Source organism: Actinokineospora spheciospongiae, assembly GCF_003182415.1.
GTDB classification, from domain to species: Bacteria; Actinomycetota; Actinomycetes; order Mycobacteriales; family Pseudonocardiaceae; genus Actinokineospora; species Actinokineospora spheciospongiae.
In genome coordinates this window covers 563,112-618,182 of the sequence record NZ_QHCP01000002.1, presented here as the reverse complement: position 1 = coordinate 618,182, position 55,071 = coordinate 563,112, and the positions used below count along the sequence as shown (strand labels likewise).

58 protein-coding genes, 1 pseudogene and 1 riboswitch (2 of these 60 running past the window's edge) are annotated in these 55,071 nt (G+C 73.2%); of the genes and pseudogenes, 35 read left to right on the top strand and 24 right to left on the bottom strand.

What is annotated here, in order from left to right:
- The 13 genes from DFQ13_RS06505 to DFQ13_RS06445 all read left to right on the top strand — a co-directional run.
- Nucleotides 1–605, top strand: partial view of a non-ribosomal peptide synthetase gene (locus DFQ13_RS06505; protein WP_110079157.1) — the 3' end only. The gene continues 5,542 nt to the left of window position 1, outside the view; 605 of the gene's 6,147 nt are visible here — the last part of the coding sequence; its start codon lies off the left edge, out of view; its stop codon occupies nt 603–605.
- Between the two features lie 2 nt (nt 606–607).
- Nucleotides 608–820 (top strand): MbtH family protein, encoded by a 213-nt coding sequence (locus tag DFQ13_RS06500; protein WP_035281931.1) that lies wholly within the window; start codon nt 608–610, stop codon nt 818–820.
- Between the two features lie 78 nt (nt 821–898).
- Entirely contained in the window at nt 899–2,212 is a 1,314-nt protein-coding gene (locus tag DFQ13_RS06495; protein WP_110079156.1) for a lysine N(6)-hydroxylase/L-ornithine N(5)-oxygenase family protein, read from the top strand.
- On the top strand, nt 2,209–3,006 hold the full coding sequence (locus tag DFQ13_RS06490; RefSeq protein ID WP_110079155.1) for a siderophore-interacting protein: 798 nt from the start codon (nt 2,209–2,211) through the stop codon (nt 3,004–3,006). The genes DFQ13_RS06495 and DFQ13_RS06490 overlap by 4 nt, the downstream gene beginning before the upstream one ends.
- On the top strand, nt 3,003–6,434 hold the full coding sequence (locus DFQ13_RS06485) for a non-ribosomal peptide synthetase (protein ID WP_110079154.1): 3,432 nt from the start codon (nt 3,003–3,005) through the stop codon (nt 6,432–6,434). Before DFQ13_RS06490 ends, DFQ13_RS06485 begins: the two co-directional genes overlap by 4 nt.
- A gap of 41 nt (nt 6,435–6,475) precedes the next feature.
- The gene (locus DFQ13_RS06480; protein WP_110079153.1) at nt 6,476–7,462 is read left to right on the top strand and encodes an alpha/beta fold hydrolase; all 987 of its coding nucleotides are present in this window, start codon (nt 6,476–6,478) and stop codon (nt 7,460–7,462) included.
- A 48-nt stretch (nt 7,463–7,510) separates the two neighbouring features.
- Complete coding sequence (locus DFQ13_RS06475; protein ID WP_035281935.1) at nt 7,511–8,296, top strand: PIG-L family deacetylase; 786 nt, start codon at nt 7,511–7,513, stop codon at nt 8,294–8,296.
- Between the two features lie 117 nt (nt 8,297–8,413).
- Nucleotides 8,414–9,442, top strand: coding sequence for an L-glyceraldehyde 3-phosphate reductase (gene mgrA / locus DFQ13_RS06470; protein ID WP_035281937.1), 1,029 nt, complete (start codon nt 8,414–8,416; stop codon nt 9,440–9,442).
- 177 nt (nt 9,443–9,619) lie between these two features.
- Nucleotides 9,620–10,126: a diaminobutyrate acetyltransferase gene (gene ectA, locus DFQ13_RS06465; protein WP_052021098.1), complete on the top strand. Its 507-nt coding sequence runs from the start codon at nt 9,620–9,622 to the stop codon at nt 10,124–10,126.
- A gap of 27 nt (nt 10,127–10,153) precedes the next feature.
- Nucleotides 10,154–11,401, top strand: coding sequence for a diaminobutyrate--2-oxoglutarate transaminase (ectB, locus tag DFQ13_RS06460; protein WP_035281941.1), 1,248 nt, complete (start codon nt 10,154–10,156; stop codon nt 11,399–11,401).
- A gap of 43 nt (nt 11,402–11,444) precedes the next feature.
- Nucleotides 11,445–11,846, top strand: a complete 402-nt coding sequence (locus DFQ13_RS06455) for an ectoine synthase (protein WP_035281943.1) — start codon at nt 11,445–11,447, stop codon at nt 11,844–11,846.
- Nucleotides 11,847–11,868: 22 nt separating this feature from the next.
- Nucleotides 11,869–12,771: an ectoine hydroxylase gene (thpD, locus tag DFQ13_RS06450; RefSeq protein WP_110079152.1), complete on the top strand. Its 903-nt coding sequence runs from the start codon at nt 11,869–11,871 to the stop codon at nt 12,769–12,771.
- 310 nt (nt 12,772–13,081) lie between these two features.
- Entirely contained in the window at nt 13,082–15,868 is a 2,787-nt protein-coding gene (locus tag DFQ13_RS06445; RefSeq protein ID WP_110079151.1) for an AfsR/SARP family transcriptional regulator, read from the top strand.
- A gap of 912 nt (nt 15,869–16,780) precedes the next feature.
- Here DFQ13_RS06445 and DFQ13_RS06440 read toward each other — a convergent pair.
- On the bottom strand, nt 16,781–17,560 hold the full coding sequence (locus DFQ13_RS06440) for an SGNH/GDSL hydrolase family protein (RefSeq protein ID WP_110079150.1): 780 nt from the start codon (nt 17,558–17,560) through the stop codon (nt 16,781–16,783).
- A gap of 180 nt (nt 17,561–17,740) precedes the next feature.
- Between DFQ13_RS06440 and DFQ13_RS06435 the strand changes: the two genes are divergently transcribed.
- Nucleotides 17,741–18,379 carry a DUF3159 domain-containing protein gene (locus DFQ13_RS06435; RefSeq protein ID WP_035284904.1) on the top strand — a complete coding sequence of 213 codons (639 nt, stop codon included), beginning with the start codon at nt 17,741–17,743 and terminating at the stop codon, nt 18,377–18,379.
- On the opposite strand, the gene DFQ13_RS06430 is transcribed toward DFQ13_RS06435, so the two are convergent.
- From DFQ13_RS06430 to DFQ13_RS06420, 3 genes are all read right to left on the bottom strand, one after another.
- Entirely contained in the window at nt 18,373–19,290 is a 918-nt protein-coding gene (locus DFQ13_RS06430; RefSeq protein ID WP_233438280.1) for an N-acetylglucosamine kinase, read from the bottom strand. The two genes, DFQ13_RS06435 and DFQ13_RS06430, sit on opposite strands and share 7 nt — an antisense overlap.
- Nucleotides 19,291–19,332: 42 nt before the next feature.
- Entirely contained in the window at nt 19,333–19,839 is a 507-nt protein-coding gene (locus DFQ13_RS06425) for a winged helix-turn-helix transcriptional regulator (RefSeq protein ID WP_035284906.1), read from the bottom strand.
- Between the two features lie 80 nt (nt 19,840–19,919).
- A complete protein-coding gene (locus DFQ13_RS06420) occupies nt 19,920–20,960 on the bottom strand; it encodes an SIS domain-containing protein (protein ID WP_035284908.1) in 1,041 nt (346 codons plus the stop codon).
- Nucleotides 20,961–21,106: 146 nt separating this feature from the next.
- Between DFQ13_RS06420 and DFQ13_RS06415 the strand changes: the two genes are divergently transcribed.
- Entirely contained in the window at nt 21,107–21,859 is a 753-nt protein-coding gene (locus DFQ13_RS06415; protein ID WP_035284910.1) for a GntR family transcriptional regulator, read from the top strand.
- The gene (locus tag DFQ13_RS06410) at nt 21,860–23,356 is read left to right on the top strand and encodes an MFS transporter (RefSeq protein ID WP_110079149.1); all 1,497 of its coding nucleotides are present in this window, start codon (nt 21,860–21,862) and stop codon (nt 23,354–23,356) included.
- A gap of 18 nt (nt 23,357–23,374) precedes the next feature.
- Here the strand turns inward: DFQ13_RS06410 and DFQ13_RS06405 are convergent, their stop codons facing one another.
- From DFQ13_RS06405 to thiO, 4 genes are all read right to left on the bottom strand, one after another.
- A complete protein-coding gene (locus tag DFQ13_RS06405) occupies nt 23,375–23,815 on the bottom strand; it encodes a MarR family winged helix-turn-helix transcriptional regulator (protein WP_110079148.1) in 441 nt (146 codons plus the stop codon).
- Nucleotides 23,816–23,843: 28 nt separating this feature from the next.
- Nucleotides 23,844–24,599: a thiazole synthase gene (gene thiG / locus DFQ13_RS06400; RefSeq protein WP_035284916.1), complete on the bottom strand. Its 756-nt coding sequence runs from the start codon at nt 24,597–24,599 to the stop codon at nt 23,844–23,846.
- 3 nt (nt 24,600–24,602) lie between these two features.
- On the bottom strand, nt 24,603–24,803 hold the full coding sequence (gene thiS / locus DFQ13_RS06395) for a sulfur carrier protein ThiS (RefSeq protein WP_035284918.1): 201 nt from the start codon (nt 24,801–24,803) through the stop codon (nt 24,603–24,605).
- Nucleotides 24,800–25,903, bottom strand: a complete 1,104-nt coding sequence (gene thiO, locus DFQ13_RS06390) for a glycine oxidase ThiO (RefSeq protein WP_035284920.1) — start codon at nt 25,901–25,903, stop codon at nt 24,800–24,802. The genes thiS and thiO overlap by 4 nt, the downstream gene beginning before the upstream one ends.
- Nucleotides 25,892–26,000: riboswitch (TPP riboswitch) on the bottom strand. Its footprint overlaps the gene before it by 12 nt.
- A gap of 51 nt (nt 26,001–26,051) precedes the next feature.
- Here thiO and thiE point away from each other — a divergent pair.
- On the top strand, nt 26,052–26,729 hold the full coding sequence (thiE, locus tag DFQ13_RS06385) for a thiamine phosphate synthase (RefSeq protein ID WP_110079147.1): 678 nt from the start codon (nt 26,052–26,054) through the stop codon (nt 26,727–26,729).
- Here the strand turns inward: thiE and DFQ13_RS06380 are convergent.
- Together DFQ13_RS06380 and DFQ13_RS06375 are read right to left on the bottom strand one after the other, a co-directional pair.
- Complete coding sequence (locus DFQ13_RS06380; protein ID WP_052021398.1) at nt 26,726–28,033, bottom strand: APC family permease; 1,308 nt, start codon at nt 28,031–28,033, stop codon at nt 26,726–26,728. The genes thiE and DFQ13_RS06380 overlap by 4 nt on opposite strands.
- 158 nt (nt 28,034–28,191) lie before the next feature.
- Nucleotides 28,192–28,941, bottom strand: a complete 750-nt coding sequence (locus tag DFQ13_RS06375; RefSeq protein WP_052021399.1) for a hypothetical protein — start codon at nt 28,939–28,941, stop codon at nt 28,192–28,194.
- Nucleotides 28,942–29,074: 133 nt separating this feature from the next.
- Here DFQ13_RS06375 and DFQ13_RS06370 point away from each other — a divergent pair, with 133 nt between their 5' ends.
- Complete coding sequence (locus DFQ13_RS06370; RefSeq protein ID WP_035284925.1) at nt 29,075–30,022, top strand: threonine ammonia-lyase; 948 nt, start codon at nt 29,075–29,077, stop codon at nt 30,020–30,022.
- Between the two features lie 4 nt (nt 30,023–30,026).
- Here the strand turns inward: DFQ13_RS06370 and DFQ13_RS06365 are convergent, their stop codons facing one another.
- The 4 genes from DFQ13_RS06365 to DFQ13_RS06350 form a co-directional block, all read right to left on the bottom strand.
- Nucleotides 30,027–31,253: a glycosyltransferase gene (locus tag DFQ13_RS06365; protein WP_110079146.1), complete on the bottom strand. Its 1,227-nt coding sequence runs from the start codon at nt 31,251–31,253 to the stop codon at nt 30,027–30,029.
- A 55-nt stretch (nt 31,254–31,308) separates the two neighbouring features.
- Complete coding sequence (gene thiD, locus DFQ13_RS06360) at nt 31,309–32,163, bottom strand: bifunctional hydroxymethylpyrimidine kinase/phosphomethylpyrimidine kinase (RefSeq protein WP_110079145.1); 855 nt, start codon at nt 32,161–32,163, stop codon at nt 31,309–31,311.
- Between the two features lie 2 nt (nt 32,164–32,165).
- Nucleotides 32,166–33,827, bottom strand: a complete 1,662-nt coding sequence (gene thiC / locus DFQ13_RS06355; RefSeq protein WP_110079144.1) for a phosphomethylpyrimidine synthase ThiC — start codon at nt 33,825–33,827, stop codon at nt 32,166–32,168.
- 279 nt (nt 33,828–34,106) lie between these two features.
- Nucleotides 34,107–34,337: a hypothetical protein gene (locus DFQ13_RS06350; RefSeq protein ID WP_035284936.1), complete on the bottom strand. Its 231-nt coding sequence runs from the start codon at nt 34,335–34,337 to the stop codon at nt 34,107–34,109.
- Nucleotides 34,338–34,504: 167 nt separating this feature from the next.
- Here DFQ13_RS06350 and DFQ13_RS06345 point away from each other — a divergent pair, with 167 nt between their 5' ends.
- Nucleotides 34,505–35,140, top strand: a complete 636-nt coding sequence (locus DFQ13_RS06345) for a hypothetical protein (protein WP_110079143.1) — start codon at nt 34,505–34,507, stop codon at nt 35,138–35,140.
- Between the two features lie 889 nt (nt 35,141–36,029).
- Here the strand turns inward: DFQ13_RS06345 and DFQ13_RS06340 are convergent.
- Nucleotides 36,030–36,611, bottom strand: coding sequence for a peptide deformylase (locus tag DFQ13_RS06340; protein WP_035286780.1), 582 nt, complete (start codon nt 36,609–36,611; stop codon nt 36,030–36,032).
- A gap of 113 nt (nt 36,612–36,724) precedes the next feature.
- Here DFQ13_RS06340 and DFQ13_RS06335 point away from each other — a divergent pair, with 113 nt between their 5' ends.
- From DFQ13_RS06335 to DFQ13_RS35915, 5 genes and pseudogenes are all read left to right on the top strand, one after another.
- Nucleotides 36,725–37,036: a DUF3263 domain-containing protein gene (locus DFQ13_RS06335; protein WP_110079142.1), complete on the top strand. Its 312-nt coding sequence runs from the start codon at nt 36,725–36,727 to the stop codon at nt 37,034–37,036.
- Entirely contained in the window at nt 37,033–37,701 is a 669-nt protein-coding gene (locus DFQ13_RS06330; protein WP_110079141.1) for a LytR C-terminal domain-containing protein, read from the top strand. Before DFQ13_RS06335 ends, DFQ13_RS06330 begins: the two co-directional genes overlap by 4 nt.
- Nucleotides 37,702–37,812: 111 nt before the next feature.
- Nucleotides 37,813–37,941: a hypothetical protein gene (locus DFQ13_RS36080; RefSeq protein ID WP_456049225.1), complete on the top strand. Its 129-nt coding sequence runs from the start codon at nt 37,813–37,815 to the stop codon at nt 37,939–37,941.
- Nucleotides 37,938–38,057: pseudogene (locus DFQ13_RS36075) on the top strand (thiolase family protein); the annotation flags it as partial. The gene DFQ13_RS36080 and the pseudogene DFQ13_RS36075, both read left to right, overlap by 4 nt.
- A 49-nt stretch (nt 38,058–38,106) precedes the next feature.
- Nucleotides 38,107–38,217, top strand: coding sequence for a hypothetical protein (locus DFQ13_RS35915; RefSeq protein ID WP_407643140.1), 111 nt, complete (start codon nt 38,107–38,109; stop codon nt 38,215–38,217).
- Between the two features lie 55 nt (nt 38,218–38,272).
- Here DFQ13_RS35915 and DFQ13_RS06320 read toward each other — a convergent pair whose 3' ends face one another.
- From DFQ13_RS06320 to moeA, 7 genes are all read right to left on the bottom strand, one after another.
- On the bottom strand, nt 38,273–40,501 hold the full coding sequence (locus DFQ13_RS06320) for an AAA family ATPase (protein ID WP_110079140.1): 2,229 nt from the start codon (nt 40,499–40,501) through the stop codon (nt 38,273–38,275).
- Nucleotides 40,502–40,645: 144 nt separating this feature from the next.
- Nucleotides 40,646–41,590, bottom strand: coding sequence for a CDP-diacylglycerol--serine O-phosphatidyltransferase (pssA, locus tag DFQ13_RS06315; protein WP_407643139.1), 945 nt, complete (start codon nt 41,588–41,590; stop codon nt 40,646–40,648).
- Nucleotides 41,591–41,646: 56 nt separating this feature from the next.
- Nucleotides 41,647–42,348, bottom strand: coding sequence for a phosphatidylserine decarboxylase (locus DFQ13_RS06310; RefSeq protein ID WP_110079138.1), 702 nt, complete (start codon nt 42,346–42,348; stop codon nt 41,647–41,649).
- An 80-nt stretch (nt 42,349–42,428) separates the two neighbouring features.
- A complete protein-coding gene (locus tag DFQ13_RS33615) occupies nt 42,429–42,566 on the bottom strand; it encodes a hypothetical protein (protein WP_161784512.1) in 138 nt (45 codons plus the stop codon).
- Complete coding sequence (locus tag DFQ13_RS06305; RefSeq protein ID WP_233427826.1) at nt 42,563–43,147, bottom strand: DUF433 domain-containing protein; 585 nt, start codon at nt 43,145–43,147, stop codon at nt 42,563–42,565. Before DFQ13_RS06305 ends, DFQ13_RS33615 begins: the two co-directional genes overlap by 4 nt.
- 277 nt (nt 43,148–43,424) lie before the next feature.
- Nucleotides 43,425–43,706 (bottom strand): GlsB/YeaQ/YmgE family stress response membrane protein, encoded by a 282-nt coding sequence (locus tag DFQ13_RS06300; protein ID WP_035286792.1) that lies wholly within the window; start codon nt 43,704–43,706, stop codon nt 43,425–43,427.
- Between the two features lie 16 nt (nt 43,707–43,722).
- Nucleotides 43,723–44,919, bottom strand: a complete 1,197-nt coding sequence (gene moeA / locus DFQ13_RS06295; protein ID WP_035286793.1) for a molybdopterin molybdotransferase MoeA — start codon at nt 44,917–44,919, stop codon at nt 43,723–43,725.
- Between the two features lie 88 nt (nt 44,920–45,007).
- On the opposite strand from moeA, the gene DFQ13_RS06290 reads away from it, so the two are divergent.
- The 7 genes from DFQ13_RS06290 to DFQ13_RS06260 all read left to right on the top strand — a co-directional run bounded on the left by DFQ13_RS06290 (nt 45,008) and on the right by DFQ13_RS06260 (nt 52,683).
- Nucleotides 45,008–45,637: an AIM24 family protein gene (locus DFQ13_RS06290; RefSeq protein ID WP_110079137.1), complete on the top strand. Its 630-nt coding sequence runs from the start codon at nt 45,008–45,010 to the stop codon at nt 45,635–45,637.
- A gap of 166 nt (nt 45,638–45,803) precedes the next feature.
- The gene (locus tag DFQ13_RS06285; protein WP_110079136.1) at nt 45,804–47,066 is read left to right on the top strand and encodes a serine/threonine-protein kinase; all 1,263 of its coding nucleotides are present in this window, start codon (nt 45,804–45,806) and stop codon (nt 47,064–47,066) included.
- A 197-nt stretch (nt 47,067–47,263) separates the two neighbouring features.
- The gene (gene groL / locus DFQ13_RS06280; protein WP_035286799.1) at nt 47,264–48,886 is read left to right on the top strand and encodes a chaperonin GroEL; all 1,623 of its coding nucleotides are present in this window, start codon (nt 47,264–47,266) and stop codon (nt 48,884–48,886) included.
- Between the two features lie 261 nt (nt 48,887–49,147).
- Entirely contained in the window at nt 49,148–49,336 is a 189-nt protein-coding gene (locus DFQ13_RS06275) for a hypothetical protein (RefSeq protein WP_035286801.1), read from the top strand.
- A gap of 148 nt (nt 49,337–49,484) precedes the next feature.
- Nucleotides 49,485–50,084, top strand: coding sequence for a hypothetical protein (locus DFQ13_RS06270; protein ID WP_146241122.1), 600 nt, complete (start codon nt 49,485–49,487; stop codon nt 50,082–50,084).
- An 11-nt stretch (nt 50,085–50,095) separates the two neighbouring features.
- A complete protein-coding gene (locus tag DFQ13_RS06265) occupies nt 50,096–50,284 on the top strand; it encodes a hypothetical protein (protein WP_035286805.1) in 189 nt (62 codons plus the stop codon).
- 197 nt (nt 50,285–50,481) lie between these two features.
- Nucleotides 50,482–52,683, top strand: coding sequence for a HelD family protein (locus DFQ13_RS06260; protein ID WP_110079325.1), 2,202 nt, complete (start codon nt 50,482–50,484; stop codon nt 52,681–52,683).
- A 34-nt stretch (nt 52,684–52,717) separates the two neighbouring features.
- Here the strand turns inward: DFQ13_RS06260 and DFQ13_RS06255 are convergent, their stop codons facing one another.
- Both DFQ13_RS06255 and DFQ13_RS06250 read right to left on the bottom strand, forming a co-directional pair.
- Nucleotides 52,718–53,203, bottom strand: coding sequence for an SRPBCC family protein (locus tag DFQ13_RS06255; RefSeq protein WP_035286809.1), 486 nt, complete (start codon nt 53,201–53,203; stop codon nt 52,718–52,720).
- Nucleotides 53,187–53,540 carry an ArsR/SmtB family transcription factor gene (locus DFQ13_RS06250; RefSeq protein ID WP_035286812.1) on the bottom strand — a complete coding sequence of 118 codons (354 nt, stop codon included), beginning with the start codon at nt 53,538–53,540 and terminating at the stop codon, nt 53,187–53,189. The genes DFQ13_RS06255 and DFQ13_RS06250 overlap by 17 nt, the downstream gene beginning before the upstream one ends.
- A 114-nt stretch (nt 53,541–53,654) precedes the next feature.
- Here DFQ13_RS06250 and DFQ13_RS06245 point away from each other — a divergent pair, with 114 nt between their 5' ends.
- The 4 genes from DFQ13_RS06245 to DFQ13_RS06230 form a co-directional block, all read left to right on the top strand.
- Entirely contained in the window at nt 53,655–53,882 is a 228-nt protein-coding gene (locus tag DFQ13_RS06245; protein WP_035286814.1) for a PspC domain-containing protein, read from the top strand.
- 123 nt (nt 53,883–54,005) lie between these two features.
- The gene (locus DFQ13_RS06240; RefSeq protein ID WP_146241120.1) at nt 54,006–54,323 is read left to right on the top strand and encodes a hypothetical protein; all 318 of its coding nucleotides are present in this window, start codon (nt 54,006–54,008) and stop codon (nt 54,321–54,323) included.
- A gap of 75 nt (nt 54,324–54,398) precedes the next feature.
- On the top strand, nt 54,399–54,692 hold the full coding sequence (locus tag DFQ13_RS06235; RefSeq protein WP_110079133.1) for a protease inhibitor I42 family protein: 294 nt from the start codon (nt 54,399–54,401) through the stop codon (nt 54,690–54,692).
- Nucleotides 54,693–54,829: 137 nt separating this feature from the next.
- Nucleotides 54,830–55,071: the start of an RNA polymerase sigma factor gene (locus DFQ13_RS06230; protein WP_035277553.1), read on the top strand. It continues 358 nt past the right edge of the window; the window shows 242 of its 600 coding nt (coding positions 1–242); its start codon is at nt 54,830–54,832; the stop codon falls past the right edge of the window.

Genomic DNA, 55,071 nt, shown 5'->3' with positions numbered 1-55,071 from the left:
ACGGGTCGCTGGACTACGTCGGCCGGGCCGACGACCAGGTCAAGGTGCGCGGCTTCCGGATCGAGCCGGGCGAGATCGCCGCGGCGCTGTCGCGGCACGACTCGGTGGCCCAGGCCGTGGTCGATGTCCGCGAGGACACCCCGGGGGGCAAGCGGATCGTCGGGTACGTGGTCCCGCGCACGACCCTCGACCTGCCCGCGTTGCGCGCGCACCTGTCCGCTGCCCTGCCGGACTACATGGTGCCCTCGGCCTTCGTGGAACTGGCGGCCCTGCCGCTGACCGCGCACGGCAAGCTCGACCGGCGAGCCCTGCCCGCCCCCGACCCGGCCCCGCCGACCGGCACCCGCGAACCGGCCACCCCGCTGGAGGAAGTCCTCTGCGCGGTGTTCGCCGAAGCGCTGGGCAAACCCCGCGTCGGCGCCGACGCCGACTTCTTCGCCGGTGGCGGGCACTCCCTGCTGCTGGTCCGGTTGCGCGACCGGATCGAGGCCGCCACCGGGCACCGGGTCGCCGTCGCCGACCTGTTCACCTCACCGACCCCGGCCGCGCTCGCCGAGCGCATCGCGGCCGCGTCCACGCACGACACCCCGGCCCTGAGGAGCTGACCATGACGAACCCGTTCGAGGACAACGACGGCACGTACCTGGTGCTGGTCAACGCGGAGAACCAGCACTCGCTGTGGCCCGCGTTCGCCGACGTGCCCGCCGGGTGGACCGTCGCGCACGACAGCGACACCCGCGCCGGGTGCCTGGCCTACGTGGAGGAGCACTGGACCGACCTGCGCCCGGCGAGCCTGGTGCGCCAGACCACAGACCGGTGATCGCGGGGGGCTCCCCCTGGGCAACTGTTTAGGTTAGCCTCGCCTACGTTGGGCAGCGTCGGCCAGAAGGGAACGGTTGTGAGCAGCGAGGTGTACGACCTGGTGGGAATCGGGTTCGGGCCGTCGAACCTGGCCCTGGCGATCGCTGTCGACGAGCACAACCGGCGCAACCCCGGGGAGGCGCTGCGCACGGTGTTCCTGGAGAAGCAGGCCGACTTCGGCTGGCACCGGGGGATGCTGATCGGCGACGCCACCATGCAGGTGTCGTTCCTCAAGGACCTGGTCACCATGCGCGACCCGGCCAGCGACTTCAGCTTCCTGTGCTACCTGCGCGACCGCGGGCGGCTGGTGGACTTCATCAACCACAAGACGATGTTCCCGCTGCGCACCGAGTTCCACGACTACTTCGAGTGGTGCGCCGCCCGCGTCGCCGACCAGGTCGCCTACGGCCGCGAGGTCGTCTCGGTCCGCCCGGTCGAGGTCGACGGCGAGGTCGCGTACTTCGACGTGGTGGCCCGCGACGGCGACAACGCCGTCACCTACCGGGCGCGGGACATCGTCGTCGCCACCGGGCTGCGCCCGCGGCTGCCCGTGGACGCCATCCCGTCCGAGCGGGTGTGGCACAACATCGAGCTGATGCACCGGGCCACCGCGCTCGCCGAGTCCGCGCCCAAGCGGGTCCTGGTCGTCGGCGCGGGCCAGAGCGCGGCGGAAACGGTGGCGGAACTGCACTCCACGCTGCCGGGCACGACCGTCACGGCCGTCTTCGCCCGCTACGGCTACGCCCCCGCCGACGACAGCCCCTTCGCCAACCGCATCTTCGACCCGGAGGCGGTCGACCACTTCTACACCGCCTCCGACGACGTCAAGCGGATGCTGCTCGACTACTCGCGCAACACCAACTACTCCGTCGTCGACATGGACCTCATCGAGGAGCTGTACCGGCGGGAGTACCGCGAGCGGGTCAGCGGCAAGAAGCGCCTCGACATCCGCAACGCCTCCCGCGTCACCTACGCCCGCGAAACCGACGACGCCGTGTACGCCACGGTGGAATTCCTCCCCACCGGCGAGACCGAGGTCCTGGAGTGCGACGCCGTCGTCTACGCCACCGGCTTCCTCCCCGGTGACGTTTTCGACCTGCTCGGCCGCGCCTCGACGGTGTGCACCCGCACCCCGGAGGGCAAGGCCGTGCTGGGCCGCGACTACCGGCTGGAGACCGCGCCCGGCGTCACTGCGGGCATCTACGTGCAGGGCGGTTCCGAGCACGCGCACGGCATCACGGTGACGCTGCTGTCGAACACGGCGGTCCGCGCGGGCGAGATCCTGGCGTCGCTGCTGCGCCCGGCCGAGGAGCGGGTCGCCGAACCCCTCCTGGTGGAGGTCGCGCTGTGACCGCGATCCTGCGCCCGCCGCTGGCGATCACCTCGGCGGAGGTGGTGTCCGTCGCCGACCTGACCCCGAGGATGCGCCGCATCACCCTGGGCGGCCCGGGCCTCGACGGCTTCGCGGGCGACCACCCGGCGGACGCGATCAAGCTCCTGTTGCCGCCCGGCGGCGTCGGCGCCCCACCGGTCGCCTCCTGGGGCGCCGACGGGCTCACCCTGGCCGACCCGGCGGCGGAGTTCGAGCTGCGCACCTACACCGTGCGCCGGTTCGCCGCGGGCCTGCTCGACGTCGACGCCGTGCTGCACGGCCACGGCCCCGGCACCACTTGGGCGCGCTCAGCGGCGGTCGGCGACCCGGTCACCTTCCTGGGCCCCCGCCGAGACTTCCCCGACGACCTGGCCGAGTCCGCCCCGGAGCTGCTGCTGGTGGTGGGCGACGAGACCGCCATCCCGGCCGCCGCGGGCATCGCCGAAGCGCTCCCCGAGGGCGGGCGCGCGGTGTTCCTGCTGGAGGTCGACGACGACGCCGACGAACTGGCACTGACCTCCCGGGGCTCGCTGTCGGTCACCTGGCTGCACCGCGGCGGCGGCCGGTCACTGGCCGACGCGGTCCGCGCCGTGGCGCTGCCGCCGGGCCGCACCCGCGCCTGGGTCGCGGCGGAGAGCGGTGTCGCGGTGGGGTTGCGCCGGGTGCTGCGCCGCGAACTGGGCCTCGGCCGGGGCGACGTCACCGCCTTCGGCTACTGGCAGCGCGACCGAGTCGCCGACGACATGGACGACGTGCCCGAGGAGCCGAGTTGATCCCGCCCCACCCGGCCGCCACCCCCGACCCGGCCAACCGCCACATCCCGTTCCCGCTCAACGACCAGCAGCAGGCGTACCTGCTCGGCCGCACCGGCGTGTTCGAACTGGGCAACGTCTCCACGCACGCGTACTACGAGTACGAGGGCCACCTCGACCCGGCCCGGTTCACCGCCGCCTGGCGCCGCGCCATCGCCCGCCACGACGTCCTGCGCACGGTCATGCTCCCCGACACCAACCAGCAACAGGTCCTCGCGGACCCGGGCGAGTTCACCCCGGTCCTGCGCGACCTGCGCGGCACCGACCCGCAGCCCACCCTCACCGAGATCCGCGACCGCCTCTCCCACGAGGTCCGCCCCGCCGACCAGTGGCCCCTCTACGCGGTGGAGATCACCCTCCTCGACGCCCCCACCGCCCCCGGTCCCCCACCGCACGCCGCAGCCGATCCCGGCTCCTCGGCCCACCCCGCCGCCTCCGGCCCCTCAACCCGACCCGCCGCCCCGGCAGACCCGGCAGACCCCGCCGCCTCCCAGCCCGCCACGACCCAGCCGGGCGCCCCGACTTCACCCGACTCAGCGACACCGCACGCCCCGAGTTGTCCACAGGCAAGATCCACACCGCCCACGAACCCCGTTCCCACAGGTAGAATGGCCTCAGGGACGGCAATCCCCTCGGGAGGGTGGGGGCTGGGGATGGAACGCGCGCGCGAGGAATTCTGCCGCGTGCACGTCAGCTTCGACGCCCTGGTGCTGGACTACCTGAGCTGGCAGCTACTCATCGCCGACCTCACCCGCTTCTACGCCGACCCCGACCTCGACGTGCCGCCGCCGGGCATCGGCTTCCGCGAGTACGTGCTGGCCGAGGCCGAACTCGCGGGCACCGACCGCTACCGCCGGGCGGCGGACTACTGGCGGGCGCGCATCCCCGAGCTGCCGCCCGCGCCCCGCCTGCCCACCGCCGTCGACCCCGCGACGGTCCGGCACCCGCGCTGGTCCAGCCGCCTGGACACCCTGCCCGCCGACGACTGGGCGGCGGTGAAGCTCGCCGCGGCGAAAGCCGGGCTGACCCCGACCGTGCTGTGCCTGGCCGTGTTCGCCGAGGTGCTGACCGCGTGGAGCGAGTCCGCGCGGTTCTCGGTCAACGTGCCGAGGATGAACCGGTTCCCGCTGCACCCCGACGTGAACGGGCTGCTGGGTGAGTTCGCGTCGTTCTCGCTGCTGGCGGTGGACAACCGCGAACCGGCGCCGTTCGTCGAGCGGGCGAAGGCGTTGCAGAAGTCGTTCTGGGCGGACCTGTCGCACCAGGAGTTCTCCGGGGTGCGGGTGTTGCGCGAGCTGGTGAAGGCCGGTGGTGGGACTCGCGGCGCGGTGATGCCGGTGGTGCTGACCTCGACGATCGGGTTCACGGCGGGGGAGAACCCGCTGCTCGGTGAGCGGCTGCCGCGGGTGTTCGCCATTTCGCAGACCCCGCAGGTGTACCTGGACGTGCAGATCGAGGAAACACCCGCCGGGCTCGTCTACAACTTCGACTCCGTCGACGGGGTGTTCCCGGGCGGACTGGTCGGCGAGCTGTTCGCCGCCTTCGGCGCGGTGCTCGCCCGGCTGGTCGACCCCGCCGCCTGGTCCACCGTGGACTTCGGGTTGGCCGGGCCGAGCCGGGTCGACGGGCCGGTGCGCGACATCCCGGAGGAACTGGTGCAGGACGCGTTCCTGCGCCGGGTCGCCGAGCACCCGGACAAGGTCGCCGTCCGCTGCGGCGAGACCGCGCTGACCTACGCCGAGCTGCACGAGAAGGCGCGGCGGATCGCGTCCTGGCTGCGGGTGCGCGACGTCGACGGGCCGGTGGCGATCGTGCTCGACAAGGGCTGGGAGCAGGTCGCCGCCGCGTACGGGGTGCTGCTCGCCGGGTCGCCCTACCTGCCGATCGACGCCGCCGCGCCCCAGGCCCGCATCGCGGCGATCACCGCGCAGGCGGGCGTGTCCGTGGTGCTCGACCGGGCCGCCGTGGCCGTCGCGTTCGCCGAGGACGTGGTGGACTTCCCCGCCTCCCGGCAGACCCCCGACGACCTCGCCTACGTGCTGTTCACCTCCGGCTCCACCGGCACGCCCAAGGGCGCCATGATCGGCCATCGCGGCATGGTGAACGCCTTGGGCGCCACCGTCGCGGAGTTCGGCGTCGGCCCGGACGACGTGGCCCTGGCCGTCACCGCGCTGCACCACGACATGTCCACCTTCGACCTGTTCGGCGTGCTCGGCGCGGGCGGCGCCCTGGTCGTGCCGACCGCCGACCGCGACGCCGAGCACTGGGCGGGCCTGGTGCGCGAGCACGGCGTGACCGTGTGGAACTCCGTCCCGGCCATGGCGGAGATGCTGCTGGAGGTGAGCACCCCGCGGCTGCGGCTGGTGTTCCTCGGCGGCGACTGGGTCCCCCCGCGCGTGGTAGCCCGGCTGGGCGAGGCCACCGTGGTCTCCGTCGGCGGCCCCACCGAGACGACGCTGTGGAACATCTGGCACCGGGTGAGCGCCGACGACCTCGCCTGCCCGACCATCCCGTACGGGCGGCCGATCGCGAACACGGCGTACCGGGTGCTCGACGAGCGCGGGTTCGACCGGCCGGTGGGTGTCGCGGGTGAGCTGCACTGCGCCGGACCCGGGGTGGCCCACGGGTACTGGGGCGACCCGGAGCGGACCGCCCGCTCCTTCGTCGAGGTCGACGGCGAGCGGTGGTACCGCACCGGCGACCTGGGCAGGCTGCGCGCCGACGGGGTGCTGGAGTTCGTGGGCCGGGCCGACGCGCAGTTGAAGGTGCGCGGGATGCGGATCGAACCCGGCGAGGTCGAGTCCGTGCTCGCCGCCGTGCCCGGGGTGCGGTCCGCGGTCGTCGTCGGGGTGCCGAACGAGTCCGGCCCCGGCCACCGCGCCCTCGCCGGGTACGTCACCGGCGCCGTCGACCCCGAGGCGGTGCGGGCCGCGGCGCGGGCGGTGCTGCCCGAGCACATGGTGCCCGCGACCGTCGCCGTGCTGCCCGAGCTGCCGCTGACCGGCAACGGCAAGGTCGACCGCGCGGCGCTCACCGCCGCCGTCCCGGCCGCCGCCGAGCACGTCGAACCCGAGGGCGCGCTCGCCGCGACCATCGCCGACACCTGGGCCGACGTCCTCGGCGTCGACCGGATCAGCGCCACCGCCGACTTCTTCGCCCTCGGCGGCGACTCGCTGCTGGCCACCCGGGTCCTCGCCGAGCTGCGCGAAGCCCTGGACACCCCGGACCTGCCGCTGATGGCGCTGTTCGGCACCGGCACCGTCGCGGGCATGGCCGAGGCGCTGCTCGCCGCCGAGGCGGAACCGGGCAGGCTCCTGCGCGTCGCCGAGCTGTACCAGGAGGTCATGTCCCTCAGCGACGACGAGGTGGCCGCGGAGCTGACCCCGTGACCCCGGCTACCGTTGGCGTTCCGCCGAGGAGGGGACTGGACATGGCCGACCGGATTCCGACGCCGTGGGTGCGCTGCTTCGCGCAGCGACCGGGGGCCGCGCGCACCCTGCTGTGCTTCCCGCACGCGGGCGGGGCGGCCAGCTCCTACCGCGGCTGGACCGCGCACCTGCCCGAGGACGTCGAGCAGTGGGTGGTGCAGTACCCGGGCCGCGAGGACCGGATCGCGCACGCCGTGGTCGACGAGATGGACGCCCTGGTGGACGCGGTCGTGGCGGCCGTGGAACCCGCCCTGGGCGACCGGCCGGTGGTCGTGTTCGGGCACAGCATGGGCGCCTCCGTGGCGCACGAGGTGGTGTTGCGGCTGGCCGAGCTGCGGCCCGGCCTGGTGCGGCGGCTCGTGGTGTCCGGTCGGCCGGGGCCCGCGGACCAGAAGCCGCGCGAGGAGTTCGTGCACCTGCGCGACGACGCGGGCGTCACCGCGGAGCTGACCGCCCTCGGCGGCACCGCGGCGGAGGCGTTCGCCGACCCGCAGCTCGCGGCGATGCTGCTGCCGGTGATCCGCAACGACTTCGCGCTGATCGAGCGGTACCGGCCGGGCGGCGCGGTGCTGGACCTGGAGGTCGTGGCGATCACCGGGGACGCGGACCCGTCGATGGCGGCGGAGACGGTGGACTCGTGGGCCGCTGCCACCACCGGGCCGTTCACCCGGCACGTCCACCCGGGCGGCCACTTCTACCTGTACGACCACCTGCCCGCCGTCGTCGAGGCGGCGCTGGCACCGGAGAGGGGAGCGGGCGTGTCGTCGGACGCGTTCTCGGTGGAGGGCCTGCGGGCCTCGGTGGCCGAGGTGCTGGGGGTGCCGGTCGAGGAGGTCGGCGCGGACACCGGGCTGTTCGAGCTGGGGCTGGACTCGATGCGGATGATGATGCTGTCGGTCCGCTGGCAGGCGCTGGGGGTCGAGGCGCCGTTCGCGGACCTGGCGGAGAACCCGACCGTGCGCGCCTGGTCGCGGCTGCTGTCCGCCTGACGCCTCCTGTTCCCCTTCTTGTCGGGCGGTGCCGCTAACGTTCGGCGCATGGCGACCCTGGTGACGTTCCACGCGCATCCCGACGACGAGTGCATCTCCTGCGGCGGGGTGATGCGCAAGGCCGCGGACGAGGGGCACCGGGTGGTGCTGGTCGTGGCCACCCGCGGCGAGGTCGGCGAGGTCCCCGACGGGTTCCTGGGCTCCGGTGAGGAGCTGTGGGAGCGCCGGGTCCGGGAGACGCACGCCGCGGCCGAGGTGCTGGGGGCCGCGCGGGTGGAGTTCCTGGGCTACGTGGACTCCGGGATGATGGGGGAGCCGACCAACGACGCCCCCGGCACGTTCTGGACCGCGTCGGTGGAGGAAGCGGCCGAGCGGCTGGCGGTGATCCTGCGCGAGGAGTCCGCCGACGTCCTCACGATCTACGACGACAACGGCGGCTACGGGCACCCCGACCACATCCAGGTGCACCGGGTGGGGCAGCGCGCCGCCGAGCTGGCCGGGACCGCCCGGGTGTTCCAGGCCACCATGAACGCCGACCACATGCGGGCCGGGATGGCCGCGGCCAAGGCCGCCGGGGACCTGACCTTCGACGTCCCCGACGAGGACTTCGACATGGGCAAGCCCGCGTCGGTGATCACCGCCGCGGTGGACGTCACCGCCTACCTCGACGTCAAGCGCAAGGCCATGCGCGCGCACGCCAGCCAGATCGCGGAGGACTCGTTCTTCCTGGCGATGCCGGACGAGGGCTTCGCCCACGCCTTCGGGACCGAGTGGTTCATCCGCGAGGGCCAGGGCCCGGGCATCACCGAGACCGACCTGATGGCCGGGCTGTAGCCGCTGCCGGGGGGCGCGGTCCGCCCTGCGGCCGGAACCTTGTCACCGTGTGACAATCGGCCCAGGCGGACCGCCCCGAGGAACGGGCGCCGCGCGTTCCACCAGCAGAGGAGAACCATGCCGTACCTGGCCGAGGACAGCCGCTACGACCGGATGCCCTACCGGCGCACCGGGCGCAGCGGGTTGAAGCTGCCCGCCATCAGCCTGGGGCTGTGGCACAACTTCGGCGACGACCGGCCCTACGAGACCGGCCGGGCGATCCTGCGCCGGGCCTTCGACCTCGGCGTCACCCACTTCGACCTGGCCAACAACTACGGCCCGCCCTACGGCACCGCGGAGGCCAACTTCGGCCGGGCGCTGCGCGACGACCTGCGCCCCTACCGCGACGAGCTGGTCATCTCCACCAAGGCGGGCTACGACATGTGGCCCGGCCCGTACGGGGACCACGGGTCGCGCAAGTACCTGCTGTCCTCTTTGGACCAGTCATTGACCCGCATGGGCCTGGACTACGTCGACATCTTCTACTCGCACCGGTTCGACCCGGAGACCCCGCTGGAGGAGACCGTCGGGGCGCTGGTGTCGGCCGTGCAGCAGGGCAAGGCGCTCTACGTCGGCATCTCCTCGTACTCGCCGAGCACCACCCGGCAGGCCGCGGAGATCCTGCGCGGCGCCGGGGTGCCGCTGCTGATCCACCAGCCGTCGTACTCGCTGCTCAACCGGTGGATCGAGGCCGAACTGCTCGACACCCTGGGCGAGCTGGGCGCCGGCTGCATCGCGTTCTCGCCGCTGGGCCAGGGGATGCTGACCGACAAGTACCTCGACGGCGTGCCGGAGGGGTCGCGGGCGAGCCGGGACTCGTCGCTGAGCACGGACCTGCTGTCGGCGGAGAACCTGGCGCGGGTGCGCGGGCTCAACGGGATCGCGCGGGAGCGCGGGCAGAGCCTGGCGCAGCTCGCCATCTCGTGGGTGCTGCGCGACCGGCGGGTCACCTCCGCGCTCATCGGCGCGAGTTCGGTGGCGCAGTTGGAGGACAGCCTGGCCGCGCTGGACGCGCCGCCGTTCACCGACGCCGAACTGGCCGCCGTCGACGAGTTCGCCGTGGATTCCGGGATCGACCTGTGGGCGTCGTCCCGCAACGCCGGGTAGGGCATGACGGCGTTCACCCGGTGAGTCGGGGTTAACACGGCTCCGGTGAGGAGGACAACCGTACTGTTGTCCTCCTCACCGGGGTTTTCGCTTTCCCGCAGGTGGGTGGCGGGTTCCGCGGACCGCGCCCCCTGACCGCCCGAAAATTTCCTGTTACGTTTCCCCGGTATGTCGGGCATGTCGAAAGACCGCGTGATCGAGCAGCCGTCCACAAAGGACGGCTGTGAGCTGTGGCGGATCGCCCGCGACTCGCGGGTGCTGGACCTGAACTCGTCCTACGCCTACCTGCTGTGGTGCCGGGACTTCGCGGGCACCTCGCTGGTGGCCAGGGTGGACGGCCGGGTGGTCGGGTTCGTCATCGGCTTCACCCGCCCCACCGAACCGGGAACCGTTGTGGTGTGGCAGATCGCGGTCGACGCCGACCAGCGCGGGCAGGGGCTGGCCGCCGCGCTGCTCGACGAGTTGGCCGCCGCACTCGCCCCGCGCGGGGTGCGCACCGTCGAGACCACCATCAGCCCGGACAACGCCGCCTCGATCGCCCTGTTCACCGCCTTCGCCCGCCGCCACCGCACCGACATCGACCGCGCCGAGCTGTTCGGCGCCGACCACTTCCCGGACGAGCACGAGGCCGAGGACCTGTACCGCATCGGTCCACTGGACACCCGCGTGCCCGCGTCCGCCTGAAAGTCCTCCTGGGAACGGAGATCTGCCATGAGCGTGTTCACCAACCTCGAATCCGAGGTCCGCAGCTACTCCCGCGGTTGGCCGGTCGTGTTCGACCGCGGTGTCGGCAGCGTGCTGCACGCCGAGGACGGCACCCCGTACCTCGACTTCTTCGCCGGGGCCGGGGCGCTGAACTACGGCCACAACAACCCGGTGCTCAAACGGGCCGTCCTCGACTACATCGAGCGCGACGGCGTCACGCACTCGCTGGACATGAACACCGTGGCCAAGCGCGACTTCCTGGAGACCTTCGAGAACGTGGTGCTCAAGCCGCGCGAGCTGGACCACAAGGTCATGTTCCCCGGCCCCGCGGGCGCCAACGCGGTGGAGGCCGCGCTGAAGCTGGCCCGCAAGGTCACCGGCCGCCAGTCGATCATCAACTTCACCAACGCCTTCCACGGCATGACCCTCGGCGCGCTCAGTGTCACCGGGAACTCCCTCAAGCGCGGCGGCGCGGGCATCCCCCTGGTGCACGCCACTCCGATGCCGTTCGACAACTACCTCGACGGGCAGGTCCCCGACTTCCTGTGGTTCGAGCGGCTGCTCGCCGACAGCGGCAGCGGGCTCAACGACCCCGCCGCGGTCATCGTCGAGACCGTGCAGGGCGAGGGCGGCATCAACGTCGCCCGCGCCGAGTGGCTGCGCGCGCTGCAAGACCTGTGCAGGCGCCACGACATGCTGCTCATCGTCGACGACGTGCAGATGGGCTGCGGGCGCACCGGCCCGTTCTTCAGCTTCGAGGCCGCGGGCATCACCCCGGACATCATCTGCCTGTCGAAGTCCATCGGCGGCTACGGGTTCCCGCTCGCGCTGACCCTGCTGCGCCCCGACCTCGACGTGTGGGAGCCCGGCGAGCACAACGGGACCTTCCGCGGCATCAACCCCGCGTTCGTCGCCTCCACCGCGGCCCTGCGCGAGTACTGGACCGACGACACCCTGGAGAAGGGCACCCTGGCCAAGGGCGAGCAGGTCGGCCGGGTGCTGACCGGGCTGGCCGAGGCGCACCCCACCGCCGACCTGCTGCCCAGGGGGCGCGGGCTGGCGCGCGGGCTGCGGTTCGCCGACGGCGGCACCGCTTCGGCGGTGTGCGCGGCGGCCTTCGAGCGCGGCCTGCTGATGGAGACCGCGGGCCCGGACGGCGAGGTCGCCAAGGTCATGCCGCCACTGACCACCACCGACGAGGAGCTCGAGCGCGGCCTGGGCGTCCTGGTCGACTCGGTCGCCGCCGTGCTCTGACCGCCCCGCCCACCGACAGCCACCCCGGCAGGAGGAGGAAAGCATGATCGTCCGCACCCTGGACGAGATCACCGGCACCGACCGCGACGTGGTCACCCCGAACTGGCGCAGCAAGCGCATCGTGCTGGCCGGGGACGGGGTCGGTTTCTCGGTGCACGAGACCGTGCTGGAAGCGGGCTCGGTGAACGACTTCTGGTACGCCAACCACATCGAGGCCGTGTTCGTCACCGCGGGCGAGGGCGAATTGCTCGACAAGGAGACCGGTGAGACCCACCGGCTCGCGCCGGGTTCGCTGTACCTGCTCGACGGCCACGAGCACCACCAGTTGCGGCCCACGACCGAGATGCGCACCGTCTGCGTGTTCAACCCGCCGGTGACCGGCCGCGAGATCCACGACGAGGACGGCGTCTACCCGCTGCTCGTCGAGCCGACCACCGACCGCTGAACGAGAGCACCGAGGAGTACCCGTGACCGCTCTGGGCACCAAGACCGAGGACCGCTACCGCACCCGCACCGCCCGCGCGCTCGACCCGGTCGACCGCGTGGAACCCACCGTCTGGCCGGGCGTCGACGGCCCGATCGCCGACCCCACCCTGGCCGCGCACGACCGGGACGGGTACTCGACCCACCCCGACCTGCTCAGTCCTGCCGAGGTGCATACCCACCGGCAGGAGCTGGACCGGCTGGTGGCCGACCCGGAGTTGCGCGCGGACGAGCGCACCGTCGTCGAGCGCTCGACCGACCAGGTGCGGTCGATCTTCGAGGTGCACCGGATCAGCCCGCTCATCGCCGAGCTGGTGCGCGACCCCCGGGTCCTGGACCGGGCCAGGCAGGTCCTCGGCTCCGAGGTGTACGTGCACCAGAGCCGGGTGAACTTCATGCCCGGGTTCATCGGCCGCGGCTTCTACTGGCACTCCGACTTCGAGACCTGGCACGCCGAGGACGGGATGCCCACCCCGCGCGCGGTCAGCATGTCGATCGCGCTCACCGACAACCACCCGTTCAACGGTGGCCTGATGGTCATGCCCGGCTCGCAGCGCACCTTCGTGCCGTGCGCGGGGGAGACCCCCGACGAGCACTACCGGGCGTCGCTGACCGAGCAGGAGATCGGTGTCCCGAGTCACACCGCGATCACCGCGCTGGCCGACGCGCACGGCATCGACCAGTTCACCGGCCCGGCCGGGTCCGCGCTGCTGTTCGACTCGAACCTCATGCACGGGTCCGGCAACAACATCACCCCCTTCCCGCGCTCGAACATCTTCGTGGTGTTCAACAGCGTGGAGAACGCGGTGGTGGAACCGTTCGCTGCCCCGTCACCCCGGCCGGAATTCATCGCGGCGCGACAAAACAGCGGGGAACCACTGCGCTGACCAGGTGACCCGTCTGTTTCCCGACGAGTGCGCACTGTTATCTTGATAACGCGGACACCACGCGTGCCCGCGTGCTCCACCGGCGCTGGACCGGAACGCCTCGCGGTGTTCCCGCTCGGGGTGGGACCTGCTCGTGTCCCGGTCGACCGCGTGGAGTCCGGCCCCGCGGCCGCCGATATCGGGATCGGCGGCCACGGGGCCGTACCCGTTCCGGGTTAGGCCGTCCGGTTGACTCGCGCCGCTTCCGCTGACCGAACACGAGGCAGGCTCTAGGTTTGGCGCAGGTGCGAGTCGAACGCGGGGGTGGCGGATGGCGCACGAGTGGTTCACGCGCGAAGAGGCGCAGGGACCGAGGTTCTGCGTCCTGGGACCGGTCGGCGCGGTCGTGGGGGACCGCGCCGCGGTGCCGGGCGGGCCCGGCATCGGCGGTCTGCTGGCGATGCTGCTGCTCGAACCCAACCAGGTGGTGCCGGTCGAACGCATCGTCGACGTCCTCTGGGACCACGAACCGCCCGCCACCGCGCGCACCATCGTGCAGGGCTACATCTCCCGGCTGCGCAAGTGGCTGTCCACGGTGGACCCCGGGGGCACCACCAGGATTCAGACCAGCGGCGCGGGCTACCGGCTCGCGGTCGAGGAGGCGCGGATCGACGTCGCGCTGGCCAGGCGGCTGCTGGCCGAATCCCGGGGCAAGCCCGCCGACGTCCGGGCCGAACTGCTCTCCCGGGCGCAGTCGCTGTGGCGCGGACCGGAGCTGTCCGACATCGCGGGCCGGGTGCGCGCGCCGGAACTGGCCGAGCTGCGGCTGACGGTGATCGAGGCCCGGCTCGACGCCGACCTGGAGCTGGGCAGGCACGACGAGGTCATCGGCGAGCTGGTCGCCCTGGTCGACACGCACCCGTTCCGCGAGCACCTGGTCGGGCAACTGGTCCTGGCCCTCTACCGCAGCGGCAGGCGCGCGGCGGCGCTGGAGTTCTACCAGCGCTTCGCCCACCGGGCCGCGGGTGAGCTGGGCCTCGACCCCGGCCCCGGCCTGCGCGAGCTGCACAGCCGGGTCCTGCGCGACGACACCACGCTGCTGGAGCCGCGGCCCACCCGGGTGATCACCCCCAGGCTCGGCGTCCTCGTCCCGGCCGAGCTGCCCCCCACCCCGTCCGGCTTCACCGGCCGCGACGCCGACCTGGCCTGGCTCGACCGGCTGCGCGCCGGGGGCGACCCCGCCGCGACCGCCGTCGGCGTGCTGGCCGGACCGGCCGGGATCGGCAAGTCCGCGCTCGCCGTGGTCTGGGGCGCGGGCGCCGCCGCGACCTTCCCCGACGGCACCCTGTTCGCCGCCCTGTCCGGCTTCGACCCGGCGCACCCGCCCGCCGACCCGGCGGCCGTGCTGGGCCGCTTCCTGATCTCCCTCGGCGTCACCCAGGACGACGTGCCCACCGAGCAGGCCGACCGGGTCGCGCTCTACCGCACCCTGCTCGCCGAGCGCCGGGTGCTGGTCGTGCTGGACGACGCCCGCGACTCCGACCAGGTCCTGCCGCTGCTGCCCGGGGGCAGCTCCTCGGTCGCCCTGGTCACCAGCAGGCGCAGGCTCGACGGCCTGGTCGCCCTGGGCGCCCGGCTGCGGGTCGTGCAACCCCTCGCCCCGGACGCCGCCGCCGCGGTCATCGCGCACGCGGCGGGCACCACCGCCGCCGCCCCGGACCTGGACCGGCTGGCGCGGCTGTGCGGGTGCCTGCCGCTGGCCCTGCGGATCATCGGCGCCCGGCTCGCCTCCAGTCCGCAGTGGTCGGTGGGGGAGCTGGTCGAGCGCCTCACCGACGAGCGCACCCGGCTGGGGGCGCTGCGGGTGGAGGACACCGAGACCGGGGTCCGCGCCGCCCTGGACGTCACCGTCGGAGCCCTCACCCCGGACCGCGTCGAGGCGCTGCGCCTGGTCGGCACCGTCCCCGGCGCCACCACCGGCCCGCACCTGCTCGCCGCCCTCGCCGGGGTCGACGTCGAGACCGCCCGCGACCGCCTGCGCGCCCTGGCCGCCCTGTTCCTGGTCACCGAGACCGCCCGCGACGTGTTCGACGCGCACGCCCTGGTCCGCGCCTACGCCCGCGACCTGGCCGCCGACCGCGCGACCCGCCTCCCCGAGGTCCTGCGCTACTACCTGGCGGTCGCCGACCACTGCCGCCGCCACCTGCGCGCCGCCGCCGACGACCTCGACGAATCCGCCGACCTGCCGCTGCCGCCGATCCCGGACCGCGACGCCGCCCTGGACTGGTTCGAGACCGAGTGGCCCAACCTCCTCGCCGCCGCCGCCGAGGGCGCCGCCGCGGGCCTGCACGACCAGGTGTGGCGCCTGGCCAGGCTGGCCGGGGAGTTCCGCCGCACCCGCCCCCGCCGCGACGACTGGGCCTGGGTCCTCGACCTGGGCCTGGAGTCCGCCCGCGCCGCCGGGGACCGCCGGGGCGAGGTGCTGATCCGGCTGAGCCGCTGCGTGCTGCTCACCCGCTTCGGCGGCGAGTCGGAGATCCTGGCCGACGGCGAGCGGGCGGTCGCCGTCGCCACCGAGCTGCGCGACCCCAGGCTGATGGTGATGGGCCACAACGCGCTCGCCAGCGCCCTCTACGGCCAGAAGCGCCACCACGACGCCCTCGCCCACTACCACCGCGCCCTCGACCTGGCGGTCCGGGCGGACTACCGCCTCGGCGAGGCCAACATCCACAACAACATCGCCCAGGTCCACCGCGACCTGGGCGACCCGGCGGAGGCGGTCGCCCCGCAGACCCGGGCGGTGGACATGTTCCGCGAGGTCGGCGACCTCGGCTTCGTCGGCCTCGCCCTGGCCAACCTCGCCGAACTGGAGCACGAACTCGGCCACCTCGCCCCGGCCAGGGCCCACGCCACCGAGGCCATCACCCTCGCCGCCGCCAACGGCCTGGAACTCACCGAGGCGTTCGGCCGCGAAGTCCTCGCCCGCGTCCTGTGCGAGGAGGGCGACCTGCTCGGGACCAGAGTGGAGCTGGAGAAGGCGGCCGACCTCTACCGGGTCGCCCAGTCCCCGCTCGTCGCCACCGTCCAAGAAAGACTCGACACGCTCCCCGCCGTTTAGCGAACGGTTAGCCGTGACGCGGTGATCACTGGCAGTGTTGTCGTCGGGCGCCGACCTCGCTGTCGACGGCGCCCCTGGGCGGCGAGCATTGGGGGAACGCCGCCGCAGGCCGGCCGGCGACTCCGGGGGGATGTCCGCCGGCCGGTCCGCATGTCCGGCGGAAGTGCTTAAGGAAGCCGGGGTCGCCCAAAGGGACAGTCAGCTCGGGACAGTGGGGCCGCGCGAAGTCCGCATGGGGGGCACAAGCCGGAATCCTGTTTGTGTCGGCGTTCTTCGGGGTTGTGCGCCGGTGTGACCGCGGTGTGGTGGGTTCCTCGTCACGGTTCGACAAAGCGCGGCTCGGGTGGGCGGGTCGAGCGGTCAGGTCTTTTGGGGTGGGGTCTTGCCCGGGGTTTGTCGCTGTGGTGCCCGGGTTTGTCGCTGTGGTGCCCGGCTGGGTGGATGTGTTTGGCCGGGGCCCCTATGGCGATCATGTGCTCCAGTGCGTCAGGTGGGGCTGAAAAGATGCCCCACCGCCCAGGCAGGCTGTCACATGATCGCCACCCCCGGCCAAACACATCCACCCACCCGGGCAGGGGCGTAGCCGGGCCGGCGGTTGCGGGGGTGGCTGGCTGGCCAGCGCATCCCCCACCGGGCAATTGCTGGCCGGGCTGGCGGTTTTGGGGGTGGCTGGCTGGTCAAGCGCATCCACCCACCCGGGCAGGGGTGAGCCGGGTCGGCGGTTCTTGGGTGGCCGGCTGGCCAGCGCATCCCCTCACCGGGCATTTGCTGGCCGGGCCGGTGGTTTGTGGGGTGGCCGGTTGTTGCTGTGCCGGTGGGTCGCCGGGTCGGCGGTATGGCGGGTGACCGGGGGCTGCGCCGGTGGGGGCGGGGCCTCCTGGGTGCCCGGGGAGACTCCACCCGGGGCTCGGATCACAGTGCGGCGCGGTCCACGGCGTAGGGCTGGAGGTCCGGGCGCTTGGGGGTCAGGCCGTCGCCTAGGGACTCGCCTCGGATTTGCCGGGCCACCCAGGGGAGCAGGTGCGTGGTGGTCCAGGTCAGGTCGTCCTGGCGCAACCGCAGCCACGGCTTCGCCACCTCGGTGGGCAGGGGTTCCCGCCAGTCCTCGTCCACCCGGACGCCGAGGACCTCGGCGGCGCGCAGGGCGATCCGCCGGTGGCCGTCGCTGGAGAAGTGCAGGCGGTCTTCGCACCAGGCCCGGCGGTCGTGCAGCACGTCCATCGACCACAGGTCCACGACCCGGGCTCCTCGGCGCTCCGCGATGGCGTGCAGGTGGCCGTTGTAGATGCCGACCTTGCCGCGGATGCGCCGCAGCAGCGGCTGCACCTTCGGGTCCGGGCCGGTGAACAGCAGCACCTCCGACCCGGCGGCGCGCAACCGGGCCACGGCGCCGTCGAACAGGGCGGCCACGTCGTCCACGTCGGTGCCGGGGGTGATCAGGTCGTTGCCGCCGCCGCAGATGGTGACCAGGTCCGGGGCGTTCTCCGCGGCCAGCGGCACCTGCTCGTCGACGATCTCCTGGAGCATCTTGCCGCGCACGGCGAGGTTGGCGTACTGGAAACCGGGGCGTTGCAGCGCCATCGCCTCGGCCAGTCGGTCCGCCCAGCCGACGTACGAGCCGTCGGCGCCCACGTCCCCCATCCCCTCGGTGAAGCTGTCCCCGATGGCGATCCAACTCGTCCACCCGTGCACGGCTGACCTCCCTCGCCGCTCAAACCCGTTGCCCATCCCAACCAACCGGCCAGTGTGCCTGAGCATTCCCGACCTACGCCACCGTCGGTCGGCCCAGCCTAGGGATTCGGCCGCCCGCCGACCACCCATTTCGGGGTGGCGGGACTTCCTGGCCCCGCACCGGTGCGGCAGTCTGGACCCGTGACAGCAGCCAGCGACTCCCTCGTCGACCTGCTCGGCGGCAAGCGAGGGGCGCTCGACGCCACCGCCCCACCGGTCGTCTTCGCCGCCGGGTGGCTGATTTCCGGGCAGTCCATCGCCTGGGGCGCGGCCGCCGCGGTCGTGGCGAGCGCCCTGCTGGCCGTGTGGCGGATGTCACGCGGCGAGAAGGTGACCGCGGTGCTCGGTGGACTGGCCGCCGTCGTCGTGGCGGCCCTGGTGGCGCTCTACACCGGACGCGCCGAGGACTTCTTCCTCATCCAGTTGTTGTCCAACACCGCCAGCAGCCTCGCCTGGGCGCTGAGCATCCTCATCCGCTGGCCGCTGCTCGGTGTGGTCGTGGGCCTGCTGCTGGGGCAGAAGGCCCGCTGGCGCCGCGACCCGGACCTGCTCCGCGCCTACGGCCGCGCCAGTTGGGTGTGGACGGCGCAGTACGCGCTGCGCACCGTCGTCTACGGGCTGCTGTGGTGGTCCGGGCAGGTGGTCGCGCTGACCGCGGCCAGGGTGGTGCTGTCGTGGCCGCTGCTGGCGCTGGTGGTGGCCGTGAGCGCGGTCGTGCTGCGGCGCGCGCTCCCGGCGGAGCACCCGGGGTTCCGCCACCCCCGGGTCCCCGATCAGTGACGGTGTTTCGGGTGCGGCTGCTCCCCGAACGCGGTCAGGGAGGCCAACCACGCGGCACCGGCGGCGTTGTCGGTGGCCGTCGCCACGGTGTGCGCGGCCAGCAGTTCCCGCAACCGCGCCCCGATCGGGTTGTCGTGCGCGGCCACTGACCCGGCCAGCACGACCGGCCCCTCGACCCAGGCCGCCTCCGCTTCCGCGCACAGCGCCAACGCGGCCCGCTCCACGATGTCCGCGGCGACCGGGTCGTCGACGTGCGCGGTCACCAGCGGCGCGTAGGCCGCCAACCGGATCGGCGGCGCGGCGTTGCACGCGGTGATGAGCGGCCCGAAGTCGCTGACCCCGGCGGCGGCCAGCACCGCCTCGGCCAGCGGCCCGGGCGCCACCCCGGCCTGCAACGCCCGCAGCGTCGTGCGCACCGCCTCCCGCCCCAGCCAGAACGCCGACCCCTCGTCGCCCAGCAGCCACCCGAACCCGCCCGCGGTCGCCGCCCGCCGCCGACCCTCGATCCGCATGGCGATCGAGCCCGTCCCGGAGATCACCACGGTCCCCGCCTCGGCGTCGGTCCCGGCCACGAAGGCCACCTCGGCGTCGGTCACCACCACCGGCGGCTCGGTCAGCCCGGCCCCGGCGAAGGCGGCGTGGAACAACCCGGCCACCACCGGGTCGTTCGCCAGCTTCGAGGTCCCCGCCATCCCCAGCACGCAGGCGCCCACCGGCCGCCCCCCGGCGGCGGCGGCGATGGCCTCCCCGACGTTCGCCGCGGCCACCTCGGGCGGGTGCGAGTTCGGGTTGGCCCCGCCCGAGGTGCCGCGCCCCACCACCGCCCCGGTGGCGTCCACGGCCACCGCCCGCGTCGCCGTCCCCCCGCCGTCCACCCCGACCGCCACGCCGCGCACGCGGACCTCCCGCAATCGACTGCTCCGTTTGGAGTAACATGGGCAGTGCCCGCTCCGTTAAACCCCCTCGACGGAGCGGGCACCCCTTTCCCGGAACGCCGCCGCCCGCTCGGGGGCCATCCCCGGTCCCGGTTCCACGGTCACCTCGCCCAGGGCCAGCCGCTCGTCGCATTCCGAGCACCGCACCGCCGCGTGCGCTTCCTGCCCGCAGCCGCGGTGCCGCAACACCATCGGGGCGCCCGACCCGCCGTCGAGCCACCGGTCGCCCCACCGCATGATCGCCGCCAGGGCGGGGAAGAAGTCGCGCCCCATCTCGGTCAGCGCGTACTCGTACCGGGTGGGCCGCTCCTGGTAGCGCACCCGTTCGAGCACCCCCGCCCTGGTCAGGCGCTCCAACCGCTCGGTGAGGGTGTTCCTGGCGATCCCCAGTTCCCCCTGGAACCGGTCGAACCGCCGGGTGCCCAGGTAGGCCTGCCGCAGCACCAGGAGCGTCCACTGGTCGCCGAGCAGGTCCATGGCCCGGGCCACCGAACAGGGCCACCGCGCGAACGACGTCCTCCGCATCCGGCCAGTCTAGGCAGCGGTGGGTGTCGCGCGGGAAAACTCGCCGCGCCGACCCCCTGGTGGGGCGCGACCCGCGCCCGCTACCTCGTCCGGGTGACCTTCCGCAGGCCCCTCGGCTGGTCCGGGTTCCCGCCGCGGGCCAGCGACAGCCCCAGCGCCAACTGCTGCACCGGCAGCACCTCCAGGATCGGGGCCACCTCCTCGGCGCACTCCGGGACCGCGATCCGCACCGCCGCCCCGGTCTCCCCGGCGGCGGACCCCACCGCCACGACCTCCGCCCCGCTGTCGCGAACGGCGTCGAGCACCGGCCGCAGCGCCGCGCCGCCCGCCCCCCGGCTGGTGATCGCCAGCACCGCCGTGTCCGCGTCCACGGCGGCGACCGGGCCGTGCAGGAGGTCCGCCCCGCTGTAGGACCGCGCCGACAGGTAGCTCGTCTCGGCCAGCTTCAGCGCGGCCTCCGCGGCGGTGGCCGAGGAGTACCCGCGCCCGGTCGTCACCATCCGGTCCACGAACCGCAACCGGCCGACGGCCTCGGCCACCGGCCCGGCCGAGTCCGCCAGGGTCTTCTCGGCCAGCGCGCCCAGGTCGGCGACCGCCTCCCCGTTCCCGCCGCGGACCGCGTCGACCAATCGGTAGAGGGCGAGCAGCGTCGCGCTGTAGGTCTTCGTGGCCGCCACGGCCAGTTCGGCGCCCGCCCCGATGTCCACCGACAGCTCGGCCGCCTCCGCCAGCGGCGACCCCGGCGTGTTGGTCACGGCCACCGTCAGCGCGCCCTGCTCGCGCGCCGACCGGGTGGCCTCGACCAGGTCGGGCGACCCGCCGCTCTGGCTCACCGTGACGTAGAGGACGCCGGACAGGTCCGGGCGGGCGCCGTAGAGGGTGGTGGTGGAGGGGGAGACCAGCCCGGAGGGGAGTCGCAGCAGGACCTCCGCCAGGTACTTGGCGTAGAGGGCGGCGTGGTCGCTGGACCCCCGGGCGGCGAACAGCGCGAACCGGGGCGCGGCGGCGGTCACCCTGGCGGCGACCCCGGCCACCCCGTCGCGGCGGGCGACGGCCGCGGCGAGCACCGCGGGCTGTTCGGCGATCTCGGCGCGCATCAGCCGACCGGGCTCGTCCACCATCAGATCGCTCCTCATGCCTCGATAAGGTCTAGACCAATACTACCAGCTCGACCGCTCCGGACGCGCGGATTTCACGGGGTGTGATCGCGGGGGGCGCACCCGGCAGGGCATTCTGTAACCGGGACAAGAGGTCAGGAGGGGACGCCATGCTCGAGATGTCGACGGCCGATGGGTCGGACGCGGTGGCGCGGGTGCAGCGGGAACCGAAGTACTGGGGGCTCAAGCGGCATCTGCTCGACCTGCTCGGCTCCCTGCCACCCGGCTCGCCGATCCCCACCGAGCGGTCGCTGGCCACCGAGTTCGACGTCTCCCGCACCACCGTCCGCCAGGCCCTGGCCGAGCTGACCGTCGAGGGCCGCCTGCTGCGCGTGCAGGGCAAGGGCACCTTCGCCGCCGAGCCGAAGGTGGCCCAGCGGCTGCAACTGTCCTCCTACACCGAGGACATGCGCGCGCAGGGCCGCGAGCCGTCGTCGAAGCTGCTGGAGGTCTCGGAGATCCCGGCGGAGGCCGACCTGGCCCGGCTGCTCAACATCCGCGCGGGGGCCAAGGTGCTGCGGCTGCACCGGCTGCGGCTGGCCGACGACGAGCCGATGGCCGTGGAGACCACCCACCTGCCGCTGGGCCGCTTCCGCGGCCTGCGCCGCCACGTCAGCGGCGGCGGCTCGCTCTACCAGGTGCTGCGCGAGCGCTTCGACGTCGAGATGGGCCACGCCGAGGAGACGATCGAGACCGCGCTGGCCGGACCGCACGAGGCCGATCTGCTCGGGGCCGACGTGGGGATGCCGATGCTGCTGCTGTCGCGGCACTCCTTCGACACCGAGGAGCGACCGGTCGAGTGGGTGCGGTCGGTCTACCGCGGCGACCGGTACAAGTTCGTCGCCACGCTGAACCGACCCTGAGTGGACACCGACGTCCGGTGGGGCACCGGCGCCGCGCGCGGGGTGCTGGCCACCACGATCCTCGGCTCCGGCATGGCCATGCTCGACGGCAGCGTGGTCAACGTGGCGCTGCCGCGCATCGGCGCCGAGCTGGGCGCCTCGGTGGCGGGGTTGCAGTGGATTCTCGACGGGTACCTGCTCGCCCTGGCCTCGCTGATCCTCGTCGCGGGCTCCCTGGGTGACCGCTACGGCAGGCGGCGGGTGTTCCTCGTCGGCGTCGTCTGGTTCGGCGTCGCCTCGGTGCTGTGCGGGTTCGCCCAGAGCACGGAGGTGCTGGTCGCCGCGCGGGTGCTGCAAGGCGTCGGCGGGGCGCTGCTGACCCCGGGGTCGCTGGCCATCCTGCAATCGGTGTTCCACCGGGAGGACCGGGCCAGGGCCATCGGCGCCTGGTCCGGGCTCGGCGGGATCGCCGCGGCGGCCGGACCGCTGGTGGGCGGGCTGCTGGTGCAGGTGTGGTCGTGGCGGCTGGCGTTCCTGATCAACATCCCGGTGGCCGCCGTGTGCGTGTGGTCGGCGCTGCGGTTCGTCCCGGAGACCCGCGACGCCGAGGTCACCGGCCACCCGGACGTCGCCGGGTCGGTGCTGGGGGCGCTGGGCCTGGCCGGGATCACCGCCGCCCTGGTCGAGGCACCCGCCCGCGGGGTCGACTGGCTGGTGGTGTCCGCGGGCGCGGCCGGGGTGCTCGCGCTGGTGTCGTTCGTGCTGCTCCAGCGGCGCGGCCGGGACCCGCTGGTGCCGCCGGGGCTGTTCGCCGACCGCACCTTCGTGATCGCCAACGCGCTGACGCTGGTGGTCTACGCGGCGCTGGGCGGGGTGCTGATGCTGATGGTGCTGCAACTGCAGACCTCGCTCGGGTACGCGCCCACCGCCGCCGGGGTCGCCGGGCTGCCGATCACGATCATCATGCTGCTGCTCTCGGCCCGCAGCGGGCGGCTGGCCTCCCGGTTCGGGCCTCGGTGGTTCCTCGTCGTCGGGCCGCTGCTGGTCGCCACCGGGATGCTGCTGATGCTGCGGATCGTGCCGGGGGCCTCCTACGTGGGCGCGGTGCTGCCCGCCGTGGTGGTGTTCGGGCTGGGGCTGGCGGTCGTCGTCGCCCCGGTCACCGCCACCGTGCTGGCGGCCGCGCCCGACCGGTACGCCGGGGTGGCCTCCGGGGTCAACAACGCCATCGCCCGCACCGGGAACCTGCTGGCCGTGGCGGTGCTGCCCGCCGCGGCCGGGCTCACCGGCGCGGCGTACCGGGACCCCGCCGCGCTGACCTCCGGGTGGCGCACGGCGCTGGTGATCTGCGCGGCCCTCGCCGCGGGCGGCGGCCTGCTGGCACTGGGCGTGCGGGGCAACGTGCTGGCCGAACCCGAACCGCCCGCCCCGGCGGACGCCCCGCACCCGGGGGACTGCCTGCACTGCTCGGTCGACTCGCCGCCGACCCACGTCATCCCGTCCCGGACGGGTGACTGACCGTCGGCTGACCGGCCGCTACTGGGCCTCCGGGGTGCCGACCAGCAGGGCCTCCAGGACCGGGATGGACTTGATCAGCAGCTCGCGGTCGGCGGGCGGGAGGCCGTCGAGGCGGCGGCTCAGCTCCTGCATCCGGGTGCTGCGCACGCTGGAGACGACCCGCTCGCCCTCCTCGGTGGCGGTGACCAGCCAGGCCCGGCGGTCGGCCGGGTCCGGTTCGCGGTTGACGTAACCGGAGTCGACCAGGCCCGCGACGATGCGGGACATGGTCGGGGCGGCCACGCCCTCCTTCGCCGCCAGGTCGCCGAGGCGGAGGGTGCCCGCCCCGGACAGCGTGGACAGCGCCGAGATCGAGCCGTGGCCCATGCCGGTGCTGCCCGAGCGGCGCAGTGAGCGCGACAACCGGCCGATGGCCAGGTACAGGCGGGCGGGGACGTCACCGTCAGCCGAAGTCGTCATACCTCATTGTGCCCAGGGCGGGCGCGGGTCAACGCGGAGGGCTGGACGCCTGGGCCCAGAACCGCCGCGGGATGCGGCCCGCCGACCTGGCCAGCCTGCCCGCGGTGACCGCCGCGCGCATCGCGGTGGCCATCTTCTCCGGGTCGCCCGCGCGGGTGACGGCCGTGGCCAGCAGCACCGCGGCGCAGCCCAGTTCCATGGCCAGGGCCGCGTCGGAGGCGGTGCCGACCCCCGCGTCCAGGACCACCGGGACGCCCGCGCGGGTGGTGATCAGCTCGATGTTGTGCGGGTTGTTGATCCCCAGGCCGGTGCCGATCGGCGAGCCCAGCGGCATGACCGCGGCGCAGCCCGCCTGCTCCAGGCGCAGGGCCAGCACCGGGTCGTCGTTGGTGTAGGGCAGCACCACGAAACCGTCGTCGACGAGCTGGGTGGCGGCGTCGAGCAGTTCCACCGGGTCGGGCAGCAGGGTGCGGTCGTCGGCGACCACCTCCAGCTTCACCCAGTTCGTCCCCAGGGCTTCGCGGGCCAGGCGGGCGGTGAGCACGGCCTCGGCGGCGGTGCGGCAGCCCGCGGTGTTCGGCAGCGGGTCGATGCCCAGCTTCCGCAGCAGCTCCAGCACGCCGGAGCCGCCCGCGGTGTCCACCCGGCGCAGCGACACCGTGGTCAGCTCGGTGCCGGAGGCCACCAGCGCCCGCTCCAGGACCGCCAGGTTCGCGGCGCCGCCGGTGCCGGTGATCAGCCGCGAGGAGTACTCGCGGTCGGCGATGACCAGGGGGTCGTCCACGGCTCAGCCCCCCTGCACGGCGGTGAGGACTTCCAGCCGCGCCCACGCGGGCACCACCGTGGCGGCGTGGGCGTTGCGGGGGACCACCTGGCCGTTGAGCGCCACCGCGGTCCCCGAGGTGGGCAGCGCGAGGGCGGCCAGCACGTCGGCCACGGTCGCGCCGTCGGGGACCTCTCGTTCGGTTCCGTTGACCTCGATCGTCATGTCGCTCCAGGGAATCGGGACGGGGCCGCGGCCAGCACGTGGTCGGGCGGGGTGTCGCCGCGCAGCAGGGCCACCACGGCGTCGGCGGTGACCGGCGCCATCAGCACGCCGTTGCGGTGGTGCCCGGTGGCGACCAGCACCCCGGGGCCCAGGCGGCCGAGCAGCGGCAGGTTGTCCGGGCTGCCCGCGCGCAGCCCCGCCACCGCCTCCACCAGGGCGTACTCACGCACACCCGGCAGCACCCGCTCGGCGTCGGTCAGCAGGTCGCGCACCCCCGCCACGGTGACCTCGGTGTCGTGGCCGACCTCGTGCTGGGTGGCGCCGACGACGAGTTCACCGCCGTCGCGGGGGACGAGGTAGACCGGGCGGGACTCGACGTGCGCGCGCAGCGTCCTGGTGGGCGGGGGCAGCGCGCTCGGCCGCGACCGCAGCCGCAGGACCTCGCCCTTGACCGGGCGGACCAGGGTGTCCAGGGCGGGGTGCAGGGCGCGGCTCCAGGCGCCCGCGGCGATCACCGCCTCGTCGCACTCCACTGTGGAGCCGTCGGCGAGTTCGACACCGCCGTCGCGCACCGAGACCGCCCGACCGGTGTGGAAACCCACACCCTCGGCGGTGGCCTGGGCCGCCAGCGAGCGCAGCAGCCGCCTGCTGTCGACCGACAGGTCACCGGGGACCAGCAGTCCACTTCGGACCGGCGAGGTGCCCGGCTCCAGCTCGCGGACCTGCCGCGCGGTGAGCCGCCGCACCTCCCGCCCCAGCGAGGACAGGAAGTCGGCCAACCGGCGCTGGTCCTCGGCGTCGGCGGCGTCCAGCGCCAGGGCGAGGGTGCCCTCGCGGCGCAGGCCGGGCGGGTCGGCCAGGTCGGCGGCGAAACCGGGCCACCGGGCCAGCGACTCGGCGCCGAAGGCGAGCACGTGCTCCTCGCCCAACCACGCCTCGGTGACCGGGGCCAACATGCCCGCCGCCACCCAGGAGCCCCCACCGCGCACCGGGGTGGGGTCGATCACGGTGACCCGCCTGCCGGTGGCGGCCACCCGCCAGGCGGTGGCCAGGCCGATGACACCGCCACCCACGACGGCGATCCGCTGCACGTTCCTCATCACGCTCCCTGCGCCGGCATGACCCGGATCAGGTTCGACGGTCGGAGCGCGTTGTGCTCCCTCTCAGCCCGTTGTCCGGACTCCCGTGCGACCGGCCTCCACCGTAGCGCAGACCCGCCCGGGCGGCCCAGGGGATAGCGTCGGTGCCATGCCGGGACTTGACGGGGACCAGATCAGGCGCAGGCTCGCCGACGCGCGGCTCTACCTGTGCACGGACGCGCGGACCGAACGCGGCGACCTCGCCGACTTCGTGGACGCGGCGCTGGCGGGCGGTGTCGACGTCGTCCAACTGCGGGACAAGGGGATGGAAGCGGGGCCCGAGCTGCGGGCCCTCGCCGTGATCGCGGAACTGTGCGCCGCCCACGGGGCGCTGCTGGCGGTGAACGACCGGGCGGACGTGGCGTTGGCCGCCGGGGCCGACGTGCTGCACCTGGGGCAGGACGACCTGCCGGTGGCGGCGGCCCGGCGGGTGGTGGGGGAGGAGGTGGTGATCGGGCGGTCCACGCACGACTTCGGGCAGGCCGTGGCCGCCGCGCACGAGGCCGGGGTGGACTACTTCTGCACCGGGCCGTGCTGGCCCACGCCGACGAAACCCGGTCGGACCGCGCCGGGGTTGGAGCTGGTCCGGGCCACCGCCGAGGCTGGGCCTTCGCGGCCCTGGTTCGCGATCGGGGGGATCGACCTGGAGCGGTTGCCCCGGGTTGTGGAAGCCGGGGCCTCTCGGGTTGTGGTGGTGCGGGCGATCACGGAATCCTCCGACCCGAAGGGAGCCGCCGAATTGCTCTCGGGTGCTCTGCGCGGTTCGCCCCCCGACCCGGGGCACTAGGCCTCGGACGTGGCGGGCTCGGTGCGGCGGGCGCGGAGGGCGTTCGCCAGGGCCAGGAGGCCGCCCAGGGCCAGGAGGACGGCCCCGCGCAGCCAGACCGCCGCCCCGATCTGGGTGAACAGCAGCAGGCAGGAGGCCAGGCCGAGCCAGGGGACAGCGGTCCAGACGCGGAAGTGGGGGATGTCGTCCGGGCGGCGGCGCAGGGCGAGGACGGCGGCGTTGGTGGCGGTGAAGACGACCAGCAGCAGGAGCACGAGGGTTTCGGCGAGGGCGGACACGCCGCCGGTGAGGGCCAGCAGCAGCGACAGCGCCGAGGTGGCGAGCACGGCCACCCACGGGGTGCGGCGGCCGGGGAGCACGCGCGACAGGACGGGCGGGAGCAGGCCGTCGCGGGACATGCCGTAGGCCAGGCGCGACGACATGATGCCCGTGAGCAGGGCGCCGTTGGCGACGGCGACCAGCGCGACCGCGGCGAACAGCCAGGGCGGCACCGCGCCCGCCGCCCGCACCACCTCCAGCAGCGGCCCGTCGGAGCCCGCCAGCACGTCGGTCGGGACGGCGGCGCCCGCGACCAGGCCGACGAGCAGGTACACCACCCCGGCGGTCAGCAGGGCGCCGAACAGGGCGCGGGGGTAGGAGCGCCGGGGGTCGCGGACCTCCTCGGCCAGGTTCACCGAGGTCTCGAACCCGACGAACGAGTAGAACGCCAGGACCGCACCCGCCAGCGTCGCGCCCACGACACCGTTCTCCGGCGTGCCGACCTCGGCCAATTGCCCCGGGTCGCCGTCGCCGCGCAGGACGACCCAGAGGCCGAGGCCGACGATGAGCAGCAGCCCGCCCACCTCGACCGCGGTCGCCACCGCGTTCGCGCCGAGGGATTCCCTGACGCCGCGGATGTTGAGCGCCGCCAGGGCCGCCAGGAAGACCACCACCACCGGCAGCACCGGCGCCGACACCAGTTCTCGCAGGTAGTCGCCCGCGAACGCCCTGGCCAGCGCGGCGACGGACACCACCCCGGCGGCCAGCATGCAGAAGCCGACCACCGACCCGGCGGCCCGCCCGAACGCCTCGGTGGCGTAGTGGGCCGACCCCCCGGCCCGCGGGTACTTGGTCGCCAGCTCCGCGTAGGACGCCGCCGTGAGCGCCGCCAGGCCCAGCGCGACGATGAGCGGCAGCCACACCGCGCCCCCGGACTCGGCCGCGACCTCGCCGACCAGGACGTACACACCTGCGCCGAGGATGTCGCCCAGGATGAAGAAGTACAGCAGGGGCGTGCCCACAGCCCGCCGCAACGAGGTCGCCATACCCGTTCCAGTACCCGCTGCGGCCCGCTCCCACCCGCCGATCCACGCAGGACCGCGGTGGGGGCCCGCGCGCACGCCGCCGGGTCTGTCGGCAGGCGGGCCACCCCGGCAGGCGAGAGCCCCAGCCCGCACCGTGCGGGCTGGGGCTCTTGTCCGCTCTACGGCGTCGGGGTGGCCGAGGGGGCCTGGGTGGTCGTCGTGGTGGGGACCGACCGGGTGGTCGTGGTGGTCGTGGTCTGTTCCGGGGTCGATTCCTGGGTGGTCGGGGTTTCGCTTCCCGAGGTCGTGCCCGTGGTGGTGGTGGGCTCGTCGGTGCCCGTGTTCGTGGGCTCTGTCGTGGCCGCCGGTGGGGTGGTGATCACCACCGTGGTCGTCGTGGTCTTGTCGGTGCTGCCGGTCTTGCCGGAGACCAAGCTGCCCACGGTCGTGCTCCCGCCGCCGGACAGCGGTTCCCCCCGCACCCACTCCAGGCCGGTGACCACCGCCATGCCCATGGCGAACACCAGCAGGCCGCCCGCGACCAGCACCAGGGGCTTGCGCCAGGGGCGGGGGGTCGCAGGCGGGCGGGTCTCGACCACGACCTCCTCGGTGTGGTCGACCTCGTCGCCGGTGGCCTGGACTTCGTCCGGGGTTTCCGCCGGGTCCTGCTCCGGTGGGGTGCTCACGGTGATGACGCTGCCCCGGCCGGTGACGCGGGCGGTGACCGTGCGGACGCCCTCCCTCGTGCGCTCCAGCGACTTGAGGTAGACGGCGCCGCCGACGGTGCTGATGATGCTGGCCACGGCCGCTCCGAGGACCGTGCCCGCCACGCCCAGTGTCGAGCCGAGCACGGCGGCGGTGGCCGCCGCCAGCGCCGCGGCGAGTACCTGGGCGGGCTTGATGCCCTGCTTGTCCTCCTGCTTGCTCATGCCTTCCGTTCCAACGTTGATTTCACCTGTCCGGGGGGTGGACGTGCGGCAGCCGGGAAAGGTTGGCGGAAAGTGAGCACCGCTACACTCCTGTGTCCACTGTGGACTTACATTGGTAGGGCAGACTGTAGGGGTGGAACTGGTCTCCGTCGACGCCATCGAAGCCGCCGCCGACCGCATCGCGGGGGTGGCCGTGCGCACTCCCCTGCTGCCCTGCCCGTGGGCCGACCCGGACCGTCCACTGTGGCTCAAACCGGAGAACCTCCAGCCCATCGGGGCGTTCAAGATCCGGGGGGCGTTCAACGCCATCGCCAGGTTGGACGACGCGCGGCGGGGTCGGGGTGTGGTGGCCTACTCCAGCGGCAACCACGCCCAGGCCGTCGCCTACGCCGCCAAGGTGTTCGGGATCGAGGCGTGGATCGTCGTCCCCGTCGACACGCCCTCGGTCAAGGTCGAGGCGACCCGGGCGCACGGGGCCGAGGTGATCCTGTCGGCGGTGGGGGAGCGGGAGGTGGTCGCGGCCGAGGTCGTGCAGCGGACCGGGGCGACGCTGATCCCGCCGTTCGACCACGTCGACGTGATCGCCGGGCAGGGGACGATCGGGCTGGAGATCGTCGCCGACCTGGCCGCCGACCTGGTGCTCGTACCGGTCAGCGGGGGTGGGCTGATCTCCGGGGTCGCCGTCGCGATCAAGGCGAAGTCGCCGTCGACGCAGGTGTGGGCGGTGGAGCCGGAGTTGGCCGCCGACACCGCCGCCAGCCTGGCGGCGGGGGAGTTGACCCCGTGGTCGGTGGCCGACCGTAATCGGACCATCGCCGACGGGCTGCGCAGCCAGCCGTCGGCGCTGACCTTCGCCCACCAGCGCTCGCTGGTGGACGGGATCGTGACCGTCGGCGAGGACGAGATCCGGCAGGCCGTGACGACCATCGCCCGCAACGCCCGGCTCATCGCCGAGCCCAGCGGGGCGGTGGCCACGGCCGCCTACCTGTTCCACGGCGACGAGCTGCCGCGCGGCAAGACCGTCGCCGTCATCTCCGGCGGGAACATGGACCCCGAGCTGGCCAGGGAACTGCTGGTCTGAGGGGTCAGCGGACCACGGACTCCAGGACCTCGACCGCCGTCGCCACCCCGTCCTCGGCGGCCAGCTCCGCCGCCAGCTCCCGCGCCCGGGGTGCGCGGGTCAAGGCGGTGCGCAGGGCTTCGGCCAGCTCGGGGCCGGTGACGCGGTCCCGGGTGGCGGTGACCGCGCCCACCGACAGCTCCACCACCTGGCGGCCCCAGAAGAACTGGTCGGCGAAGAACGGCACCACCACCGACGGGATGCCCGCGCGCAGCGCCGCCGCCGTGGTGCCCGCGCCGCCGTGGTGCACGGCCGCCCGGACCCGGGGGAACAGCCACCAGTGCGGCACGTCGTCGATGGTCAGGGTGTCCTCGGCGGTGGCGCTGAGCCCGGCCCAGCCGGTGTGCAGGACGGCGCGCAGGCCGTTGGCCCTGGCGGCGGAGAGCAGCAGCTCCGCCGTCTCCCCGGGGCTGCCGCCGGACGCGCTGCCGAAGCCCAGGTAGACCGGCGGGGGACCGGCCGCCAGGAAGTCCACCAGTTCCGGGGGCGGGGTGTAGGCGCCGGGCTCGGTGAACCAGTAGCCGGTGACGTGGTCGTCCGCGCGCCAGTCGGCGGGCGGCGGGACGACCGCCGGGCTGAAGCCGTAGAGGCGGGCGGGGGCGCCGGTGGGCCAGCGCGACAGCGGGCGGCGGGGCAGCGGGGGCATGCCCAGGGCGGCGCGGCGGGTGTCCAGCAGGGGGCGGAACGCCCGCCAAGGCAGGGACTCGGCGATGCGCCAGGTCAGGCGGTTCAGCGCGGCGGGGACGGCGCTGGGCATGGCGACCATGGGGAACTCGCGGGTGGGGCTGTTGGGGAACAGGTGCGCCGCCACCGAGGGCACGCCGAGGCGCTCGGCGATGGTGATGCCGAACACGGCCATGGTGTGGTGGACCACCAGGTCGGCGCCCGCGCACGCCTCCTCGGCCGCCGGGTGCGCCTCCAGCAGCGCGGGGCCGATCACCGCGCGCATCCGCTCGATCAGCCGGAACGGGTTGCGCTCGGCCATCAGGGCCTGGCCCTCGGGACCGGCCAGCACCGCCCTGGAGTTCCCGGGCAGCAGGGCGAACGGGATGCCCGCGCCGGTGACCATCGGCTCGAACTCGGCCAGGGTGGCGATCACCGGGTCGTGCCCGGCCGCCAGCAGACCCCGGGACAGGGCCAGGAACGGTTCGACGTCACCGCGCGAACCGACGGTCAGGATGGTCACCCTCATGCGCCGGGAGGCTACCGGTGATCAACCGGAAAAAGTGGCCCTGTCCTGGGGATTGTCAGCCGGTGATGGACCCGGGGGTCAGGAATTCCGCCGCGTCCGGCAGTCGCCACAGCGGCGACACCGGGCCCACGCCCGCGCCGACCGGGTACGCGCCGCGCACCGACTCGACGATGAACGCCTTGCCCGCGCGCACCGCCGACACCACGTCCGCGCCCTTGGCCAGCGCCGAGGTGATCGACGACGCGAGCGTGTCGCCGCTGCCGTGGGTGTGCTTCGTGTCGAAGCGGGGACCCACGAACTCGGTGAACTCCGAACCGTCGTAGAGCAGGTCCAGGCACTCCGGGTCGCCCCACAGGTGCCCGCCCTTGACCAGGACCCACTGCGGGCCGTGGTCGAACAGGGCCTTCGCCGCGTCCCGCTGCTGGGCGCGGGTCGTCACGTCCAGGCCGGTGAACAGGCGGACCTCGTCGAGGTTCGGGGTGATCAGGGTCGCCCGGGGGAACAGCTCCGTGCGGTAGGAGTCCAGCGCGGCCTCGTGCAGCAGCGGGTCGCCGTGCATGGAGGCCGCGACCGGGTCGACCACGAACGGGATGTCACCCGCCCGGCCGATGCCGACCCGGTCGCAGGCGCCCGCCACCGCGGCGATGATCTCCGCGGTGGCGAGCATCCCGGTCTTGGCCGCCTGGACGCCGATGTCGGTGACCACGCTCTCGATCTGCGCGGCCACCACCTCCGGCGGGATCGTGTGCACGCCGGTCACGCCGAGGGAGTTCTGCACGGTGACCGCGGTGACCGCGGTCGTGCCGTGCACCCCGCAGGCGAAGAAGGTCCGCAGGTCGGCCTGCAACCCGGCGCACCCGCCGGAGTCCGAGCCCGCGATCGTCAGCGTCCGTGGCGGTGTCCGCATCATCGCTACCCGTTGCTCGCAGGGCTGGTCACGACCGGAAGGTACACCTGTTTGCCGTGGTCGACGAACTCGCCGGACTTCTCCGCCATGCCCGCCTCCAGCGCCTCCACAGAGGACATGCCGTGCTCCTCGGCGTACCTGCGCACGTCCTGGGTGATCCGCATCGAGCAGAACTTCGGCCCGCACATCGAGCAGAAGTGCGCCGTCTTCGCGGGCTCGGCGGGCAGCGTCTCGTCGTGGAACGACTTGGCGGTGTCCGGGTCCAGGGACAGGTTGAACTGGTCGGTCCAGCGGAACTCGAACCGGGCCCTCGACAGCGCGTCGTCGCGCTCCTGGGCCTTGGGGTGGCCCTTGGCCAGGTCGGCGGCGTGCGCGGCGATCTTGTAGGTGATCACCCCGGTCTTCACGTCGTCGCGGTTGGGCAGGCCCAGGTGCTCCTTCGGGGTGACGTAGCAGAGCATGGCCGTGCCCAGCCAGCCGATCTGCGCCGCCCCGATGGCCGAGGTGATGTGGTCGTAGCCGGGGGCGATGTCCGTCGCGAGTGGACCGAGGGTGTAGAACGGCGCCTCACCGCACAGCTCCTCCTCCAGCCGCACGTTCTCGGCGATCTTGTGCATCGGCACGTGGCCGGGGCCCTCGATCATCACCTGCACGTCCTTGGCCCGCGCGATGTGCGTCAGCTCACCCAGCGTGCGCAACTCGGCGAACTGCGCCTCGTCGTTGGCGTCGGCGATCGACCCGGGCCGCAGCCCGTCGCCGAGGGAGAACGTCACGTCGTAGGCGCGCAGGATGTCGCACAGCTCCTCGAAGTGCGTGTAGAGGAAGCTCTCCCGGTGGTGCGCCAGGCACCACGCGGCCATGATCGACCCACCGCGCGAGACGATGCCGGTGACCCGCTTCGCGGTGAGCGGCACGTACCGCAGCAGCACGCCCGCGTGCACGGTCATGTAGTCCACGCCCTGCTCGCACTGCTCGAGCACGGTGTCGCGGTAGACCTCCCAGGACAGCTTGGTCGGGTCGCCGTCGACCTTCTCCAGCGCCTGGTAGATCGGCACGGTCCCGACCGGGACGGGGGAGTTGCGCAGCAGCCACTCCCGGGTCTCGTGGATGCGCTTGCCGGTGGACAGGTCCATGATCGTGTCCGCGCCCCACCGGGTCGCCCACACCATCTTGTCCACCTCGTCCTCGATGGAGGAGGACACGGCGGAGTTGCCGATGTTCGCGTTGATCTTCACCAGGAACTTCTTCCCGATGATCGCGGGCTCGGACTCCGGGTGGCACCGGTTGACCGGGATCACCGCCCGCCCGATCGCCACCTCGTCCCGCACGAACTCCGGGGCGACCCCCTCGCGGGCCGCGCAGAACCGCATCTCCTTGGTGATGACCCCCGCCTTGGCGTACGCCAACTGGGTGACGGCGCCGCCCACGGGGTCGAGGCCCCAGTCCTGGCGGAGCTTGGCGAGTCCTGTGTGGACGTCGATGGTGGCGTGCTCGTCGGTGTACGGGCCGGAGGTGTCGTACAGGTCCAGGTGCTCGCCGTTGCTGAGCGCCACCCGCCGCTCCGGGACCCGCAGGCCCTCGCCCGCGTCCCGGTAGACCTTGCCGGAGCCCGAGATGGGGCCGGTGGTCACCGATGGGCGCACGGAACGGTCGTCAAGCGTGGTCACGAGAATCCTCCCTACGCCGGCATTACCCGGTCAGGTTCATCGGTCGGCGGCACCGGGTCCGTGGAATGGACACCAGCCGCCCTCTCAGCCCGCCATGGCGCGAGCTCCCGCGGTTTCGGTATTCGGTTGTCGCCCCGACCCTAGCCGGCGCCCGGTTCCGTGCCAACCCGCCCGACGGGTTGTTCACGTCGCGGCCGGGGACCGCGACGGAAAAAAAGGTGCTGCTCCCCGGTCGAGGCGACCGGGGAGCAGCACCTGGGGTGCGGACTCGGGTTCAGCTCAGAGCGAGAGGACGAACAGGTCCCACTCGGTGTGCCCCTTGTCCCAGGTGCAGTACGCGGCGAGGTCGGCCCCGCTGCGGATCTCGTCCGCGGCGCGCTCGCAGTCGGCCTGCCGCTGGTAGCTGCGGATGTACTCCGGGTTCCCCGCGGAAGCGGTGCCCGCCGCGAACCCGAGGAGTGAACCGGCGATGACGGTGACGGCGCCAAGACGCCCCAGTGCCTTCTTCATGCCGTGATCTTTTCACGGCACCGGGGTGCCGTGGGCGAGAATCGAACAAAACGGCGGTCGGCGCCCGCAGGGCGAGGTCGACCCCGGGTTCGCGGGGAGGCGGTGACCCTCCCGACGGTTCGCGGAGATCATCGTCCGGACGGCCTCCCGCGCACTAGGGTTTGGCCATGGCCCAGCCGTACCCGCCCGGCGCCCGACTCCTGGGACGCCCCGCCCTGGCCAAGCCCTGCTCGGCGTGCGGCGACCTCGTCGGCCGCGGGTACCCGGACTGCCCCAACTGCGCCGAGCGGGTCGACGCCTACTGGCTGGCGGACTGGGGCGCCCTCCTGTCCGGCAACGGCGTCGCCGAGGGCACCCCGGAGGAACGGGAACTGGCCACCCTGGTCCTCGCCGACGAACCCGGCTCCCACCCCTGGACCTGCGACGACTGGGCGATGCGGCGCACCCCGTGCCCGGAGTGCCGGGCCGAACTGGGCTCCGGCGCCCTCGACTGCCTGGTCTGCGCCGGTGCCGACCAGGCCCGCTGGGCCTGGGACCACACGGCACCACCGGGCGCCATGCGCCCCGACGAGCACAGCCTCCGCCTCGCGGTCGCCTGCCTCCGCAGCGCCGAACGCCGCCGCCCCGGCATCGTCGGCTTCTGGCGCCTGGCCCTGCCCTTCCTCCTGGTCGGCGAGAACCCGACCCGCGCCCAGGCCCGCCGCATCCGCACCTACCTGATGGCAGGCCGGGAAGACGAACTCTCCGCCGCCGACGGCATCGCCGCCATGGCCTCCTTACCCCCGCTCCCCTGGCGCACCTGACGCGCGGGACCACCCCGGGCCGACCACCCGCACACCGCAGGCCCGCCCACCACACCGCCCCGAACACCCTGGCCGCAGCGGCCACCCGCCCACCGGCCACCCGACCCCCACCGGGCGCAGCCGCCCACCACCCTGACAACCGGCAGCCTGGCAGCCAGTCGCCCCCCGGGCGCAGCGGCCCAGCCCCCTGCCACTCGCTGGCCCGACGACCCGGCAGCCGGAACCCCACCGAGGCGCAGCGCGGCCGCCCCACCAACACACCGCCAGCCTGGCGACGAGCCCCGGACCTCGTCGTGAGTAGCCAGCGACCACCCCACCACCCGCCAGCCCGCCGGGCCACCCGCCACATCGGACCCACCGTGCGCAGCCGATGACCACCCCACCAGCCGCCGGTCAGCGGCCTGCCACTCCGAGCCGTCAGCGGCGCAGCCGCCGACCACCCCACCAACCACCAGCCGGGCGGCCCGCCACGCCGAACCCGCAGCGGCGCAGCCGCTGACCACCCCACCAACCACCGGCCGGGCGGCCCGCCACGCCGAACCCCACCGGGCGCAGCCGCCGACCACCCCACCAACCACCGGCCTGGCGGCCCGCCACCCGAACCTCACAGTGCGCAGCCGGCGACCACCCTCGCAGCCGCCGGCCCGGCTACGGATATGCCCGGGTGGGTGGATGTGCTTGGGTGGGGGAAGCGATCATGTGCAAGCCTGCCTGGGCAGTGGGGCACTCTTTTCGCCCCACTCGGTCACACCAGGCACATGATCGCTGTAGGGGCCCCGCCCAAGCAGATCCACCCACCCGGGCACGCCCCGAAAACGACCGGGCCCTTGAACCACAGCCACGGCTGAACAAGAAGTCCTGCCCCGGCACCCCAGCGAAAGACCGGGCTCTAGTCCTCGTCCTCAGCAAAAGGATCACCAGTGGCCGCTGGGTCCCAGGTGTGGCCCGGCGAGTTCCACCGGTTCGCCTTGAGCATCCGCTTGGCGTCCCTGGCGTTGCGCCCCACCAACCTGCTCAGGTACAGCAACCCGTCCAGGTGGTCCGTCTCGTGCTGCAGGCAGCGGGCGAAGAACCCGGTCCCCTCCACCTCGATCGCGGCACCCTCCAGATCGGTGCCGGTCACCTTCGCCCAGGCGGCCCGCCCGGTCGGGAACGACTCGCCGGGCACCGACAGGCAGCCCTCGAAGTCGTCCTCCGGGTCCGGCATCCCGTCCGGGACGGCCGAGGTCTCCAGCACCGGGTTGGCCACCACGCCGCGGTACCGGTTGCCCTCGTCGTCGGGGCAGTCGTAGACGAACACCCGCAGGTCGACGCCGATCTGGTTGGCGGCCAGGCCCACGCCGTTGGCCGCGGCCATGGTGTCGAACATGTCCTCGACCAGGGTTTTCAGCGAGTCGTCGTACTCCGTCACCGGCGTGGTCGGGGTGGTCAACACCGGGTCGCCGACGATGACGATGGGGCGCACTGTCATGGCGGCAGATTAGCCAGGATCGGCGCCGGACGCGCCGACGCGGTGTCGATCACAGCGGGTGGTGACGTGGTGTAATGGGCGGGCAGGACCGCACCCGGGATGCGAGGAGCTTGATGGACGCCGCCGAGTTGCCCGCCGAGCCGGGCGGGCGCGCCGCGCCGGGCGCGCCGGGGGACCTCAGTGAGCGGGAAGTCGCCATGCTCGCCTTCGAGCGGCAGTGGTGGAAGTCGCCCGGCGCGAAGGAACAGGCGGTGCGCGAGGAGTTCGGCCTGTCCGGCACCCGCTACCACCAGGTGCTCAACGAACTGATCGACAAGAACGCGGCCGTGGAGGCCGAACCGGCGTTGGTCACCAGGCTGCGCCGGTTGCGAGCGAGCAGGAAGCGCGCCGGTTCGGCGCGCAGGCTGGGGATGGACCCGCGATGACCACCGACCCTTCCGGACCCGCGCGACCCGGTCGCCTGATCGGCCTCGCCCTCATGGGGGTGGCCGCGGTGACCGCCGTCATCGGCGTGGTCACCATCGTGAACGGGACCGGCGACACCTCCGCCGCGCCGCCCACCTCGTCGTCGGTCACCGCACCGGCCCCGCCGAGCGGTGACCTGACGAGTTCGCCCGCGACCACCGGTTCGCTGTCGACGTCGATGCCGTCGGCCCCGGGGTCGTCGGCACCGGCCGAGCCGACCGCGCCCGCCACCACGACGGTGCCGCCTGCGGCCACCACGACGACCGCGGTCCCGGCCGCGCCGCCCGCCGCCCCGGGGGCACCGGTCCCCGGCGCCGGGCCGAGCACCAGGTCGCAGCCGGTGCGCGTCTACAACAACAGCTTCGTCAAGGGCCTCGCCGAGGAGGCGGGCCGCGACCTGTCCGCTCGCGGGTGGACGGTCGCCGAGACGGGCAACTACTCCGGCGGCAAGATCCCGGTCACCACCGTCTACTTCCAGCCCGGTTCCGGGCAGGAGGCGGCGGCCCAGGAGTTGGCCGCGGACTTCGGCATCCGCTCCGAGGCCCGCTTCGACGGCATCAAGGACGCCTCGCCCGGCTTGATCCTCATCGTCACCCAGGACTACCACGAGGCCAGGGACAAGTAGGTCCCGGCAGTGGCCGAGATCACGGACTGATCGGTCCGCCTTTCGTCGACCTCCACCCTCTGCGCGGCACACAGTGGGGTCGGAGGTCTGGACCCGGCCGGGGTCGACGACGTGATCGGCGGCGCGGTCGGGCAGGTCGGCGAGCAGAGCGGCAACACCAGCCGGTACGCCGCCCTGGCCGCCGGGTTTCCCGAGTCGGTGCCCGGGGTGACCGTCGACCGGCAGCGCGGCAACAGCTGATCGCCCGCAGGTGGGAGCTGTCCCGAGCCCGGCTCGACGAGTTCGCCCTCGTCAACCACCACAACGCCGCCGCCGCGTGGCGCGAGGGCCGCTTCGCCGCCGAGGTGGCCCCGCTCAGGGTGACGCACGCCGACGGCACCGCCACCCAGCTCGACACCGACGAGACTGACCACCACCCTGCTGGGCGTCCTCGACCAGCGCGGTGGCCGCTACGGCCTGCAGACCATGTGCGAGGCGGGCGGCAAGGCCAACGCCACCATCGTCGAACGCCTGTAGCCCGGCTGTCCGGGTGCGCCCCGGGCGCACCCGGACCGATCCACAGTGGACCCGGTCAGGACCGCTGGGCGGCGTAGGCCTCCAGCGCGGCCAACTGGGCCGGGTCCAACGACGGCCGGACCGCCGCGCTCGCCGCGCGCAGGTGCTCCGCGGTGACCACCGTGGCCTCCAGGGACTCCCGCATCGCCGTCAGCGCCGCCTCCCGGATCAGCGCCGCGCAGTCCGCCGCCGAGTACCCCTCCAGGTCCGCCGCGTACGCGTCGAGGTCGACGTCCTCGGCGAGCGGGGTGTTGCGCGCGGTCGCCTTGAGGATCGCGGCGCGGGCCTCGGCGTCCGGCGGTGGGACGTAGATGAGACGTTCCAGCCTGCCCGGGCGCAGCAGGGCCGGGTCGACGAGTTCCGGGCGGTTGGTGGCGCCGATGACGACCACGTCGCGCAGGGGTTCCACACCGTCCAACTCGGTCAGCAGGGCGGCGACGATGCGGTCGGAGACCCCGGAGTCGGAGGACTGGCCGCGGCGGGGGGCCAGGGCGTCGATCTCGTCCAGGAAGATCACCGCGGGGGCGGCCTCGGCGGCCCGGCGGAACAGGTCGCGCACGGCGCGCTCGGACTCGCCGACCCACTTGTCCATCAGCTCCGCGCCCTTGACCGACAGCACGTTGAGCTGCCCCGTGCCCGCCAGCGCCCGCACCAGGAACGTCTTGCCGCCACCGGGCGGGCCGTAGAGCAGGACACCGCGCGGCGGGGCCACCCCGAGGCGGGCGAAGGAGTCCGGGTAGCGCAGCGGCCACAGCACCGTCTCGGTCAGCGCCTGCTTGGTCTCCACCATGTCCCCGACGTCGTCCAGGCTCAGGTCGCCGGTGCGCAGCGACGACGACAGCGACGACGGGCGGACGGTGTCCAGGGCGCCCACGATGTCGTCGGCGGTGATGCTGGGCGCGTCCTTGTCCCGCAGGGCGGCCCGGATGGCGGCCTCCCGGCGCAGCGCCACCAGGTCGGCGGCGACGAAGCCGGGGGTGCGCTCGGCCAGCACCCCGAAGTCCACACCGGACTCCACCGGCAGGTCGCGCAGCAGCACCCGCAGCAGCTCCACCCTGGTCTTCGCGTCCGGCAGCGGGATCGCCAGCTCGCGGTCGATCAGGTGCACCCCGCGCGCCCTGGCGTCGACCGCCTCCGGGTGCGCCGAGGTGGCGACCAGGGCGGTCTTGGGCAGGTCGACCGCCGCGCGCAGGATGTCCAGGACGACGGTGGCCAACGGCGGGGGAGTGGTCGCCGGGAGCAGCACGTCCAGGTCGTCGACCAGCAGCACCGCCGCGCGCCCCGCGGCGGAGTGCGCGCGCAGCGCCTCGACGGCCGCGGTCACCCGCGCCGCCGCCGCGTTCGCCTCCAGCACCGCCACGGTCGGGCCGACCAGCTCGACCACCGCCGCGTCCGCCGCGTGCGCGACCGCCCGCACCAGGCTCGCCTTGCCGACCCCCTCCGGCCCGGTGACCAGCACCCCCAGCCGCACGTCGGCGCCCAGGCGTTCGAGCAGGTCGGGGCGGGTGAAGGCCAGTTCGAACCACTCGGCGAGGGTGCGCGCGGCCGCCCGCGAACCGACCAGGTCGGCCAGCGGCAGCGGCTCCGGGGCCTGCTGCTCGGCCGGGGTGAACGCCACCGCGGGCGCGGGCTCGGCCACCGCCACCGGCGCCCCGCCGACCGGCACGGCCGCCCGCTCCCCGGTCCGCGCGCCGTCGCGCCAGCCGACCACGGTGGACGGGTGCACGGTGACCACGCCGGCGGGCTCGACCGCGGTGACGGTCAGCAGTTCGTTGGTCCAGGTGGCGCCGATCGCCCGGGACAGCCTCCCGCGCACCTCGCCCGCGTCGGTGCCCGGCGCCAGGTCCTGCGGCAGCAGCGACACCGCGTCGCCGACGGTGAAGACCTTGCCCACCAGGGCCAGCCGCAGCGTCTCCGGGGTCAGCGACGTGCTCGCCAGCCGGGAGCCGGACACGGTGACCGACGTCGCCCGCGCCACCTCCACCGGGGCCACGACCACCTCGGACCCCTCGGTGACGCCGAGGTTCGACATGGTCACGTCGTCGAGCAGCACCACCCCGGTCGGACCGGTGCCGTCCCCGGCGGCGGCCAGCGCGGCGCTGACCCGCGCCCCGGTCAGCCGCACCGCGTCCCACTGGCGCAGGCCGAGCGCGTCGAGCACCTCCGGGTGCAACCGCACCACCCCGCGCCGGGTGTCGAGCGCCGAGGGGGAGAGCCGGACGGTCAGCGTGATCTGCGAGCCCACGCCCGCGAGTCTTCCACGCCCCCGGCTCCGGGACGCGACGACTCGGCCCCCAGCGCCCCGGAACCCGGTGGCTCCACAACTCAGTACTTCAGTGGTTCAGCAACTCAGCAGTCCAGGAACCCAGTGGCCCTGTGGTCCGGCGGTTCAGCGGTCCTCGGGCTCCCCGGGGCCCGGCCGCGACTGGCGCCGCAGCCCGGTGCGCCGCCAGGTGCGCCCGCGCAACCCGGGCCGGGGCTCCGGCGGCAGCATCATCGGCAGCGGTTCGCCCTCGCCCGCGCGCAGCGGCCTGCGCACCGCGCGCCGCGCCGCCCCGGCGACCCGGCGCAGCGGTGGCCGCAGCCCCAGCCTGCGCCGGTAGCCGCCGTGCGCCCGGCGGATCGCCCGGCGCTCCTTGGCGGGCACGTCCCACGCCTCCGGGTGGTCGGCCAGCCAGCGCTTGCGCCGCACCGCGTACGGGATGTGCGCGAGGTAGAGGCCCAGCAGGACCGCCAGCGCGACCATCGGGTAGGTGATCACCACGGCGGCCAGCAGGCCCACCCCGACCAGCAGCGGCGCCACCGCCCGCGCGGGCACCCGCACGGTCTTCACCGACAGCGTCGGGATGCGGCTGATCAGCAGCGCGGCCATCAGGATGGTCCACACCATGACCACCGGCTGCGACTGCCACCAGTGGCCGTTGTCGCCGTACTCGATGGTCAGGATCATCGGCAGCAGCGCCAGCAGGCCACCCGCGGGCGCGGGCACGCCGACGAAGAACTCCTTGGCGTACACCGGTTGGTCGGTGTCGTCGAGCAGGGTGTTGAACCGCGCCAACCGCAGCACGATGCACACGGCGAAGATCAGCGACACCACCCAGCCGACCCGGTCCCCGCCGAAGCGCCAGGTGTAGAGCACCAGCGCGGGCGCCACGCCGAAGGAGATGGCGTCGGCGAGCGAGTCCAGCTCGGCGCCCATCTTGCTGGTCGCGTCCAGCATCCGGGCGATGCGCCCGTCGAGGCTGTCGAGCACCGCCGCCACCGCGATGGCCGCGATGGCCGCCGCGAGCTGGCCCTTGAGGGTGAACTGCACCGCCGACAGGCCCGCGCACATGGCCAGGACGGTGATCGCGTTCGGCAGCAGCCGCACGCCCGGCGCGGTCGCCACGGTCAGGCTCCCGGCAGCTCGGCCAGGACGGTCTCGCCGCCGATGGTCCGCTGCCCCGGCTCCACCAGCACCCGGCTGCCGAGCGGCACGTACAGGTCCACCCGCGACCCGAAGCGGATCAACCCGTAGGTCGCACCGGCCTCGACCTCGTCCCCGTCGGACACGTCGCAGAAGATGCGCCGCGCCACCAGCCCGGCGATCTGCACCACGGCCAGGTCGTGCCCGTCGCGGGTGCGCAGGTGGACGCTGTTGCGCTCGTTGACCTCACTGGCCGCGTCCAGGTCGGCGGAGAGGAACTGCCCGGCCTGGTGCACGGCCTTCACGACCCGCCCCGGCGCGGGAATCCGCTGCACGTGCACGTCGAACACGGACAGGAAGGCGCTGACCCGCAGCATCGGCTCCCCACCCAACCCCAACTCGACGGGCGGCACGGCCTCCACCACGTGCGACACGGTCCCGTCGGCGGGCGCGGTCGCGATCCCCGGCCGCTGCGGCGTCACCCGCTGCGGCTCGCGGAAGAACCAGGCCAGCCACGCGGTCAGAATCCCGCCACCGACCCCCACCCGCTTGGAGAACCGCCGCACCAACAGCGTGGCGCCGAGTCCGGCCAGGACGAACGGGCGCCCCCCCGGGTGCACCGGCGGGATGATGCTCCTCGTCAACTCGACGAGGTGCTTGAGCGTGGACTGCGGGGCGGCGCTCATCGGTTGGCTGTTTCCTCGCGTCTCGACCGGATTTGCGGCACACGGTACGCGAACCGGGTCGCTCACCGGCGTGGCGCTGGTCAGACGAGCCGCAGCCGGATGTCGTCCAAGGCTGCCAGGTCCTCGTCCTCGGCGCACGAGAACGTGTGGTCGTGGTGGAGTGCGGCGACGTCGGGGATCAGTCTCGGGCTGAGGTTGTGGTCGATGAAGAACCTCATGCCGAGTCGCGGACCAGTCGGTCGAAGTCGACGGCGTCCCGGGCCGCGGCCGCTGACACGCCCGGGTAGAAGTACGCCACGCGCTCCAGCGACACATCGCCACCGGAAACCAGGGACGCGACCGTGTCGTAGCCGATGCGGGTGTCGGCGATGGTCGGCCAGCCGCCCAGCCTGCCCGCTCGGACCTCCAGGTGGCTGCGCGGTCGCAGGAAGTCGACCACTTGCTCGCCACGGCGGTTCTCGAACGCCCCGAATATCTCGGCGAGGCTGAGCACCTCGTACTGCCCCGGCTTCCCGACGAGGTCCACCGCGTTGCCCGCCTCGTCGATCAGTCCGATCGTCTTCCCATCGGTGCCGAAGCGGTATCTGGACGGGTGTTCGGTGAGATCGAGCGCGGACATGTTCTCGAAGGCCCGGCGGATGTTCTGCAGTGACGTGCTCGCCCGCAGCCGCACCACTGTGCGCAGCGCGACGACGTCGCGGAAGGAGTAGAGCAGGCGGGGCTCGGTGGCGATCTCCGGTGAGAACAGGCCGGTCGAGTGCCAGTGGCGGAGCCGGTCACGGGAGGTGCCTGTCAGCACCGCTGTCAGATCCGTGGGAAATGCCATTCCCGCACCGCCTCCCCTGCTCGCGCACCTTGTCCGCAGTGTGGCAGTGGCGGACGGGAGTTGGCAGCTCAGAGCCGGAAGAACGCTCGTTCACGCGAACGAGACAGGAACGGGACACCCGAGCGACGCCTGCGTCCCCCGACGACGCAGGCGCCGACCGGATGCCCCGTTCTGGAGCAGTTGGAAGTCTACGTGGCGGTCGCCCGGTCGGGCAATGGAGCACGAACGGTCCTGCATGGTGGGAAATTGTCTACCTGCGACCACGTCGGGTCGGGCGGCCCTGGACCGCGCGCAGGACCGCCAGCAGCACGACCGCGCCCAGGGCGGCGACGCCGAGGCTGGGGAAGTCGAACTCGAAGGTCATCTCGCGGCCGGTGAGCAGCCGGTGCAGCAGGCCGCCGAGGGCGGCGCCCACGACCCCCACCAGCACGCTGACCAGGCAGCCCTGCCGCCGCCGGTCGCGGCCACCGACCACCAGGTTGGCCGCCCAGCCCGCGATCGCGCCGAACACGACCCACGCGAAGAAGCCCATGCGGCCAGCGTACGGGTCAGTCGAGCAGGACCACGTCCACCTCGGCCCCCTCGGGCACCTCCGTGACGTCCTCGGGGATCTCGATCAGGCAGTTGGACGCGGCGAACGAGGCCAGCAGGTGCGAGCCGGGCCCACCCACCGGGACGACCTCCACGCTCCCCGAGTCGTGCCTGCCCCGGCGGTACTGCACGCGCCCGGCGGGCGAGGTCATGGCCGCCGCCGCCCGCGCCCTGGCCCGGGGGCGGTCGACGCTCCGGTGGCCCAGGGCGCCGAGCAGGGCCGGGCGCAGGAACAGCTCGAACGACAGCGCCGCGCTCACCGGGTTGCCCGGGAACGCCACCACCGGCAGCCCGTCCACCAGCCCGGACCCCTGCGGCCCACCCGGCTGCACCAGCACCCGCACGAACTCCACCCCGCGCCCGGTCAGGGCGTCCTTGACCACCTCGTACGCCCCCGCGCTCACCCCGCCCGAGGTGACCAGCACGTCCGCGGTCCCCGCCCGCGCCGCCACCACCGACCGGAACTCCTCGACGTCGTCCGGCACGAACCGCAGCACCTCCGCGACCCCGCCGACCTCCTCGACCCCCGCGGCGATCAGCACGCTGTTCGACTCGTGGATCTGCCCGAACTCCAGTTCCCGCCCCGGTTCCACCAGCTCCGACCCGGTGGACAGCACCAGCACCCTGGGGCGGCGGCGCACCGGCAGCGCCGCCGCGCCGACCGCCGCGGCCAGACCCAGTTGCGGCGGGCCCAACACGGTCCCGGCGCTGAGCACGACCGTCCCGGCCACCACGTCCTCGCCGACCATCCGCAGGTGCCTGCCCACGGGCACGGCCGAGTTGACGGTGACGACCTCGGTCCCCCCGTCGGTCAGTTCCACCTGGACCACCGCGTCCGCGCCCGGCGGCAGCGGTGCCCCGGTCATGATCCGGTGCGCCGTGCCCGGCTCCAGCGGCCGCACCGCGGTGCGCCCGGCCGGGATGTCGTCGGCCACCGGCAGTGCCACCGGGGCCCCCGCGACGTCGGCGGCGCGCACCGCGTAACCGTCCATCGCGGAGTTGTCGAACGGCGGCAGCGACACCGCCGCCACCAGGTCCTCGGCCAGCACCAGCCCCCGGCAACCGGCGAGCGGCGTCACCGCCACCGGCAGCGCGGGCAGCAGCGCCGCCACCTCGGCCTGGTACTCCCGCACGCTGTAGGTCCGTTTCGCCACGGCCCCATCCTGCCCTGCCGCCGCCGTGCCACACTCCCACCCTGTCCCGGCCGGACGAGCCTGCCGGGGCGGGAGGAAGGGGACGCGCGTGCAGGTCCGCACCCGGCACACCCCCGCGTTCGGGGTCGCCCGTCTGCTGCTGGCCCCGGGTGAGGCGGTGCAGGCGGAGTCCTCGGCGATGCTGGCGACCAGCTACGGCGTGCACGTCGAGCCCAAGGGCCGCGCGGGCCGCGGCCGGTCGGTGCCCGCCGTGTTCACCGCGGGCACCGAGGGCGGCTGGGTCGACATCGCCCCCGCCTTCCCCGGCGACGTCCACACCATCGACCTCGACGGCACCGCGGGCTGGTGCGTCTCCCGGGGAAGCTGGCTGGCGGTCACGGCAACCCTGCGCGCGGACGCCCAGTGGCCCGGGTTCCACTCCCTCTTCGGCGCCGAGCACGGCTTCCTCGAACACGCCACCGGCACCGGCTCCCTCGTCCTGGCCTGCTGCGGCGCCCTGGACACGGTCACCCTGGCGGCGGGCGAGTTCATCACCGTCGACCCCGCCCACCTGCTGGCCTACAGCGACGAGACCCAGGCCCGCCTGCGCGCCGTCTCCCAGTCCGGCCCGCAGTCGGTCCGCACCGGCGAGGGCCTGATCCTCGACTTCGCGGGCCCGGGAACGCTCCTCACCCAAACCCGCACCCCGCGCGCCATGGCGGCCTGGCTGGGCCGCTGATCCCGGGGCCGACCACCCACCCGGGCACACCCACGAAGATCCCGGGCTTCGAAACGGGGCCACGGCCGAGCAGGCCCGCCCCGAGCACCACACCCCCCAGGGGTGAAACGCGCCGGTTGCGGCGACCGGGCGCGGAACGCGCGGCGCGGACGTTAGGCTCGCCAGCGTGTCGGAGGACCTCACCGGGCGTCGCCTAGGCCATTACCGCATCGACGGGGTGCTGGGTAAGGGCGGGATGAGCGTCATGTACCGGGCCACCGACGTCCGACTCGGGCGCCGGGTGGCGCTCAAGGTCATCGCCGAGCACCTCACCGAGGACCCGGAGTTCCGCGAGCGCTTCGTCGACGAGGCCCGCAACACCTCCGCCATCGACCACGCGAACGTCGTCCCGCTCTACGACTTCGGCGAGGTCGACGGGCTGCTCTACATCGCCATGCGGCTGGTGGACGGCTCGGACATGGCCGGCCTGGTCAAGGAGGGGCCGATGGCCCCGCAGCGGGCGCTGAGCCTGCTCGGCCAGGTCGCCGAGGCGCTGGACAACCTGCACGAGCGCGGCCTGGTGCACCTCGACGTGAAACCGGCGAACGTGCTGGTCACCACGCGCGAGTCGGCCGGTGAGCACATCTACCTCGCCGACTTCGGCCTGACCCGGCGCGGGGCCACCGGCCACCGCACCCGAGGCGGCGACTTCCTCGGCTCGCCGACCTACGCCGCCCCCGAGCACCTGCGCGGCGAACCGGTCGACGGCCGCACCGACCAGTACTCGCTGGCCTGCGTGCTGTTCGCCTGCCTGTCGGGCCGCCCGCCGTTCCAGGGGCAGGTGCCCGAGGTCATCCAGGGCCACCTGAACCGGGAGCCACCGGCGGTCACCGAGCACGTGCAGCTCCCGCCCGCGATCGACGACGTGATCCGGCGCGGCATGGCGAAGTCGCCGACCCAGCGCTACGCCACCTGCCGCGAGCTGGTCGCCGCCGCGCGCGCCGCGCTGACCAACGTGCCGCGCAGGCCGCCGCCGCGCGGTCCGCAGGGCACGATGATGGGTCCCGGCCAGCCCCCCGGGCAGCAGCAGCGCCCGCCGCAGCAGCAGCGGCCCCAGCAGTACCAGCCGGGCGGGCCCCGGTCGCTGCCCTCGCAGGCCGAGCCGGTGCGGCTGCGCCCGCCGGTGCCCGCGGGCAGCACGGCCTTCGGCGCGGAGAAGTCGGGCAACCGGTGGATCGCGCCGGTGCTGGTGGGCGCGGTGGCCATCGCCGCGATCGTGCTGGCCGTCGTCTTCCTGACCGGTGACTCCGGTGGCGGTGACGGCACGCCGGAGCCGACCGCCCCGTCGATCCAGGTGGGCCCGGAGGACACCGGCAGTGGGTCGACGACCGCGCCGTCGAGCACCCGCCGGACGCTGCCGCCGTCGATCTCCATCGTCCCGGCGCCCTGATCGGGGACGTCACCGGCTGTTCCGACCTGCTTTTCTTGCACTCGACCCCGTCGAGTGCTAAACACGTATTGGCACTCGGGGTCCCCGAGTGCCAGCGACAGAGGTCGGGACAGGTGAGGCCGGCAGGATGCCGGTCGTCCGTCGCGGGCACCGCCTGGCCGTAGGTGTTTCCAATCAAGCCGGAGGACCACACCGCAATGGCCAAGTTGATCGCGTTCGACGAGGAAGCGCGTCGCGGCCTCGAGCGCGGACTGAACATCCTCGCCGACGCCGTGAAGGTGACGCTGGGCCCGCGTGGCCGCAACGTCGTGCTCGAGAAGAAGTGGGGCGCGCCCACCATCACCAACGATGGTGTGTCGATCGCCAAGGAGATCGAGCTCGAGGACCCCTGGGAGAAGATCGGGGCCGAGCTGGTCAAGGAGGTCGCCAAGAAGACCGACGACGTCGCCGGTGACGGCACCACCACCGCCACCGTGCTGGCGCAGGCGCTCGTCCGCGAGGGCCTCCGCAACGTCGCCGCGGGCGCCGACCCGCTGTCGCTCAAGCGCGGCATCGAGCAGGCCGTCGAGGCCGTGATCGAGCAGCTGCACAAGCAGGCCAAGGAGGTCGAGACCAAGGAGCAGATCGCCGCCACGGCGTCCATCTCCGCGGGCGACTCCACCATCGGCGAGCTCATCGCCGAGGCGCTCGACAAGGTCGGCAAGGAAGGCGTCATCACCGTCGAGGAGAGCAACGCCCTCGGCATGGAGCTCGAGCTCACCGAGGGCATGCGCTTCGACAAGGGCTACATCTCCGGTTACTTCGTGACCGACCCCGAGCGCCAGGAAGCGGTCCTCGAGGACCCCTACATCCTGCTGTTCGGCTCCAAGATCTCCTCGGTCAAGGACCTGCTCCCGCTGCTGGAGAAGGTCATGCAGTCCGGCAAGCCGCTGCTGATCATCTCCGAGGACGTCGAGGGCGAGGCCCTGGCCACCCTGGTCGTCAACAAGATCCGCGGCACCTTCAAGTCCGTCGCGGTCAAGGCGCCCGGCTTCGGCGACCGCCGCAAGGCGATCCTGCAGGACATCGCGATCCTGACCGGCGGCCAGGTCATCTCCGAGGACGTGGGCCTCAAGCTGGACAACGCGGGCATCGAGCTGCTGGGCAAGGCCCGCAAGGTCGTCGTCACCAAGGACGAGACCACCGTCGTCGAGGGTTCGGGTGACGCCGAGCAGATCCAGGGCCGCGTCAACCAGATCCGCGCCGAGATCGAGAAGTCGGACTCCGACTACGACCGCGAGAAGCTCCAGGAGCGCCTGGCCAAGCTCGCCGGTGGTGTCGCGGTCATCAAGGCCGGTGCCGCCACCGAGGTCGAGCTCAAGGAGCGCAAGCACCGCATCGAGGACGCGGTGCGCAACGCCAAGGCCGCCGTCGAGGAGGGCATCGTCGCCGGTGGTGGCGTCGCGCTGCTCCAGGCCGCCGAGGCCGCCTTCGCGGGCCTGAAGCTGACCGGCGACGAGGCCACCGGTGCCAACATCGTCAAGGTCGCCGTCGAGGCCCCGCTCAAGCAGATCGCGGTCAACGCCGGTCTCGAGGGTGGCGTCGTGGTGGAGAAGGTCAAGGGCCTGCCCCAGGGCCACGGCCTCAACGCCGCCACCGGCGAGTACGAGGACCTGCTCGCCGCGGGCGTGCCGGACCCGACCAAGGTGACCCGCTCGGCCCTGCAGAACGCCGCGTCCATCGCCGCGCTGTTCCTCACCACCGAGGCCGTCGTCGCCGACAAGCCGGAGAAGGCCGGTGCCGCCCCCGCGGGCGACCCGACCGGTGGCATGGACTTCTGATCCACGCCTGTTCCACCGCTTTTCCCGGAAGGCCCGGGCCGCGATTCCGCGGCCCGGGCCTTTTGTTCCTCAGGCTGAAATTCTCGTATCGCGTGGACGTCAAGCTCGACCAACTGCGGCAGGGGGGGTCCTTCCCTGTCGCTGTCGACAACGCTGCGGTGGCGTTCTTTGCTGGACCCGCTCACCGTCGGGATGGACACTGTGCGACGCGCACCTGCGGTTCTTGCTGCCGGAGGTGACGCCGTGGTGGAGGGAGTCGGTATGACCGAGAACATCAGGGTGGGCGACCGGGTCGTGGCACCGCTGGGGGTGGACGAGGTCGAGGGCGTGGTCCTTGGGGTCTCCTCACCTGGGGTCCGCCCCATGGTCACCGTGCAGTTGGACCTCGCGGAACTGGACGAGCCCTTCGTGACCTCATTCCCGACGGAGGTCGTGCGGCTCGCCGCCTGAGCTGGCTCGACCAGGGGAGCGTGTCCACTGCGGTGTGATGCGCTCCCCTTATCGTTTGCCCTTGTTACCTGGTTTGAAATGCCTGTTTCATTGTTTGAAATAAAGGGTCGCCCATTCGTGGAAATGCGACCGAACGTATGTTTGCCCGGTGAAATCGAACGCATTGACGGTCTGGAGAGAGGAACGCTCCCGAAGGCTCGACCGCCTCGTGGCCGCGCATCACCGGACGCTCGACGCCGAGGCGATGGACGAGTGGGGAGCGAACGAGCTCTCGCACGCCGTGCTCCTCCGCCTGGCGGCGGAATTCCAAGGCTTCTGCCGCGACCTGCTCGACGCCTGCGTCGAGGTGGTCTTCGCGGCCGCCGGTATCGCCGACCGGGGGCTTGAGAACGTGTTCAGGTCCCACAACGTGCTGCGCGGTCGCCGCCTGGATTCGGGTAATGCCACGAAGGACAACATCGCCATCGACTTCTTGCGGTGTGGTCTGGAGGTGTGGGTGGAGTTGGGGACCCATTTCCCCCATCAGGTGAGAGGTTGGATCTCAACTGTGAACCTGCTCAACCAAGCGCGCAACGGGATCGCGCACGACGTCGAGGCGAAGCTCAACCTGCTGCGGCGGGACGGTCATTCGCTATCGCTGGCGACAGCGCTGGAATGGCGGTTCTCGCTGGACGAGCTCGCTGAGGCGATGGACACTGTGTGCAGCACGTACCTGCGGACTCTGCTGCCGGAGTTGGTGCAGTGGTGAGAGGAATCGACATGGCTGAGGACATCAGGGTCGGCGACCGGATCGTGGCGCCGTTCGGGCTCAGGGAGGTCGAGGGCGTGGTGCTCCGGGTGTCCTCACCCGGGCTGCGCCCGATGGTCACCGTGAGCCTGGAGATGCCGGACATCGACGAGCCCTACGTGACCTCGTTCCCGAGGGAGGACCTGCGGCTCGCCGCCTGAGCCACTCGGACCGGGGGAGTGCGTCCACTGCGGTGTGATGCGCTCCCCCTCGCCGTTTCCCCGACACCGGTTCTGCGTTACATTGGGAGGTCATTGCGCACAAAAAAAGACGCCGTTGCTGGCGTCGTGTAAACGATTTTACGCCACGTGGAGGGCGATTGTCAACCGAGATCGGCGTCGAGCAGGAATACGTCTCGATGTTGTACGCGCGGCTCGACGGGTTGCGTGCGGACAGTGGTGCGCGGTTGGCCCGGACGTTGCGGGAGACCAGCAGCAGTCCCACCGCCATGACCCACCGGGATGCCGAGACCGCGCACCACAGCGCGGCGTTGGCGCAGTACGGGGCGGTGGAGAACGGGTTGTGCTTCGGCAGGCTCGACTTCGCCGACGGCGGGCGCGGCTACATCGGCAGGCTGGGGCTGTTCGACGAGTCCGGCGACCACGAACCCCTGCTGATGGATTGGCGCGCCCCCGCCAGCAGGCCCTTCTACCTGGCCACCGCCGCCTCCCCGGACGGGGTGCGCAGGCGCAGGCACATCCGCACCTCCCGGCGCCGGGTCACCGCCGTCGACGACGAGGTGCTTGACCTCGCCGCCGGGCGGGACGCGCACGAGGGCGTGACCGGGGAGGCCGCGCTCCTCTCCGCGCTGAACGCCTCCCGTACCGGCCGCATGTCGGACATCGTCGAGACCATCCAGGCCGAGCAGGACGAGATCATCCGCTCCGGCCTCAACGGCGTCTTGGTGGTCCAGGGTGGACCTGGCACCGGCAAGACCGCCGTGGCGCTGCACCGCGCCGCCTTCCTGCTCTACACCCACCGCGAGCAGTTGTCGCGGCGCGGTGTGCTGGTGATCGGGCCGAACGCGACGTTCCTCAAGTACATCGGGCAGGTGCTGCCCTCCCTCGGGGAGACCGGTGTGCTGTTGCAGACGGTGGGGGAGCTGTACCCGGGTGAGCGGGGTGTGCGCCCCGAGCCCGCGCGGGCGGCGGAAATCAAGGGGCGCCTGGACGCGGTGGAGGCGTTGCGCCGCGCGGTCCGCGACCGGCAGGTGGTGCCGGACGAGCCGATGACGCTCGTGGTGGAGCGCGAGGAGTTGGTCCTGGACGGGCCGACCGTGCTGGCCGCGCAGGAGCGGGCGCGGCGCTCGCGCAAGCCGCACAACGCCGCCCGCCCGCTGTTCGCCGAGGCCGTCGTGGCCGCCCTGACCCGGCAGGAGGCCGAGCGCCTGGGCGCTGACTTCCTGGAGGAGGGCGACCTGGCCGACATCCGCCGCGAACTGGCCGCCGACGACGAGGTGCGGGCGGCCATCGAGGAGCTGTGGCCGCTGCTGACCCCGCAGACCCTGCTGTCGGACCTCTACGCCTGCCCCGACCGCCTGGAGGTGGCGTTCCCGGACCTGCGCGAGGACGAGCGGGCGCTGCTGCTGCGCTCCCCCCGCCTCGGCTGGACCGCCGCCGACGCCCCCCTCCTGGACGAGGCGGCCGAACTGCTGGGCGTCGACGACCGCCTGGAGCGGGCCAGGGCCGACCAGCGCAGGCGCGACGAGCAGGACTACGCCCAGGGCGTCCTCGACATCCTGCAGTTGGAGGACGAGGCCGACCCCGACATCCTCACCGCCTACGACCTGATCGACGCGAGCCGCCTCGCCGAGCGCAACGACGAGGAGGACCACCGCACCGCCGCCGAGCGCGCCGCCGCCGACCGGGACTGGACCTTCGGCCACGTCATCGTGGACGAGGCCCAGGAGCTGTCCGCCATGGCCTGGCGCGTCCTCATGCGCCGCTGCCCCTCCCGGTCCATGACCCTGGTCGGGGACGTGGCGCAGACCGGTGACCTGGCGGGGGCCACGGCGTGGTCGGACGTCCTGGGCCCCTACGTCGAGGACCGCTGGCGCCAGACCGAGCTGACGGTCAACTACCGCACCCCGGCGGAGGTCATGGCGGTGGCCGCGTCCGTCCTGGCGGAACTGGGGACCTCGCTGACCCCGCCGTCCTCGGTCCGGGAGACCGGTGCGAACCCGTGGCGCGTGCGGACGACCGACCTGGCCGGGACGGTCGCCGCACTGGCCGCCGAGGGGTCCGCGCACCCGGGCACCCTGGCCGTCCTGGTGCCGGAGTCCCTGGTGGACCAGGTGGGCAAGGCCGTCGCCGCCCGACTGCCCGACGCGGCGATCGGCGAGCACCCGGAGCTGGAGAGCCAGGTGGCGGTGCTGACCGTCCGCCAGTCCAAGGGCTTGGAGTTCGACGGGGTGCTGCTGGTGGAACCCGCGCGGGTCGTGGCCGAGTCGCCGCGCGGCCGCAACGACCTGTACGTGGCGCTGACCCGGGCGACCCAGCGGCTCGGGGTCGTGCACACCGAGCCCGTGCCGGAGGCCCTGTCCGCCATCGCGGAGCGGTGATCCCGGGCGCTGCCGACGGTGTCGGCGCCCGGGGTCAGAGCAGGGAGAGGGCGACCTCGTCGAGGTGGTTCATGGAGGTCTGCATGCCGACCTCCATGCCCGAGTTCACGTGGGTGTCCCGGTGCTCCTTGCAGCTGTGCTGCACCAGGACGCTCAGCGTGGTGCGGCCGTCCCGCTCGGTCAGCGTCAGCGTGTTGACCGCCTCGCCGTCGGGGGCGCCCTCGTAGACCTCGGTGGCGACGATGCGCTCGTTCTCGGTGATCTCGCGGTACTCGCCGTGGAAGCCGACCTCGAAGTCGCCGTCGGCCACCATGACGTAGCGCCAGGTGCCGCCCACGCGCAGGTCGACCTCGATGGACTTGACCTCGCCCATGTCGCCCGCCCACCAGCGCTCGATCAGCTCGGGGGTCGTCCAGGCCTTGTAGACGAGGTGCTTGGGGGCGTCGAACTCGCGGGTGATGAGGATCTGGGTGTCGCTGGGGAGCGTCACGACCGCGGTGCCCTTAGTGGCCAGTGCCATTGTCTTCTTCCTCCTGCTTGAGTTCTTCGAGGACGTCGTCGAGCGCGTCGAAGCGGCTCGACCACGTGCGTTCGTACTGCCTGACCCAGTCGTGGATCGGTTTGAGCGGTTCGCCGTTGAGGCGGTAGAGCCGTTGCCGCCCTTCCTCGCGAACCTCGACCAGGCCCACTTCGCGGAGCACCCGCAGGTGCTTGGACACCAGCGGCTGCACCACCCCGAGCGCTTCGACGAGGTCGGTCACCGACCGCTCCCCGGCCACCAGCAGGTCCAGGATCTGCCTGCGCCGGGGCTCGGCCACCGCGTTGAACGCGTCCGTCGTGGTCGCTGCCCTCGCCATGCCGAGAACATTACATACCCATATGGGTATGAGTCAATCCCGGGGTTGTCCCCGAGTCGGGATTCCGGGTCGATCCCCGATGCCGGACCGGCGCTGAGCAGCCAAAGTGGAGGCATGACGAACTTCGGAGAGACCGAGACCAAGGTCCGCAAGCTGCGCCGCAGCCGCACCGACAGGATGCTCTCGGGCGTCTGCGGCGGCATCGCCAAGGCGGTCGGCATCGACGCCGCGCTGGTGCGCATCGGGCTGGTGGCCGCCACCCTGCTCGGGTTCGGCGCGGGCGCGCTGATCTACGTGGCCTGCTGGGTCCTGATGCCGGAGGAGGACGCGCCTGCCTACTAGGCCGTGCTCAGGGCGCCGGTCTGGTCGCTGTGGCGCCCGGCCGGGTGGGGTGGCGCAACGCTGCCAAGGCGCAAATTCGCCGAAACGTGGACGTATCCCCGGTGGCGCGTCGGACTCTTACAGGTGTCCGGAACAACCGACCACCCGGGGGAGGAAGCCATGTGCGTCACCACCTCGACGCCCGATTTGACGGTGCGGGTGCGGGACGTGGCGGCTGCCGGGCCCGGTCGGTGGGTGCGGGGGCGCACCGTCGCGCGGCTCTGGTCGCACGACGCGTCGACCGGGGTCTGGATGTGGGTGGAGGGGGTCGGCTGGAAGCGGTTGGCCCCGGGGGTGGGGCACACCCGCCTGACCGCGTTGGCGGTGGAGGCCGTGCACGGCGGCCGTCCGGTGGACTACCGCGAGGACGCGGTGGGCCGTATCGAACAGATCCTGGTGTGAGCACGGGGGCCGGCGGTGGCGGAACGGGCGCAGGGGAGCCGTTCCGCCACCTTCCGCCGGGTGGAGGAGCGGGTGATGGCGTTGGTGAGGCTGTCGGTGGCGGACGCCGCCGGGCCGACCGGGCTGCGCAGCGGGGACACCGTCGAACTCCGGTTGCCGGAGTCCCCGATGACGACCACCGGTTACCGGTGGCGGTGGCTGCTGCCCGAGGCGCTGCGGATGGTCGCGGACGTACCGGGTACGGGCGGGGGTCGCACCCTGACCTTCGACGTCACCGCGTGCGGTCGGCACGAGCTGCGGGCGGAGCTGGCCCGGCCGTGGGAGGAGCAGGCCCGGCAGGCCTTCACTTTCGTTCTGGACGCGTCCTAGGGACACTCAGGGGGGACAGCCGGTTCGGCGGTCCGGGCACGGCGGGCCGCGCGGGGGCGCGGCAGGCCCGCCCGGCCCGGTGCACCGGGCACCACCAGGGAGAACGACCCCGGACGACGAAGAGTGGGGTGGAAGCGGTGATCCGCACGGTAGGGACCAATCCGCCATGGGAGGGCCTGCAGGGCGCCGATCGCCACGCGGCGTGCGTGCTCGCGGCCAGAGCGGGCGACAAGTCCGCCCTCGACGTGATCGTGGCGGAGCTGTCCCCGCTGGTGTGGCACATCTCGCGCGGCGTCGGCCTCGACCGCACCGCCGCCGAGGACGTGGTGCAGACGGTGTGGCTGGCGCTGCTGCGCAACCTCGACAAGGTCGCCGAGCC

What these genes read in the sequence shown, in the direction of transcription:
- DFQ13_RS06500 (WP_035281931.1), top strand. Translation starts at nt 608, where the DNA reads ATGACGAACCCGTTCGAGGACAACGACGGCACGTACCTGGTGCTGGTC.
- DFQ13_RS06480 (WP_110079153.1), top strand. Translation starts at nt 6,476, where the DNA reads ATGGCCGACCGGATTCCGACGCCGTGGGTGCGCTGCTTCGCGCAGCGA.
- DFQ13_RS06475 (WP_035281935.1), top strand. Translation starts at nt 7,511, where the DNA reads ATGGCGACCCTGGTGACGTTCCACGCGCATCCCGACGACGAGTGCATC.
- mgrA (WP_035281937.1), top strand. Translation starts at nt 8,414, where the DNA reads ATGCCGTACCTGGCCGAGGACAGCCGCTACGACCGGATGCCCTACCGG.
- ectA (WP_052021098.1), top strand. Translation starts at nt 9,620, where the DNA reads ATGTCGAAAGACCGCGTGATCGAGCAGCCGTCCACAAAGGACGGCTGT.
- ectB (WP_035281941.1), top strand. Translation starts at nt 10,154, where the DNA reads ATGAGCGTGTTCACCAACCTCGAATCCGAGGTCCGCAGCTACTCCCGC.
- DFQ13_RS06455 (WP_035281943.1), top strand. Translation starts at nt 11,445, where the DNA reads ATGATCGTCCGCACCCTGGACGAGATCACCGGCACCGACCGCGACGTG.
- DFQ13_RS06445 (WP_110079151.1), top strand. Translation starts at nt 13,082, where the DNA reads ATGGCGCACGAGTGGTTCACGCGCGAAGAGGCGCAGGGACCGAGGTTC.
- DFQ13_RS06425 (WP_035284906.1), bottom strand. Translation starts at nt 19,839, where the DNA reads ATGCGGAGGACGTCGTTCGCGCGGTGGCCCTGTTCGGTGGCCCGGGCC.
- DFQ13_RS06420 (WP_035284908.1), bottom strand. Translation starts at nt 20,960, where the DNA reads ATGGTGGACGAGCCCGGTCGGCTGATGCGCGCCGAGATCGCCGAACAG.
- DFQ13_RS06415 (WP_035284910.1), top strand. Translation starts at nt 21,107, where the DNA reads ATGCTCGAGATGTCGACGGCCGATGGGTCGGACGCGGTGGCGCGGGTG.
- DFQ13_RS06405 (WP_110079148.1), bottom strand. Translation starts at nt 23,815, where the DNA reads ATGACGACTTCGGCTGACGGTGACGTCCCCGCCCGCCTGTACCTGGCC.
- thiS (WP_035284918.1), bottom strand. Translation starts at nt 24,803, where the DNA reads ATGACGATCGAGGTCAACGGAACCGAACGAGAGGTCCCCGACGGCGCG.
- thiO (WP_035284920.1), bottom strand. Translation starts at nt 25,903, where the DNA reads ATGAGGAACGTGCAGCGGATCGCCGTCGTGGGTGGCGGTGTCATCGGC.
- thiE (WP_110079147.1), top strand. Translation starts at nt 26,052, where the DNA reads ATGCCGGGACTTGACGGGGACCAGATCAGGCGCAGGCTCGCCGACGCG.
- DFQ13_RS06380 (WP_052021398.1), bottom strand. Translation starts at nt 28,033, where the DNA reads ATGGCGACCTCGTTGCGGCGGGCTGTGGGCACGCCCCTGCTGTACTTC.
- DFQ13_RS06375 (WP_052021399.1), bottom strand. Translation starts at nt 28,941, where the DNA reads ATGAGCAAGCAGGAGGACAAGCAGGGCATCAAGCCCGCCCAGGTACTC.
- DFQ13_RS06365 (WP_110079146.1), bottom strand. Translation starts at nt 31,253, where the DNA reads ATGAGGGTGACCATCCTGACCGTCGGTTCGCGCGGTGACGTCGAACCG.
- thiD (WP_110079145.1), bottom strand. Translation starts at nt 32,163, where the DNA reads ATGATGCGGACACCGCCACGGACGCTGACGATCGCGGGCTCGGACTCC.
- DFQ13_RS06350 (WP_035284936.1), bottom strand. Translation starts at nt 34,337, where the DNA reads ATGAAGAAGGCACTGGGGCGTCTTGGCGCCGTCACCGTCATCGCCGGT.
- DFQ13_RS06345 (WP_110079143.1), top strand. Translation starts at nt 34,505, where the DNA reads ATGGCCCAGCCGTACCCGCCCGGCGCCCGACTCCTGGGACGCCCCGCC.
- DFQ13_RS06340 (WP_035286780.1), bottom strand. Translation starts at nt 36,611, where the DNA reads ATGACAGTGCGCCCCATCGTCATCGTCGGCGACCCGGTGTTGACCACC.
- DFQ13_RS06335 (WP_110079142.1), top strand. Translation starts at nt 36,725, where the DNA reads ATGGACGCCGCCGAGTTGCCCGCCGAGCCGGGCGGGCGCGCCGCGCCG.
- DFQ13_RS06330 (WP_110079141.1), top strand. Translation starts at nt 37,033, where the DNA reads ATGACCACCGACCCTTCCGGACCCGCGCGACCCGGTCGCCTGATCGGC.
- pssA (WP_407643139.1), bottom strand. Translation starts at nt 41,590, where the DNA reads ATGTGCGCGGGCCTGTCGGCGGTGCAGTTCACCCTCAAGGGCCAGCTC.
- DFQ13_RS06310 (WP_110079138.1), bottom strand. Translation starts at nt 42,348, where the DNA reads ATGAGCGCCGCCCCGCAGTCCACGCTCAAGCACCTCGTCGAGTTGACG.
- DFQ13_RS33615 (WP_161784512.1), bottom strand. Translation starts at nt 42,566, where the DNA reads ATGAGGTTCTTCATCGACCACAACCTCAGCCCGAGACTGATCCCCGAC.
- DFQ13_RS06300 (WP_035286792.1), bottom strand. Translation starts at nt 43,706, where the DNA reads ATGGGCTTCTTCGCGTGGGTCGTGTTCGGCGCGATCGCGGGCTGGGCG.
- groL (WP_035286799.1), top strand. Translation starts at nt 47,264, where the DNA reads ATGGCCAAGTTGATCGCGTTCGACGAGGAAGCGCGTCGCGGCCTCGAG.
- DFQ13_RS06275 (WP_035286801.1), top strand. Translation starts at nt 49,148, where the DNA reads ATGACCGAGAACATCAGGGTGGGCGACCGGGTCGTGGCACCGCTGGGG.
- DFQ13_RS06265 (WP_035286805.1), top strand. Translation starts at nt 50,096, where the DNA reads ATGGCTGAGGACATCAGGGTCGGCGACCGGATCGTGGCGCCGTTCGGG.
- DFQ13_RS06260 (WP_110079325.1), top strand. Translation starts at nt 50,482, where the DNA reads ATGTTGTACGCGCGGCTCGACGGGTTGCGTGCGGACAGTGGTGCGCGG.
- DFQ13_RS06255 (WP_035286809.1), bottom strand. Translation starts at nt 53,203, where the DNA reads ATGGCACTGGCCACTAAGGGCACCGCGGTCGTGACGCTCCCCAGCGAC.
- DFQ13_RS06250 (WP_035286812.1), bottom strand. Translation starts at nt 53,540, where the DNA reads ATGGCGAGGGCAGCGACCACGACGGACGCGTTCAACGCGGTGGCCGAG.
- DFQ13_RS06245 (WP_035286814.1), top strand. Translation starts at nt 53,655, where the DNA reads ATGACGAACTTCGGAGAGACCGAGACCAAGGTCCGCAAGCTGCGCCGC.
- DFQ13_RS06235 (WP_110079133.1), top strand. Translation starts at nt 54,399, where the DNA reads ATGGCGTTGGTGAGGCTGTCGGTGGCGGACGCCGCCGGGCCGACCGGG.